The sequence below is a fragment of the Rhizobium sp. Root1212 genome (assembly GCF_001424985.1).
Classification (GTDB): Bacteria; Pseudomonadota; Alphaproteobacteria; order Rhizobiales; family Rhizobiaceae; genus Pararhizobium.
The window spans coordinates 1-55,130 of the sequence record NZ_LMDA01000004.1 but is presented as its reverse complement, the minus strand read 5'-3'; the positions used below and the strand labels follow the sequence as shown (position 1 = coordinate 55,130).

Annotated in this window: 60 protein-coding genes and 2 pseudogenes (1 of these 62 running past the window's edge); 16 read left to right on the top strand and 46 right to left on the bottom strand. The window is 62.6% G+C overall.

The genetic code is table 11. The features are described from left to right. The 4 genes from ASC86_RS08635 to ASC86_RS08620 all read right to left on the bottom strand — a co-directional run. Positions 1-218, bottom strand: partial view of a hypothetical protein gene (locus ASC86_RS08635; RefSeq protein ID WP_056319253.1) — the start only. 574 nt of this gene lie to the left of the window's left edge; the window shows 218 of its 792 coding nt (coding positions 1-218); its start codon is at positions 216-218; the stop codon falls past the left edge of the window. Positions 219-233: 15 nt separating this feature from the next. Continuing rightward, positions 234-1,499 carry an alpha/beta hydrolase gene (locus tag ASC86_RS08630; RefSeq protein WP_162244985.1) on the bottom strand — a complete coding sequence of 422 codons (1,266 nt, stop codon included), beginning with the start codon at positions 1,497-1,499 and terminating at the stop codon, positions 234-236. Between the two features lie 129 nt (positions 1,500-1,628). Further along, complete coding sequence (locus tag ASC86_RS08625) at positions 1,629-1,841, bottom strand: hypothetical protein (RefSeq protein ID WP_056319251.1); 213 nt, start codon at positions 1,839-1,841, stop codon at positions 1,629-1,631. After that, complete coding sequence (locus ASC86_RS08620) at positions 1,838-2,656, bottom strand: DUF2092 domain-containing protein (protein WP_056319249.1); 819 nt, start codon at positions 2,654-2,656, stop codon at positions 1,838-1,840. The genes ASC86_RS08625 and ASC86_RS08620 overlap by 4 nt, the downstream gene beginning before the upstream one ends. A gap of 828 nt (positions 2,657-3,484) precedes the next feature. Here ASC86_RS08620 and ASC86_RS08615 point away from each other — a divergent pair. Together ASC86_RS08615 and ASC86_RS08610 are read left to right on the top strand one after the other, a co-directional pair. Beyond that, the gene (locus ASC86_RS08615; protein WP_056319246.1) at positions 3,485-5,902 is read left to right on the top strand and encodes an arylsulfatase; all 2,418 of its coding nucleotides are present in this window, start codon (positions 3,485-3,487) and stop codon (positions 5,900-5,902) included. A gap of 10 nt (positions 5,903-5,912) precedes the next feature. Continuing rightward, positions 5,913-6,326, top strand: a complete 414-nt coding sequence (locus ASC86_RS08610; protein ID WP_056319243.1) for a hypothetical protein — start codon at positions 5,913-5,915, stop codon at positions 6,324-6,326. A 296-nt stretch (positions 6,327-6,622) separates the two neighbouring features. Here ASC86_RS08610 and ASC86_RS08605 read toward each other — a convergent pair whose 3' ends face one another. From ASC86_RS08605 to ASC86_RS26880, 7 genes are read right to left on the bottom strand one after another with little or no spacing between them, the layout of a single operon-like run. Beyond that, complete coding sequence (locus ASC86_RS08605; protein WP_056319240.1) at positions 6,623-7,357, bottom strand: ABC transporter ATP-binding protein; 735 nt, start codon at positions 7,355-7,357, stop codon at positions 6,623-6,625. Beyond that, positions 7,354-8,193: an ABC transporter ATP-binding protein gene (locus ASC86_RS08600; RefSeq protein WP_056319238.1), complete on the bottom strand. Its 840-nt coding sequence runs from the start codon at positions 8,191-8,193 to the stop codon at positions 7,354-7,356. The genes ASC86_RS08605 and ASC86_RS08600 overlap by 4 nt, the downstream gene beginning before the upstream one ends. Further along, entirely contained in the window at positions 8,193-9,089 is an 897-nt protein-coding gene (locus ASC86_RS08595; RefSeq protein ID WP_056319236.1) for an ABC transporter permease, read from the bottom strand. Before ASC86_RS08595 ends, ASC86_RS08600 begins: the two co-directional genes overlap by 1 nt. Continuing rightward, entirely contained in the window at positions 9,086-10,120 is a 1,035-nt protein-coding gene (locus ASC86_RS08590; protein WP_056319233.1) for an ABC transporter permease, read from the bottom strand. Before ASC86_RS08590 ends, ASC86_RS08595 begins: the two co-directional genes overlap by 4 nt. Before the next feature lie 4 nt (positions 10,121-10,124). Continuing rightward, positions 10,125-11,714, bottom strand: a complete 1,590-nt coding sequence (locus ASC86_RS08585; protein ID WP_056319231.1) for an ABC transporter substrate-binding protein — start codon at positions 11,712-11,714, stop codon at positions 10,125-10,127. Between the two features lie 54 nt (positions 11,715-11,768). Further along, positions 11,769-12,302: a 2-oxo-4-hydroxy-4-carboxy-5-ureidoimidazoline decarboxylase gene (uraD, locus tag ASC86_RS08580; protein WP_056319229.1), complete on the bottom strand. Its 534-nt coding sequence runs from the start codon at positions 12,300-12,302 to the stop codon at positions 11,769-11,771. Beyond that, positions 12,299-12,817 carry an ABC transporter substrate-binding protein gene (locus ASC86_RS26880; protein WP_280136974.1) on the bottom strand — a complete coding sequence of 173 codons (519 nt, stop codon included), beginning with the start codon at positions 12,815-12,817 and terminating at the stop codon, positions 12,299-12,301. Before ASC86_RS26880 ends, uraD begins: the two co-directional genes overlap by 4 nt. 113 nt (positions 12,818-12,930) lie before the next feature. On the opposite strand from ASC86_RS26880, the gene ASC86_RS26875 reads away from it, so the two are divergent. Then, entirely contained in the window at positions 12,931-13,404 is a 474-nt protein-coding gene (locus tag ASC86_RS26875) for a hypothetical protein (RefSeq protein ID WP_280136973.1), read from the top strand. After that, positions 13,389-14,318, top strand: a complete 930-nt coding sequence (locus ASC86_RS08565; protein WP_056319223.1) for a LysR family transcriptional regulator — start codon at positions 13,389-13,391, stop codon at positions 14,316-14,318. Before ASC86_RS26875 ends, ASC86_RS08565 begins: the two co-directional genes overlap by 16 nt. A 286-nt stretch (positions 14,319-14,604) precedes the next feature. Here the strand turns inward: ASC86_RS08565 and ASC86_RS26870 are convergent, their stop codons facing one another. Beyond that, positions 14,605-14,733, bottom strand: a complete 129-nt coding sequence (locus ASC86_RS26870; protein ID WP_280136972.1) for a hypothetical protein — start codon at positions 14,731-14,733, stop codon at positions 14,605-14,607. A 30-nt stretch (positions 14,734-14,763) separates the two neighbouring features. After that, positions 14,764-14,970 carry a VOC family protein gene (locus ASC86_RS08560; protein WP_056319221.1) on the bottom strand — a complete coding sequence of 69 codons (207 nt, stop codon included), beginning with the start codon at positions 14,968-14,970 and terminating at the stop codon, positions 14,764-14,766. Positions 14,971-15,453: 483 nt separating this feature from the next. On the opposite strand from ASC86_RS08560, the gene ASC86_RS26865 reads away from it, so the two are divergent. Beyond that, a complete protein-coding gene (locus ASC86_RS26865; protein WP_280136971.1) occupies positions 15,454-15,666 on the top strand; it encodes a LysR family transcriptional regulator in 213 nt (70 codons plus the stop codon). A 373-nt stretch (positions 15,667-16,039) separates the two neighbouring features. Here ASC86_RS26865 and ASC86_RS08550 read toward each other — a convergent pair whose 3' ends face one another. From ASC86_RS08550 to ASC86_RS08530, 5 genes are all read right to left on the bottom strand, one after another. Next, positions 16,040-16,969, bottom strand: coding sequence for an MYG1 family protein (locus ASC86_RS08550; RefSeq protein WP_056319216.1), 930 nt, complete (start codon positions 16,967-16,969; stop codon positions 16,040-16,042). 175 nt (positions 16,970-17,144) lie between these two features. Further along, the gene (locus tag ASC86_RS08545) at positions 17,145-17,765 is read right to left on the bottom strand and encodes a YceI family protein (protein ID WP_056319214.1); all 621 of its coding nucleotides are present in this window, start codon (positions 17,763-17,765) and stop codon (positions 17,145-17,147) included. A gap of 105 nt (positions 17,766-17,870) precedes the next feature. Next, on the bottom strand, positions 17,871-19,160 hold the full coding sequence (locus tag ASC86_RS08540; RefSeq protein WP_156386958.1) for a hypothetical protein: 1,290 nt from the start codon (positions 19,158-19,160) through the stop codon (positions 17,871-17,873). An 83-nt stretch (positions 19,161-19,243) separates the two neighbouring features. Continuing rightward, a complete protein-coding gene (locus tag ASC86_RS08535; RefSeq protein WP_156386957.1) occupies positions 19,244-19,507 on the bottom strand; it encodes a hypothetical protein in 264 nt (87 codons plus the stop codon). 41 nt (positions 19,508-19,548) lie between these two features. Then, positions 19,549-20,010 (bottom strand): cupin domain-containing protein, encoded by a 462-nt coding sequence (locus ASC86_RS08530; protein WP_056319207.1) that lies wholly within the window; start codon positions 20,008-20,010, stop codon positions 19,549-19,551. 174 nt (positions 20,011-20,184) lie between these two features. On the opposite strand from ASC86_RS08530, the gene ASC86_RS08525 reads away from it, so the two are divergent. Both ASC86_RS08525 and ASC86_RS08520 read left to right on the top strand, forming a co-directional pair. After that, positions 20,185-20,664, top strand: a complete 480-nt coding sequence (locus tag ASC86_RS08525; RefSeq protein WP_244477565.1) for a pyridoxamine 5'-phosphate oxidase family protein — start codon at positions 20,185-20,187, stop codon at positions 20,662-20,664. Continuing rightward, positions 20,661-22,004, top strand: a complete 1,344-nt coding sequence (locus ASC86_RS08520) for a GAF domain-containing protein (protein WP_056319199.1) — start codon at positions 20,661-20,663, stop codon at positions 22,002-22,004. The genes ASC86_RS08525 and ASC86_RS08520 overlap by 4 nt, the downstream gene beginning before the upstream one ends. A gap of 11 nt (positions 22,005-22,015) precedes the next feature. Here ASC86_RS08520 and ASC86_RS26520 read toward each other — a convergent pair. Beyond that, a pseudogene (locus ASC86_RS26520) lies at positions 22,016-22,111 on the bottom strand (ABC transporter ATP-binding protein); the annotation flags it as partial. 201 nt (positions 22,112-22,312) lie between these two features. Between ASC86_RS26520 and ASC86_RS08515 the strand changes: the two are divergent. Beyond that, entirely contained in the window at positions 22,313-24,268 is a 1,956-nt protein-coding gene (locus tag ASC86_RS08515; protein ID WP_056319196.1) for a methyl-accepting chemotaxis protein, read from the top strand. Between the two features lie 101 nt (positions 24,269-24,369). On the opposite strand, the gene ASC86_RS08510 is transcribed toward ASC86_RS08515, so the two are convergent. The 6 genes from ASC86_RS08510 to ASC86_RS08485 all read right to left on the bottom strand — a co-directional run bounded on the left by ASC86_RS08510 (position 24,370) and on the right by ASC86_RS08485 (position 29,353). Beyond that, positions 24,370-25,134: an ATP-binding cassette domain-containing protein gene (locus ASC86_RS08510; protein WP_056319374.1), complete on the bottom strand. Its 765-nt coding sequence runs from the start codon at positions 25,132-25,134 to the stop codon at positions 24,370-24,372. Between the two features lie 23 nt (positions 25,135-25,157). Continuing rightward, positions 25,158-25,859 carry an ABC transporter permease subunit gene (locus tag ASC86_RS08505; RefSeq protein ID WP_056319193.1) on the bottom strand — a complete coding sequence of 234 codons (702 nt, stop codon included), beginning with the start codon at positions 25,857-25,859 and terminating at the stop codon, positions 25,158-25,160. Beyond that, on the bottom strand, positions 25,859-26,560 hold the full coding sequence (locus ASC86_RS08500) for an ABC transporter permease subunit (RefSeq protein WP_244477564.1): 702 nt from the start codon (positions 26,558-26,560) through the stop codon (positions 25,859-25,861). The genes ASC86_RS08505 and ASC86_RS08500 overlap by 1 nt, the downstream gene beginning before the upstream one ends. A gap of 98 nt (positions 26,561-26,658) precedes the next feature. Beyond that, entirely contained in the window at positions 26,659-27,459 is an 801-nt protein-coding gene (locus ASC86_RS08495) for a transporter substrate-binding domain-containing protein (RefSeq protein WP_056319189.1), read from the bottom strand. Positions 27,460-27,544: 85 nt separating this feature from the next. Continuing rightward, the gene (locus ASC86_RS08490; RefSeq protein WP_056319186.1) at positions 27,545-28,348 is read right to left on the bottom strand and encodes an arginine deiminase family protein; all 804 of its coding nucleotides are present in this window, start codon (positions 28,346-28,348) and stop codon (positions 27,545-27,547) included. Positions 28,349-28,381: 33 nt separating this feature from the next. Further along, complete coding sequence (locus tag ASC86_RS08485; RefSeq protein WP_056319372.1) at positions 28,382-29,353, bottom strand: arginine deiminase-related protein; 972 nt, start codon at positions 29,351-29,353, stop codon at positions 28,382-28,384. 179 nt (positions 29,354-29,532) lie between these two features. Here ASC86_RS08485 and ASC86_RS08480 point away from each other — a divergent pair, with 179 nt between their 5' ends. Together ASC86_RS08480 and ASC86_RS08475 are read left to right on the top strand one after the other, a co-directional pair. Then, positions 29,533-29,958 (top strand): Lrp/AsnC family transcriptional regulator, encoded by a 426-nt coding sequence (locus tag ASC86_RS08480; RefSeq protein WP_056319369.1) that lies wholly within the window; start codon positions 29,533-29,535, stop codon positions 29,956-29,958. 43 nt (positions 29,959-30,001) lie between these two features. Next, on the top strand, positions 30,002-30,391 hold the full coding sequence (locus ASC86_RS08475) for a RidA family protein (RefSeq protein ID WP_056319183.1): 390 nt from the start codon (positions 30,002-30,004) through the stop codon (positions 30,389-30,391). 69 nt (positions 30,392-30,460) lie between these two features. On the opposite strand, the gene ASC86_RS08470 is transcribed toward ASC86_RS08475, so the two are convergent. The 15 genes from ASC86_RS08470 to ASC86_RS08405 all read right to left on the bottom strand — a co-directional run bounded on the left by ASC86_RS08470 (position 30,461) and on the right by ASC86_RS08405 (position 43,571). Then, positions 30,461-31,069: an alkylhydroperoxidase domain protein gene (locus tag ASC86_RS08470; protein WP_056319181.1), complete on the bottom strand. Its 609-nt coding sequence runs from the start codon at positions 31,067-31,069 to the stop codon at positions 30,461-30,463. A gap of 12 nt (positions 31,070-31,081) precedes the next feature. Continuing rightward, a complete protein-coding gene (locus tag ASC86_RS08465) occupies positions 31,082-31,678 on the bottom strand; it encodes a CMD domain protein (RefSeq protein ID WP_056319178.1) in 597 nt (198 codons plus the stop codon). Between the two features lie 15 nt (positions 31,679-31,693). After that, positions 31,694-32,719 (bottom strand): putative FMN-dependent luciferase-like monooxygenase, encoded by a 1,026-nt coding sequence (locus ASC86_RS08460; protein ID WP_056319175.1) that lies wholly within the window; start codon positions 32,717-32,719, stop codon positions 31,694-31,696. Then, positions 32,716-34,356, bottom strand: coding sequence for an ABC transporter ATP-binding protein (locus ASC86_RS08455; RefSeq protein ID WP_056319173.1), 1,641 nt, complete (start codon positions 34,354-34,356; stop codon positions 32,716-32,718). The genes ASC86_RS08460 and ASC86_RS08455 overlap by 4 nt, the downstream gene beginning before the upstream one ends. Then, the gene (locus ASC86_RS08450) at positions 34,353-35,237 is read right to left on the bottom strand and encodes an ABC transporter permease (protein ID WP_056319170.1); all 885 of its coding nucleotides are present in this window, start codon (positions 35,235-35,237) and stop codon (positions 34,353-34,355) included. The genes ASC86_RS08455 and ASC86_RS08450 overlap by 4 nt, the downstream gene beginning before the upstream one ends. A gap of 2 nt (positions 35,238-35,239) precedes the next feature. Next, the gene (locus ASC86_RS08445) at positions 35,240-36,178 is read right to left on the bottom strand and encodes an ABC transporter permease (protein ID WP_056319168.1); all 939 of its coding nucleotides are present in this window, start codon (positions 36,176-36,178) and stop codon (positions 35,240-35,242) included. 54 nt (positions 36,179-36,232) lie between these two features. Beyond that, complete coding sequence (locus tag ASC86_RS08440; RefSeq protein ID WP_082509962.1) at positions 36,233-37,855, bottom strand: TIGR04028 family ABC transporter substrate-binding protein; 1,623 nt, start codon at positions 37,853-37,855, stop codon at positions 36,233-36,235. 237 nt (positions 37,856-38,092) lie between these two features. Next, positions 38,093-38,743, bottom strand: a complete 651-nt coding sequence (locus tag ASC86_RS08435) for a GntR family transcriptional regulator (protein ID WP_056319165.1) — start codon at positions 38,741-38,743, stop codon at positions 38,093-38,095. A 131-nt stretch (positions 38,744-38,874) separates the two neighbouring features. Continuing rightward, positions 38,875-39,018 carry a hypothetical protein gene (locus ASC86_RS25620; protein ID WP_156386956.1) on the bottom strand — a complete coding sequence of 48 codons (144 nt, stop codon included), beginning with the start codon at positions 39,016-39,018 and terminating at the stop codon, positions 38,875-38,877. Between the two features lie 25 nt (positions 39,019-39,043). After that, complete coding sequence (locus ASC86_RS08430) at positions 39,044-39,946, bottom strand: DMT family transporter (RefSeq protein ID WP_056319162.1); 903 nt, start codon at positions 39,944-39,946, stop codon at positions 39,044-39,046. Between the two features lie 8 nt (positions 39,947-39,954). After that, complete coding sequence (locus tag ASC86_RS08425) at positions 39,955-40,392, bottom strand: VOC family protein (RefSeq protein ID WP_056319161.1); 438 nt, start codon at positions 40,390-40,392, stop codon at positions 39,955-39,957. Between the two features lie 78 nt (positions 40,393-40,470). Next, positions 40,471-41,259 (bottom strand): amino acid ABC transporter ATP-binding protein, encoded by a 789-nt coding sequence (locus ASC86_RS08420; RefSeq protein ID WP_082509960.1) that lies wholly within the window; start codon positions 41,257-41,259, stop codon positions 40,471-40,473. Further along, complete coding sequence (locus ASC86_RS08415; RefSeq protein WP_056319158.1) at positions 41,256-42,104, bottom strand: amino acid ABC transporter permease; 849 nt, start codon at positions 42,102-42,104, stop codon at positions 41,256-41,258. The genes ASC86_RS08420 and ASC86_RS08415 overlap by 4 nt, the downstream gene beginning before the upstream one ends. Before the next feature lie 17 nt (positions 42,105-42,121). Continuing rightward, positions 42,122-42,988, bottom strand: a complete 867-nt coding sequence (locus tag ASC86_RS08410; RefSeq protein ID WP_056393150.1) for an ABC transporter substrate-binding protein — start codon at positions 42,986-42,988, stop codon at positions 42,122-42,124. A gap of 82 nt (positions 42,989-43,070) precedes the next feature. After that, positions 43,071-43,571, bottom strand: a complete 501-nt coding sequence (locus ASC86_RS08405) for a gamma-glutamylcyclotransferase family protein (RefSeq protein WP_056319364.1) — start codon at positions 43,569-43,571, stop codon at positions 43,071-43,073. A gap of 153 nt (positions 43,572-43,724) precedes the next feature. Between ASC86_RS08405 and ASC86_RS08400 the strand changes: the two genes are divergently transcribed. After that, positions 43,725-43,988 (top strand): hypothetical protein, encoded by a 264-nt coding sequence (locus tag ASC86_RS08400; RefSeq protein WP_056319152.1) that lies wholly within the window; start codon positions 43,725-43,727, stop codon positions 43,986-43,988. Positions 43,989-44,250: 262 nt separating this feature from the next. Here the strand turns inward: ASC86_RS08400 and ASC86_RS08395 are convergent, their stop codons facing one another. The 6 genes and pseudogenes from ASC86_RS08395 to ASC86_RS08370 all read right to left on the bottom strand — a co-directional run bounded on the left by ASC86_RS08395 (position 44,251) and on the right by ASC86_RS08370 (position 51,374). Then, positions 44,251-45,753: a Na+/H+ antiporter NhaC family protein gene (locus ASC86_RS08395; protein ID WP_056319150.1), complete on the bottom strand. Its 1,503-nt coding sequence runs from the start codon at positions 45,751-45,753 to the stop codon at positions 44,251-44,253. 86 nt (positions 45,754-45,839) lie between these two features. Next, positions 45,840-46,775 (bottom strand): carbamate kinase, encoded by a 936-nt coding sequence (gene arcC / locus ASC86_RS08390; RefSeq protein WP_056319147.1) that lies wholly within the window; start codon positions 46,773-46,775, stop codon positions 45,840-45,842. A gap of 2 nt (positions 46,776-46,777) precedes the next feature. Then, positions 46,778-47,782 (bottom strand): ornithine carbamoyltransferase, encoded by a 1,005-nt coding sequence (locus ASC86_RS08385; protein ID WP_056319145.1) that lies wholly within the window; start codon positions 47,780-47,782, stop codon positions 46,778-46,780. 50 nt (positions 47,783-47,832) lie between these two features. Continuing rightward, the gene (gene arcA, locus ASC86_RS08380; protein ID WP_056319141.1) at positions 47,833-49,059 is read right to left on the bottom strand and encodes an arginine deiminase; all 1,227 of its coding nucleotides are present in this window, start codon (positions 49,057-49,059) and stop codon (positions 47,833-47,835) included. Between the two features lie 63 nt (positions 49,060-49,122). Then, positions 49,123-50,592, bottom strand: a complete 1,470-nt coding sequence (gene arcD / locus ASC86_RS08375) for an arginine-ornithine antiporter (protein ID WP_056319138.1) — start codon at positions 50,590-50,592, stop codon at positions 49,123-49,125. 235 nt (positions 50,593-50,827) lie between these two features. Next, positions 50,828-51,374 (bottom strand): annotated as a pseudogene (locus ASC86_RS08370) (pseudoazurin). Positions 51,375-51,600: 226 nt separating this feature from the next. Here ASC86_RS08370 and hemN point away from each other — a divergent pair. The 5 genes from hemN to ASC86_RS08345 all read left to right on the top strand — a co-directional run bounded on the left by hemN (position 51,601) and on the right by ASC86_RS08345 (position 54,602). Further along, positions 51,601-52,950: an oxygen-independent coproporphyrinogen III oxidase gene (hemN, locus tag ASC86_RS08365; protein ID WP_056319136.1), complete on the top strand. Its 1,350-nt coding sequence runs from the start codon at positions 51,601-51,603 to the stop codon at positions 52,948-52,950. A 508-nt stretch (positions 52,951-53,458) separates the two neighbouring features. Then, positions 53,459-53,668 (top strand): cold-shock protein, encoded by a 210-nt coding sequence (locus tag ASC86_RS08360; protein WP_056319134.1) that lies wholly within the window; start codon positions 53,459-53,461, stop codon positions 53,666-53,668. Positions 53,669-53,796: 128 nt separating this feature from the next. Then, a complete protein-coding gene (locus tag ASC86_RS08355; RefSeq protein ID WP_056319130.1) occupies positions 53,797-54,084 on the top strand; it encodes a hypothetical protein in 288 nt (95 codons plus the stop codon). Between the two features lie 40 nt (positions 54,085-54,124). Then, a complete protein-coding gene (gene rpsU, locus ASC86_RS08350) occupies positions 54,125-54,370 on the top strand; it encodes a 30S ribosomal protein S21 (protein WP_056319126.1) in 246 nt (81 codons plus the stop codon). Between the two features lie 28 nt (positions 54,371-54,398). After that, entirely contained in the window at positions 54,399-54,602 is a 204-nt protein-coding gene (locus ASC86_RS08345) for a hypothetical protein (protein ID WP_056319123.1), read from the top strand. Positions 54,603-55,130 lie beyond the last annotated feature (528 nt).

Here is a 55,130-nt window from a genome sequence, read left to right as displayed (position 1 = left end):
TCGGCATCCATGTCGACGGTCGGAAGTCCGAACTGCGATGTCTGCCCAGACAACCCCGCCATCCAGAAATAAGGGGCGACAGTGAACGTCCAGTCGTCCTGCGCGTCGACGGCCTGCGGGTCCTGCCTCAGCAGAGGCGAAACATCGGCCGCCACCGCACTGTTCGCCATCGCGGCGGCAAAAGCGCCTGCCAATGCCAATTTGACGTAACCGTTCATCGTCTCTCTCCTTTATTACCGATTTGCCTGGCATGCTCTGTCATCAACCGCCGCTGTGGAACGGCAATCCTTCACTGCAAACTTCCGTTTACCATCCGATTGTCCCGCAAGGCCGCCGACCTGGCTCGCGTAGTTGTCGCGGGTATTGGCATCGACGACGGCGACGGGCGCGGCCAGTATGAGACCAGCGGCACTTCCCGCAGCGGCCGCAACTCCGGTCGTTCCCGCAATGAGATGGTCCCCCAGCCCTATGCGGCTATCCGTCAGCGGCTGACCATCGGAGATGCGGGCGCCGATGAGCTGGACGACTTCCGGAGATTCCGCGAACTTGCCGTGGCGCATGCCGTCGCCGGCCTTCACCTTGGTCAGGTCGATCACGGTGATCGCGTTGTCGGCCAGCTCCTGTTTGTAGGGTTCCCTTTCTGGGTCGATCGAACCCAATCGGGGAATGTCGCCCCACACCCTTCGCGAGAAGGCGAGCGCCCGGTCGTCCTGCGATACGAACAGGGTGAACCGGGGATGCTGGCTGCCCATGTCCTCGATCTGGGACCTGAACACATCGACATCGACATCGACATCGGGAGCGGCCAACATCACGTTCTTGAATTTGGCCGGCAAGCCGTCGTTGCGGATTGCCATCTGGCGCAGGGCCTCGAGGGCCAACCAGTTCCCCATCGAATGCGCGAGGATCGATACTTCTTTGATCTCCTTGTCAGCGGCCAGATACTGAAACAGCGACTCCAGGGTATTGCGGGTATAGTTGGTGCTTTCCCGGTCATAGCCGTAGGCAAGCAAGCTGCCGCGCGATGGCCAGGTCACCAGCACAGGTGCACTCTTGACGCCGGAATCATGGGCGATCTGGGCAAAACGGTAGACCGAATCCTCGAAACGATTGTTGAAGCCGTGGATGAACACGAGCACGCTGCGGTCCGGTGACTTCTTTACCGAGGCGTTGAGCCAAGCCTTCGCCTCATCCCTGGACAGTTCCAGTGCCTTCAGGGTCGCGAAGTCGGTTGCCGGGTTGGAGGGCAGCTTCTTCGGCCAGGCGACTTCGCCGACCTTGCGAACCGGGGGGATCGAAACGGTGATGTCCGCGAATGACGGGTTTCGCGCCCGCTCGCCAGAGTACATCTCTCCCGGCATTTCCGAACGCCCGCGCGTAGTGGCGATCAGCATCTCGACGCGGCTCGTGTTCGGAGATGTGTCGGCGACGGGGGTCAGGACACCCTTCGGATGGCCGCCGCATCCAGCGACGAAAACGACGGCCAGACAAAGCGCCAGCCGTCGAAAGCGAACCCGTGGAGATTTCAATGCAATGCAATCATCGTGACGTTTCAAGCAGATCAAACCGTCGCCCCTCCTCCATCCGGCTCCACGCGCGCGCCCACACGCATCTGCCGGATTTGAGCCTCAGCAGTTATAGACGCCGACGGCGCAGCGTCGCACGGTGCGCCGCGCCACACCTGCCACGCTGACCGGGGTCAATGGACGACCCACCCTGGCTTCGGCGGTCTTCGACAGACCGTATATTCCCGAAACAGATGCCTGCTCGACACCATCGAGAGCCGGAAACGCCAGAGCGGCGATGAGGAGCACGACTTTGAGTTTTCTCTGCACGGTCATTTTCTATCTCCCATGGCGAGGTGGTCGGGCAGTTCGTCGATGTCCTTGAGATCCTTCAGATCGACCTTCTTGGCATTGGTTGTGTTGGCGAAGGTGTAGTCTTCCGCCCCGACGTCGACGCCTGTCTTCCAGTCCGAAATCTGGATGCTGTATTGGGGACCCTGATCCACCTTGCTGGCGGTGATGACGTAGCGGCAGGGCCGAGGCTGGTCGCCCTGGGCGATCCATATCTGCCAGTCGACCTCCTTGGCGCGGAAGGCAAGGTGGTCGCATTCGACGCCCCCGATCACGCCGCTGCCGAGATCTTTGACATCTGTTACGTCCTCCATCAGCTTATCGTAAGCGTCTGGCAGGAGCAGGTCGGCGCCGGGCACCGGCCTGCCGAGCTTGTCGCGCATCTCTTCGACCAGATGATCGACCGTGCCGGGAACATCGGATTGCGTGTAGAGATTGGCATCCTTGCCGAAGACCGTCAGTGTCTTGCCATCGAAGATCATCTCCACATTGGCGAAACCACCGAACCGCGTGGCGCGCAGCTTGTCGGGCCGCCCCAGCTCGATCGTGCCAGAGCTGGCCAGCAACAGCTTCTGATGATCCTTGGTGACGATTTCGAGATTGGTATCGAAGGCGAAGGAAATTGCCTTCTGCGCTCCAAGATAGTCCGACATTGCCTTCAGAAGGGCCTTTGCCTCCTCTTCCCCAGCTCTCGCGTCGGAAACCGTTGCCAGTCCCATAGCCAGGACAATCGCCACGGATGCCGTTTTCAAGACTGTTCCGATCATCACTCTTACCTCCTGTTGCGGGGCATGTGGCATCCAGGGCCGAGGCTCACCATCGTCAACGTCGAGGATGAGAGAGGTTGCACCGATCCGGCGCGTGCCATTCCAAATGATGCTCGATGGCTCTTCGCGGACCTCATCCAGGACGGGATCACGCAGACGATTATAGGCTGGGCTCTGATATCGAGTTGTCCATGGTCCGTTCCCCAACGCAACCGAAACGACAATCAGCGATTTAATTGACTCGACGTCAAGTAACCCTACGCCGCGCACCTGTGATAGTCCAGCACATTAGCGCGCCGTGATGTGGCGCGAATGAAGGCTTGCCTTTGTCGCGCTATTGCTGAGGCCACGCCCGATACCTCAGCGGCAGTGACCGGCCGCCGCGTGGCTGGCGTGGCCGCGTTGAGCCAGGGCATTGCATGCTGGCTGGCGCGGGATGACAAAGCAAGCCCGCAGCCAAGGGACCGATTGCCGCGATGCTGCTCTACAACGTTGGGGTGACCACAACCCTTGTTCTGGCTTGGGCGTCCTCGGCCTGACGGATGTCTGACTGTGGCCGGTGGCGGTGGTGCCTGCAGGTTTGGCCGTTTGGTGCGTGGTGTGCCTCGTGACGCGCGCCGGGTAAGGGCCAATCACGCATCCGGAAGCGGCGGGGGCATAGGGACTTTATCCGGTCATCGGCTCGGAGTTTCCCATCCGTTCTGCAACCTGTTTTCTATGAAAACCCGAAGCTTACCCCGCGCGGAACTGGTTTCCGGTCGTAGCGTGCGGCATTACATGCAGTTACGGTAATATACTTGCTATTTGCCGGCGTGATGCGAGCGTTCTCTGTTAACCAGGGGAGGCTCATCGATGTTGAGAATGGGTACGCTTTTCTTCGCCACGCTGAGCTTGACGTCCACCTGCTTTGACCGGGTAAACGCCCAGCAAGTCACCGGTGAACTTGGATCGCCAGGGGCGACGATAACCATCGACGGCAAGCATCTTCCGCAGCCCGCACCGGATTTCGGCGGCGTGATAAAGGAAAAGGCTTCGGAATCGCGCCCTTGGTGGACGCCGCGAATCGTGCCGCCGAAAGGCGCGCCGAATGTGCTGCTGATCATGACCGACGACCAGGGATTTGGAGCACCAAGCACCTTCGGCGGTGTGATTCCCACCCCGGCGATGGATCGGATTGCGGCTCAAGGTCTGCGCTTTACCAATTTTCACTCGACGTCGCTCTGTTCACCGACACGGGCCGCGTTGATCACGGGACGAAACCACCACTCGGTTGGCGCTGGCGTGGTCGGCGAAATAGCGACGGGCTATCCGGGTTACGATTCGATCATTCCCGTCGAGAAAGGCACCATCGGCACGATCCTCAGGGAAAATGGCTATGCCACGTCGTGGTTCGGCAAGAACCACAACACCCCTTCCTATCAATCGAGCCAGGCGGGACCGTTCAATCAATGGCCGACAGGAATGGGATTCGAGTATTTCTATGGGTTTGTCGGTGGGGACGCCAGCCAGTGGCAGCCCAATCTTTACCGCAACACGACGGCCATCTACCCCTTCGAGGGCAATCCAAGCTGGAACCTTGAAACGGCGATGGCCGATGAGGCCATCCAGTATATGAAGCAGTTGAAGGAGATTGCGCCCGAGAAGCCCTTCTTTGTCTACTACGTACCCGGCGCCACCCACGCGCCGCACCATCCCACGCCCGAATGGATCAAGAGGATAAGTGATATGCACCTCTTCGACGGGGGGTGGAACAAGCTGCGCGAGACGATTTTCGCTAACCAGAAACGGCTCGGCATCATGCCCGAAAACGCCCAACTGACGCCGTGGCCGAAAGAGTTGCCCGAATGGGATACTCTGGGTTTGGAAGAGAAAAAGCTCTTCATCAGGCAGGCGGATGTCTACGGCGCTTACCTGGCCTATGCCGACAACGAGATCGGCCGGGTTATCCAGGCCGTCGACGATCTCGGTGAACTCGACAATACCCTGATCATCTATATAGGTGGCGACAACGGGGCGAGTGCCGAAGGCATGCTCAACGGCACGCCGAACGAATTCACGACCTTCAACGGCATCCCGGTCCCGGTGAAGGACCAGTTTTTCTGGTATCCGTTCTGGGGATCGGAGCGGACATTTCCGCATTTTGCGGCAGCTTGGGCTTGGGCGATGGACACGCCTTTCAAGTGGGTGAAGCAGGTGCCGTCGCATTTCGGCGGAACCTCGCAAGGGGTGGCGATGTCCTGGCCCGGTCACATCACTGACGTAGGCGGCATCCGCCGACAATTCTCGCATGTGATCGACATTGTGCCGACCATCCTCGAAGCGACCGGCGTTCCGGCCCCCGAGACGATCAACGGCATCGCACAGCACCCCATTGAAGGGGTCAGCATGATGTATACATGGGACAAGGCAAACGCCGGTGCCCCCACGCGGCACACGACACAATACTTCGAGATGCTCGGCAATCGCGCCATCTACGACCACGGCTGGGTGGCGGCGACGACGCCGGCGACCCGCCCATGGGAACTGAGCACCGCAACACCGCCCGACGTCATCAACGGCTACAATTGGGAACTGTACAACGTCGATGATGACCCCACCCAGTTCAACGATCTGGCTGCCAAGATGCCCGGCAAGCTCAAGGAACTGCAGGCCCTGTTCTATTCCGAGGCAAAGAAGTACAACGTATTGCCGCTGGACAATTCGACGCTTGCCCGGTGGAACACGCCGCGTCCGAACCTTACGGCCGGACGGTCCGAGTTTAGTTATTCGGGTCAATTGAGCGGCGTACCGCCGAGCGCCGCACCGAGCATTCTGAACAAGTCCTATACGATCACGGCTGAGGTTGAGATACCTGACGGGGGCGCTGACGGCATGATCGTTACCGAGGGCGGACGGTTCGGCGGCTACGGCCTGTTTCTCAGCAAAGGCGACTTCGGGGTCGGTCGCGGCAAGGTCGTGTTCCTCTACAACCTGCTCGACCTCAAGCGCACGATGTGGGAAGGGCCGGAACTGGAACCCGGCAAGCATGAAATCATTTTCGAGTTCAAGTCCGATGGTCCAGGTCTCGGCAAGGGCGGTACAGGCGTCCTGTCGGTGGACGGCAAGGAGGTGGCGACAAATTCGCTGGACCACACGACCCCGGTCACCTTTCCGGAGGACGAAAGCTTCGACGTCGGCCAAGATACGCGCACAGGGGTCGCTATGGTCGAGTATCGCTACGACGCTCCGTTCAAATTCGCCGGTAAGATCGAGAAGCTGACCTTCAAGCTCGGGCAGTAATGGAGGCTGCATGTCTGGAACGATAGGTGCAAACGCACGGCTTCTGCTATCGGTGACGGGCGTATTTGAAGCGGCCGCGGGGGTGGCTTTGCTGCTGGCTCCCGCGCTGTTGATCGAGGCGCTCCTCGGGGCCGTGCCAGACACGCCTGCCGGGATGACGGCCGCCCGTGTCGCCGGAGCGGCCGTGCTGAGTTTGGCGGTCGCTTGCTGGCTTGCGCGGGATGACTTGGCATCCAAGGCTGCCAAGGGATTGGTGACAGCGATGCTGCTCTACAACTTCGCCGTGGTCGCAATACTCGTCCTCGGGTGGCTTCACGACGGCATTGCCGGCATGGCCTTTTGGCCTGTTGTCGCGGCCCACATCGCGCTGGACGTCTGGTGCGCGCTCAGTACTTTGGAGTCCACCCCACTTGAGGATCGTTAGCGATATCTGGCCTGCTAAGGGTCTAGCACTACTTTGGCAGAACTGATTTTGGGGTCATTTGGAACCTGATACGGCAGTGTGGACATCGTTGTGGTGGATGGTGATTTGATAGCGCGGCCATGACCGCGCGTCGGATGGCTGGCAGTGTCGGTTTAGGCGGGCCGTGCCTCTTGGTTTTTCCCGCTTGGCCTGGTGTAGGCGCTGATGTTACCGCGCCGTCTGCCGTCCTTTGCCAGAAGGCCGGAAGCTGAGCAGCCCATCTTGCCGAACTTGAACCCGGAACCCGCGAAGATTCCTTACAGAGATGAAGACAGCAGTTCCTTGGTGTATTCGTCCTTGACGTTGTTATCGATCAGGTCCTGGCTGGTGATGATCTCACGCACCACGCCCTTGTGCATGATCGCCAGCCGGTCGCACATATGGGCGACGAGCGGCAGGTCGTGGCTGATGATGAACAGCGTCAGGCCCTTTTCCCGCTGCAGCCGCATGACGAGGTTGACGATCTCGGCCTGGATGGAAACGTCCAGCGCCGAGGTCGGCTCGTCGAGCAGCATCACGTCGGGTTCGATCGCCAGGCAGCGGGCAATGGCCACGCGCTGGCGCTGGCCGCCGGACAGCTGGTGCGGAAAGCGGAAGCGGTGCTCCGGGCCGAGGCCGACATCCTTCAAGGCTTGCAGGATGCGCTTTTCCGGGTTGTCGAAGCGGTGGATGGCCAAAGGTTCGCCGATGATCTGGTCCACGGTGTGGACCGGGTTCAGCGAGGCGTAGCAATCCTGCATGACCATCTGGACGCGGCGGCGGAAGGCGAGCGGCGGGTTCTGTTTTACGACCTCCCCGGCGATCTTTACCGTGCCGGAACTGGCGGCCGTCAGGGCCATCATGGCGCGCAGCAACGTCGTCTTGCCCGAGCCGGATTCGCCGACGAGGCCGAAGACGCTACCCTGCGGCACGCTGAGCGAAACGTCGTTCAGCGCCCGCACGGTGCGGGTCTTGGTGTGGAAATCGACGCAGACGTTTTCGATCTCGATCATGATTTTGCCTCCATCCAGGCGGGATCGCGGGTGAAGGTGCGCAGCTCCGGCAGCCGTTCCGCAAGCGACGGACGGCAGGCGGCGAGCCCCTTGGTATAGGCATGGTGCGGATGGGCGAGATCGGCCGCCGTGCACTCCTCCATCACCTGCCCGCCATACATCACCAGAACCCGGTCGCAGAAATTGGCGACGAGATGCAGGTCATGGCTGATCAGGATCAGCGACATGCCGCGTTCCTTGATGATCTGGTCGAGCAGGCCGAGGAAGCTGGTGCGCACCGAGGCATCGAGCGCCGAGGTCGGTTCGTCGGCGATCAGCAGTTCCGGCTCGCCGGCAAGGGCGATGGCGATCATCACGCGCTGGCCCATGCCGCCGGACACCTGATGCGGATACTGGTCGTAGACGATCTCCGGATCGTTGATGCGCACGGCCGAAAGCAGGTCGAGGGACTTCGCCTTCGCCGCCTTGCCGACGATGCCGTGATGCAGCTTGAAGCATTCGGCGATCTGCGCGCCGACCGTCATCACAGGGTTCAGAGCATAACGCGGGTCCTGCATGATCATGCCGATGCGGCGGCCGCGCATCGACCGTTTCTGGGCAGTCGAGGCTTTCAGCATGTCCTGCCCGGCAAATTCGAAGCGCCGGGCCGAGACTGTCGCGGTCGGGGGCAGAAGGCCCATGATGGCGCGGCCCATGGTGGATTTGCCGGAACCGGATTCACCGACGATGCCGAGCCGGCCGCCATCGACCGAGAGGTTGATGCCGCGCAGCGCCGGCACCGGGCCGGTACGGCTGGCGAAGGAGACGCGGAGGTCTTCGATATCAAGCCGGGACATTATGAGGACCTCGCATCGAAGACGTCGCGCAAACCGTCGCCCAGAAGGTTGAAGCCGAGGCTGGCGATGAAGATGGCGATACCGGGAATGGTGGCGACCCACCACTGGTCGAGCACATATTGCCGGCCGGCGGCGACCATCAGGCCCCATTCCGGCTGCGGCGGCTGGGCGCCGAGGCCAAGGAAGCCGAGGCCGGCGGCGATCAGGATCGTGCCGGACATATCGAAGGTCAGGCGCACCACGACCGAGGCGAGGCAGAGCGGCGCGATATGATTGAACAGGACGCGCAGCGTCGAAGCGCCCTGCAGCTCGGCCATGCGGACGAAATCGCTGTTGCGGATGCTGAGCGTTTCGGCGCGGGCAAGACGGGCATAGGGCGGCCAGCTCGTTATCGCGATGGCGATGATGGCATTGTTGATGCCGGTGCCGAGCGCGGCGACGAAGGCGAGCGCCAGCACGAGGCGCGGCAGCGACAGGAAGATGTCGGTGATGCGCATCAAGACGGCATCGACCCAGCCGCCGAAATAGCCGGCGACGATGCCGATCGTCAGGCCGACGGGGCCGACGATCAGCGAGACCATCAGGACGATACGCACGGTGATCTGCGAGCCATGCACGACACGCGAGAGAATATCGCGGCCGAGTTCATCGGTGCCGAACCAATGGGCGGCACTTGGCGGCAGCAGGCGGTCCGCCAGAACCTGATCGGTCGGCGAGCCGACGAACAGCGGCCCGATCAGCGCCATGACGACAAGCGCCAGCACGACGAGGAGGCCGACGAGCGCCAGCCGATTGGCCACGAGCGCGCGGAACGAGAGGTTGAGGCGGACGAGCCGGGCCTGCGCGCGGCTTGCGGGCCGGTCGGTGGTCAGCCATTGAGCAAAGGTGGTGCTCATGCTGTCCTCGGATCTGCGAAGCGATAGATGATGTCCGCCAGCGCGTTGAGTATGATGAAGACGGCGCCGATCAGGATCGTGCCGCCGATGACGGCATTGAGATCGGCGTTGAAAAGCGCATTGGTCATGTAGAGGCCGAGACCCGGCCAGGAGAACACCGTCTCCGTCAGAACCGCACCTTCGAGCAGGAAGCCGTAGGAGAGGAAGCAGACGGTGATGATCTGCACGCGGGCGTTCTTCAGCGCATGGCGCCAGATCACCGTACGTTCCGGCGCGCCCTTGGCGCGGGCAAGGGTGACGTATTCCTGGCTCAGCTGCGTCAGCATGAAGCTGCGCGTCATGCGGGCGATATAGGCGAGCGAGGAGAGACCGAGCAGCATTGCCGGCAGGATCATGTGCGACAGCGCGTTGTAGAACACATCCATGTCGCCGGCGCGCAGCGCGTCGATGGTCAGGATACCCGACCATTCCTCGACGAGACCGTCATAGGCGATATCGATACGCCCCGGCCCCGCCACCCAGTCGAGCTGGCCGTAGAAGATCAGGAGCAGCACGATGCCGAGCCAGAAGACCGGCACGGAATAGCCGGTGAGACTGAGCACGCGCACCAGCTGGTCTTGCCAGCGCCCGCTGTTTGCCGCCGCGATCACGCCGAGCGGCACGCCGAGCAGCACACCGATCAGGATGCCGATGGTGGCAAGCTCCAGCGTCGCCGGAAAGACGCTCGCCAGATCCTGCACCACCGGATGGCCGGTGAAGGCGGACGTGCCGAAATCCCCATGGGCGACCTTGCCGACATAGGAGAAGAACTGTTCGTAAACCGGCCTGTCGAGGCCGAGTTCCTTGTAGACCTTGTCGTAGACGTCCTGCGGTGCCTTCTCGCCGATGACAGCCACGACCGGATCGATCGGGATCAGCCGGCCAACCGCGAAGGTCACGAAGATGAGCCCGACGAGGGTGAGCGCGACCGAAATCGCGCTCCCCATCGACAGGCGCAGGACGGTGTAGAACCGCTTGGCCGGGCTGTGCATGGGACTACTTCCTGACCAGACGGTAGTAGACCGTCGCCGGCCCGACCGTATAGTCCTTCACATTGGCGCGCATGGCCGTCTGGCGGATGCGCTGCACGAGGCCGACATAGGGGCCGTCCGCCATCACCTTGCGCTGCAGGTCCTTGTACATCTCGGTGCGCTTGGCTTCGTCAGGCTCCTTCACGGCGGCCTGCGTCAGCGCATTGATCGCATCGTCCTTCCAGCTGTTGCGCCAGGCCACCGTCTTGCTGCCCGCATCCGGGCCGTTGTCGGGGTTCAGAGCGAAGGTCGCGGCATTGGCGTGCGGATCGGCGAAATCCGGCTCCCAGGTGCCGAGCACCGCTTCGAACTGGCGGCCGCGATAGGCGGTGATGAACTGCTTCTGGTCCGTCTGGACGATGTCCATCTTGATGCCAGCAGCCGACATCGACTGCTGTACCGCCTGGGCGATGTCGATGGCCGGGCTGACGTTGCGCACCGAAAGCTTGAAGGAGAAACCGTCCTTGAGGCCGGCTTCCGCCAACAGCGCCTTCGCCTTCTCGACGTCGTAGGTGTAGGGGTTCTCATCCAGCGAGGCATTGAAGCCGGCGGGCCAGAAGGATTGCAGCACGGTGAACTCGCCCTTCAGCAGCGATTCCGTCATGCCCTTGTAGTCGACGAGGTATTTCAGGGCCTCGCGCACCTTCGGCTTGGTGAAGGGCTCGACCGTCTGGCTGAGGCCGAGATAGAGATTGCGGGCCGTGTTGTTGCGCTGGACGGCGATGTCGGGATTGGCTTCCAGCGCCTTGATCTGGTCGCCCGGCAGGTTGACGGCGATATCGACGTCGCCCTTTTCGAGTAGCAGGCGCTGCGAGGCCGATTCAGGAACGTGGCGCAGGATCACCCGCTTCATCGCCGGTTCGCCCTGGCGATAGGCGGCATTGGACTGCAGGACGATCGTCTGGTTCGGCTTCCAGGTCTTCATCACGAACGGGCCGGAGCCTTCCGACTTGTCCTTGAGGTAGGCGAGACCGAAATCGCCATCCTTCTCGTTTGCCATGACGGTCTTGGAATCGACCACCGAGGCATTGACGGAGGACAGGATGTTCAGGACCAGCGACGGTGCGTAGTCGACACCGATCTTCATTTCGAAGGTCTGGTCGTCGACGGCCTTGACCATGGTGTCGACATTCTCCGCCGTCCAGCCGAACTGCTTCAGCAGGAAAGCCGGCGACTTGCCCGCCTTGACGACGCGGGTGAAGGAATAGACCACGTCGTTGGCCGTCAGCGGATTGCCGGAGGCAAAGGTCTGGCCGGAGCGCAGCTTGAAGGTGGCGGTCTTGTTGCCGTCGCTGAAGGTCCAGCTTTCGGCGATGAGGCCAGTCATCTTGGACATATCGCTCGCATCGTTGCCGACGAGGGTCTCGTAGACATTGTGCAGCACTTCCGTCCCGGTATCCTCGTAGGATTCAGCCGGATCGAACGAAATGGCGTCGTCGATCACCCGTGCGATGACCAGCGTATCGGCCGGGGTTTCGGCGAAAGCCGCATTCCCTGCCATACCCGTGAACAAGGCCGCAGCAGCCACGCTTGCGAGAAACTGTCTTCTTTTCATGTTACCCTCCTCCCGTAGGACCCGGCGCACCGGGTTTTGATGTCTTTAAGTCCGTTAGAGTCCCGTAATCCCGTTGTCGGACACCCGGTCGGCAAGCCGGTAGCGGGTGATCCATGCGATTTCCAGCAAGGCGGCTTCAAGCTCGCCGTCGCGTGTTCCGTTCAGCCGGTCGCGGATCGCCGCGAGCGCCGAAGCCTGGTCATGCCGACGCACGCACAGGATGAAGGGGAAGCCGAAACGGCCTTTGTAGGCGGCGTTCAGCCCATCCCATTCGGCGATCTGCTCCGGCGTCAGCGCGTTGAGGCGGATGGCGCTTTGTTCGGCATCCGATTCCGCCGTCACCCGGCCGGCGCGCACATCCGCGCCCCCGAGATCGGGATGGCGGTTCAGGAAGGCGAGCAGATCCTGCTCCGGCTGCGCCCGGACGAGCGCCAGCATCGCATCGTGCAACGCCGAGGCCGAGGCGAAGGGCCTGCCTTCGGAAACTTTTTCGGCCACCCAGTCGGCATTCTCCCAGACCGGGGCCAGCACGGCGGCGAATTCCGCCGCCGGCAAGGTGTTGAAGTCGGCGATAGACCGCGCCGTCATGTGTTTTTCGCCAAGCTGGTCACGCGCTCGCTGAGCGGCGGCAGGAAGCTGCGGTCGAACACTTCGGAGGCCGCCGGCACGCGGGTCAGGCCCTTGGCCTTGGTGATCAGCTCGGCAACGGCCACGATACGCTCGTCATCCGCATCGCCGATGCCGATGCGTCCGCCTTCCTCGCCGGCCATTTCCAGGCCGAGTGTGCCGACGAGGCGGGCACGATTGGCCTTGATATCGACGTTCGGATTGCGACGGGCGACGGCGGCAATGGCAGCGTCGGGATCGGCGATGGCATCCTTGAGGCCGAGATTGATGGCCGCCAGCAGGCCGCGTACCGCTTCCGGGTGCTGTGCCGCGAAATCGCGCGTCACCATGACGGCGCCGCCATAGAGTTCCGGCAGATAGTGGCGGAATTCGAGATGGCGCAGCACCTTGTCCGGGTCGAGGCCGGCTTCGATGGTGTGGGCGCGCACGGTATTGACGAAGCCGAAAATACCTTCCCAGCGGCCGGTGTCGCGCATGATCGGCACCATTTCCTCATGGCCGAGATCGGACGCCTCGACATCGACGGTCGAGATATCGAGACCGGTGGCGATGCCGAATCGCGGAACAGCTTCCAGGCGGCGTCTTCCGGGTGGGACACCAGCTTGCGGCCGGCGAGATCGGCCGGCGAATGAACCGGCCCATCGGCATCGACGGCGATGGTATAGGGCGAGCGATTGTGCATGGCCCAGACGGCGAGCGGCGAGGACGCCGGGTCGACCGATTTCATCTCGATCAGCGTGTTCATGTCGCCATAGGCGACATCATAACCGCCGCCGGCCAGAACCGGCACCGACCAGGCGAGCGAAGCGCCTTCGGTGAAGTGGACTTCGAGACCGTTGCGCTCGAAATGGCCGTTGTCGGCCGCCAGGAAAAAGGGCGCCTGCGGCCCCGAGAAAAAGCTGTTCAGAAAGAATTTCACCTGCTGGAGCACGCCACCGTTCCCTGTTGGTTGGTCTTGATTGACAGGAAGTGTGCTCTGCATCCGCATTGCCGTCTATATCAAACTATGGAACAATTCATTGCCGAAATTAGAATGGAGTTTGCCGCATGTCCCGCTCGCTGATTCCCGCCGCATTGCTTTATTTCGACCGTGTCGCCTCGACCGGCTCCATCCAGGCGGCCGCCCGCGCCCAGAATATCGCGGCCTCGGCCATCGACCGCCAGATTATCGGGCTTGAGGAGCGGTTGGGGGTAAAGCTCTTCGACCGGATGCCGAAGGGCATGCGGCTGACGGCGGCCGGTGAGGCACTGGTGCGGCTTGTGCACCGCTGGCGGGCCGAAGAGCGTAACGCCGTGGCGGAAATCTTCGAGCTTCAAGGCATGCAGCAGGGTCAGGTGAATATCTTTGCGATGGACAGCCACGCCACGACCATCCTGCCGCAGTTGGTGCAGACCATCGCGGCCGCCCATCCGCTGATCGGCCTTTCGATCCAGATCGGCTCGACGGACGAGGCTGTCGCGGCGTTGCTCTCCGGCCAGGCCGACCTGATCATCGTCTTCAACCTGCCTCAGCATTCAGACATTCGCCCGCTCTGGAGCATGCCGCTGCCCTTCGGCTGCGTCGTCGCCCCGCACCATCCCCTGCTCTTACGGCAGGACGTCAAATTTCAGGATGTGGTAACCTATCCGATCGCACTGCAAAGCCGCTCACTGCTGATCCGCCGTTTTCTGGAGGTGCAATACAGCTGGCTGTTCGCCGAGCCGCACGGCCGCGTCGAGACTAACTCGCTACACCTCGTCAAAAACCTTGCCCGGAGCGGCACCTATGTCGCCTTCACCTCGGAACTCGATGCCGCCACCGAGCTTGCCGAGGGCACGTTGCGCTTCCTGCCGCTGACAGAAATCGACGCCCTGCCGCAATCGGCCGATATTGCCATCGATGCTTCCAAGTCACTCAACACACTGGTGAAGATCGTCGCTGATCAAGCTGCGGCTGTGATCGAGGGAGCCGTTGCAGCGGCAAGGGCTTCCTCGTGAGTCTATTATGCTTATTCCAACGAGGACGGCGTGCCGTATGACCTCTTCGCCGAGCGGGAATATATCGAGATCGGCCGCCTCCTTTCGCCAGCCGCGAGGGTGCGCCCAGCGGCAGTGATCAGCAACTCCGTTGAAATCCCGTCATATTTGTAACTCTCGAAGGGCTCACCGGTCGGGATAACGTGTTCGCGCCGCAAATGCTGGAAACGGTCAATTCAGTCGGAGGATCGGAGATGACGATATGTGCGTCTGCAGGGAAGGCCAGTTCGTTGCGAGGACCCGCTATTCACGTGGCCGGCTGGCTCGGGCTCGCTGCTGCCCCGACTTTCGCATCGATGGCTGCGATTTCTGCCGCTGGCTCGCCGGCCACGATGATGTGCTCCGCCGTCCCGGCCTTCGTGCCGATCAACGACATGGCGCTAATGTACCTGCTAATGAGCCTCTTTCACCTATCGCCATGGCTAAAACTCCTTTCCGGCCGTTTGCAGCGCCGCACGCCCGGCAACCCGGCCAGCGCGAACCTTATGACAGACAGTTCCGGATCGGGCAATACGATGCGTTCGGGGACCGTGGAATCCTTGAAGATGGATTGGTGGAACGCCATGGCCTCCTCGGCTTGCCCCTGAAACCAGAGGTGAGGATAGATCTTCATTCCTCTTTCCTTGGCTGGCGGCCACAAAACGGGGGCGGGTCGTCCCGTCCCAGTCGCGTTCGAAGCCGATGTCATCCATACGGCGGGCCGAAAAGCGCTCGATACGCTGCATGGTAAGGTGATGACGAACCGTGTCCAATGGCCGGGTTGCCAAGCGTACGACGAACACGAACAATGATGCCATCGCCTTCCAGACGCTGGGCACGGAAATCGGCATAGAGTCACGGCACGGAGCGTCATAAGCGAGAATGATATTCACAGCATTCTTCCTTTCTCAATCGCTATCCCTCAGGCAGCGGCCTTTGAATTCAAGTCGATGCGGAAAAACTGCGGCAAAAACGGCTGGACGACAAACGAGTGATCGTCGAGCACCTGTGATCAATGATCACAGGTGCTCGATGGCCCGCAAACGTCCCCCCTTGACGACATTGCCAGCCTTCGATGCTGCTGCCCGGCATTTGAGCTTCCAAGGCGGCCGCGGAATTGAACTTGACGCACGGGGCGATCAGCCAAGCCGTGCGCAATCTTGACGAAATGCTGGGCGTCCGGCTCTTCGAGCGCGGCACGCTGTCCATCAGGCTCACGCCGGAGGAAGCGGCCTACGCTGCCGAAATCGGCGCGGCAGTTGACCTCGTGGGTGTCGCGACCATCGCAGCGACAGCTTCAAGATCGGCGGGGGTGATGGCGGGAGGCTAGTAACAGCAAGACATGCAAATGCTCTTGAAAAGATACGAACTGCCGACGCACGACTCTTTTTGTAAGACACAGTATTTATTTGCGATTTTTTAACATAAAGTTGAATTATGGAACAATTTTCACACCCCAATGGGGCGATGGAAAAGGCGCCGAACGTAAAGCGGGAATTTTCCAATCGGTATTGATGGTCCGGGAAGTTTACCCGGTCCGAATTTCAGCCGGCCCAACCTGACTCCCTGTGCTACCTTTATCCGACGTGGCAACGTCGTGCCTGATTTTATCGTTCGCTTCGTCGCGGGTCCCGAGTTTGACGAAGCGACCATCGTCTTCAGACAGTGCAGAGCACCGCCGAAATCGAGCCATTCAGCCCCTATCAGGCACCTGCAGCTGATGCGACCGCAACGGCGATCCTCGCCATTTCCATTATGGCCTCACGTGTTTTTGCCGCCGCGATGAAGCGGCCGTTGTGACAGAAGGTTGCATCGGCCACGCCGCAAACCGCCGCGAGATCCGCGCCGGACAGGCCGGCCCAGGCCTTTGGAAGATCGGCCCGCAGTTCGAAGCCGTCGCTCGCCCGGCGGATGCCGGTCACGCACCAGTCAGTCTCCCGCGGATGAACGACAAACAGGAGCTGATCGGCTCCGGCCTTCACGATCGCGGGCCGGAAGGGCATGCCCATGGGAAGCTCCAGCACCCGCTCGCTGCCCGCCGCCGCGATCGCGTGCAGCACGATCGACTCGGCACGCAGTTTCGCCGCGCCCTGCCTGATGCTCGCCTCCACGAAGCTGCGCGCGATCGCAAGTGCATCTTGGAATGCCCGGTCGTCGGCATCCGGCTCCCTCTCGTCGAAAACGGGCTTCAGCGTTTCCAGAAGGACGGGCAGCGTCAGCTTGCCAAGCACGCCGGCAACGGAAGGGCTCACGGCTCCATTGTCCATCAGATCGACCGGCAGTACGAAACCCAGATCGAAGCTCGCATGCAGGGCGTCGATATCGGACGCCGGAACGCCAAGCGCTTCCAGATAATTCCGGCCGAACTGGCGCCAGATCAGCCCGAAGGAGCTGAACGGCTGGCCATCATCCCGCAATGGTGCCCCACGCTGATGATGGTCGAAAATCCCGGCCGCCGGATCATAGGCACCGCCGACGTCATAAATGATCCTGTCGTCTGCGGGCGTCATCCACTGCGGCGCGCGGCTGCGCACGAGACGGGCAGCCGGAAACAGATGGGTCAGGATCACACTCGACAGCAGCTCGTCCGCATGGAAGCCGCCGGAATGGGTTACAAGAAAGTCGGGGGCCATGCTGGTCAACCTATCGATAGCTGTGTTTGCGATTGCGAGGACCGATATCGGTTGGATAGCCCGGTTTCAAGGATTTCCGGCGACCAAAGCCCGTGCCAGCGCGGAAAGACGAGGCGCCCACGACGCTGGAGCGCACCCTCGCCCGCCCGCGCGGCAAAATGGCTTCCGGCCAGCCTCAGGGAAATTTATGATCGGCCGGCACCATCTGCGTTTCGATGACCAAAGTCACGTCGTCGCCGAGTTCGGGAATGCCGAAGCCCAGGTCCCATTCGCTGCGCCGGATGCTGCCGGTTGCCGAAAAGCCGATTTTCGGAACGCCCATGATCGGATGCTTGGCCATGGAACCGTTGAAGGTGACGTCGAGCGTTGCCGGATGCGTCTCGCCCCGGAAAGTGAGAAGCCCCTTGATGACCCCTGTTTTCTCGCCGGTCACGCGGATTTCCTTCGAGACGAAGGTGATCGGCTTACCTGCCAGAAAGGCCTCGTCACCGCCGATCTTGCTGTCGAAATCGACCACGTCCGGCCACGGATAATCGGTCCGCACCGACATCGGGTCGACCTCGACGCTCAGGCTGGAAGCGTCCGGCTCGCCCGGTTTCCAGTCGAGCCGTGCATCGACCTTGGTGAAGCGGGCGGTGTAATGCGACAGGCCGGAATGATTGAACGACCAGGCGAGGCTCGAATGCGACGGATCGGTCTTGTACAGGCCGGCCGGAGCGGCCTGCTGCTGCTCGGCGGCGTGAACGGGCGCGAAACCGGCGATAACGGCGAGGGAGAGGAGGATTGCGCGAAACATGGTTTATGGTTCCTTTCTGAATGTTTGGCATGGGTCATCGATCTGCCGGCAGGCAGTTTTGGAAGACCGTGTTGGGTTGGATGGGCGGCTCGGCCGCTTCGAAAACTAGCGGGGCAGTTCTTTCAGCTGCCAGGTCACTTTCGCCAGGAACTCCGTTTCATGGAAGTTGGGCGCCTGCCGCTTCCATGCGGTAGGATCGGTCTCGTCCGTGACGATCTCCGGCGTGCCGGAGGCGCTGGTGGGCAGGCTGATGCCGTTCATATTGCCCCTGATCTTGAAGGCCCTTTCCGCATGGCCACTGAGGGGCGCGTTCTTCAGCTCTTCGGTAATCCACTGGATCACCGTACCCTTGCTCACCATATCCGGACCGCCCGGTAGCCCGCCCTCGACGGTGCTTTCCAGACGGCCGCCGCGCAGCTTCGATTTGATGGTCTGGTGCACGGGGATTGCCGGCATGTAAAAATTCTGGATATACATTCGCTTCGTCCTGATATCCGTGACGATCTGGTTGCTCGAACAGACCATCGGGTTCTCCGAAGGGACGACCGCCCCCTCGGAAGCGCCGATGGCCGTCTCGCTGCCCGCGACCGCGCCGGTGACGTCGTTCAGCCTGTCGGCGGCCTCGTACCGGTAGTCGGCGACGACGGTCGCGCCGCACCCGCCGTCCGCTTCCCAATTCATCTCCCAGCGTTGGAAGCGCTCGGGAGCTGGCTCGGCAAAGCCGGGGCCGGCATCGGGCATATCGACGCCATCGGCGGTCATCGCGTATTTGCTGCCTTTTTCCTGCATGCAGGCGTCGAACCTTCGGCCGTCGCTCAGGCCAACAGTGCGGCCGCATTCGTCGCTGATCTCCTGCATCGTCTGCAGCATGGCGGCATCCGTCGTATTCTGAGACATCATTTCCAGACCCAGTTTCATCAGGCAAACCCGGTCTCCGTTGCAGGCTTGCGCCCGTGCCGCGAGATCGGCCAGACGCTCGGGATCGACCCCCATCATCTTGCCGGGGTCGAGCACCGTGTTGAACGGGTTCGCCGTCTCGCTTTTTCCCCGCCGGGCAATCGCGGCGGCCTGGGCCTCCGTCGCCTTTCGCAGCGATGTCGCCCCGTAATCGGGCTCATAAGGATTGATGTCGTCCAGCTGAGGTGCTGCTACGGAGGGGATGTTCAACGTGAAGGACTGGCTGAACGCGCCGTCCTTCCATTCCGACCCGTTCTTCCATCTTTCGTGGCCCGATTCGATCGTTACCTCGATCTCGAAAACCGCCGCCGGCGATGTTTCGCTGGCGACAGCCGCGGTTCCCGCCAAAAGCCACAGGGTCGTCCCCGCAAGCAGCCCCGTCGCGGCCCGCCTCCCAAGGCGGAAGCACCGCGCCTTCAATATCCGAGCGGGATTCATATCTTAAAGCCTTCCTGAAAAATCATGGCTGCCGCAGCTTTCGCACCGGCGGGTTTGCCGTCCCGGCCGCGATAGGCCCACGGCTAAGGGCTGCAGATCACGCTGCCGAGGTGAACCATGGTTCCGTTTCCGCAATGATCGTGCGGCTTCTTCGCCCCGTAATCCGGCGCGCTCGCGGGCTCAGCTGTGACCGCACTCTCTGCCTGCCCCACCGGCGCGGCGGCGATGCCGGCACCGGCGAGGCTGCCGATGACCGTGCTGCCGGTTGCCTGTTCGGCCGACGTGCTGCAACCCGCGAGCAAGGCCGCAAGAGCGCCGGCGGCGAGTGCCGCAATGATCCTGTTCATCAAAATTCCCCTGTTCCTGATGCTGTCGAAACCGGCCGACATCAGGCCGCCTCGGACACACCTTCGGGAAGGAAGGTCAGGCCGAAATCCCGCGCAATAGTAGCGACCTGTTCCGGCGTTTCGGGCTTGCCGAGTTCGATGACCGGAAAGAAGCTTTCAAAGCCGTCCGGCGTCACCACGACCATGATCCGCCCTTCCGTCTCTCCGATATTCTGGAAGCGATGCGGCACGCCGCGCGGCAGCGCGATGCAGCCGCCCTCCGCAAGCTCCACATACTCCCCGGCGCACCAGAAGCCGAAACGGCCGGAAAGGATGCGGAAGAACTCGTCCTCACGCTCATGCACATGCAGCGGCGGCCCGCCTGCGGGCGGCACGATGGCTTCGAACATGCCGAAGGCGCCGCCCGTATTGCCCGCCATCATGCGGACGATATGTTCGCCAAACGCCATCGCGGGCGTTCCATGGTCGGGCGGGGAGACCGCCGCGTGGGTAAAGGGCTTCATTATTTTCTCCTGGTCGGATGTTTTCGTGTCTCCACAGGAATGCCGGGCACCGCCGCAATCCGTGGGACGCTCTATAGCGGAGCGAAAAAACCGCCGTTCCTAAATGAATGCGCAAGCCCGTGCCGAATATCCTAAAAGTTTGCTAAGAGGATGCGGAATAGACGAGGTGCGGGGGTGAAGGTGCGACTGGACGACAGGCTTCTCGATTTCTTCAAACGGCCGCTGATGTGCATCATCGCCGTCGCGGATGAAGAACGCCGACCCTCTGCCGGGCGCGGCGTCGGTTTTCATGTCGGCGAAGACCGGGAGACGATCGACGTCATCTTTTCCGCGTGGCAATGGCCCCGACTGGAGCCCGCCATCCGCCAGACGGGGCGTGCTGCCGTCACCTTCGTCAGCCCGTCGGATTATGTCAGCTACCAGCTCAAGGGCTCGGCCACCATGCGCGATACCGAAGCGCGCGACCGCGATTGCGCGGATCATTTCATGGCGAAGGCGACGGGCGAGCTGGAGGCGCTGGGCGTGCCGCGCGGTCTCATCGCACCGTGGCTGACCGCCCGCGAGGCGCGGGTCGCCCGGCTTGCCGTTGGCGAGATTTATGTTCAGACGCCCGGCCCGCTTGCCGGCATGATGGCCGGCGCGAGGCCGGCATGACGGTGCGTCTCAGCGATCTCTCGGCCTGCTTCGAAGGCGTCATCCCCTCCATCATCGCCACCGCCTCGGCGGACGGCATGCCGAATATCTCCTATCTTTCCCATGTGGTGCGGGTGGATGAGGATCACGTCGCCCTCTCCAACCAGTTCTTCGCCAAGACCGCCGCGAACGTGCGCGCCAATCCGCATGTAACGCTGATCCTCGTCGACGGCTTCACCGGCGACCAGTTCCTGCTCGATATCGGCTTCGTGCGGTCCATCGATGCCGGGCCGCTGTTCGACCGTATCGCGCTGCAGCTGAAGGCAAGCAGCGCCCAGGTCGGCATGTCCGACGTCATGCGTCTGCGCAGCGCTGATATCTTTCGGGTGCACGCCATCGAGAAGGTCCCTTCTCCGGTGGAGCCCGAAGAGACCCCGGCGAGGCGAGCCCCCGTCAGCCTTCCTGCCCTTTCGCAGGCCGCCCGCGCCATCGAGCAGCAGGCGGAGGCCGACGAAATCATCGACAGCCTGCTTTGCGGCGTGCGTGAAGTCCTCCATTACCCGAACGCGCTGGTGCTCATCCGCGACAGCGATCGCGGCTGCCTGATCACGACGGGCAGCATCGGCTATGAGCGCTCGGGGCTCGGATCGGAGATCGCAAGCGGCGAGGGCATGATCGGGGCTGCTGCCGCAAGCGGGCAGACGATCAAGGTCAGCGACATGAGCCGCGTGCGCCGGTTCGGCGAGGCGATCAGCCTCGAGGAAGACGCGGCGGAAAACGACACGCGCAGCGTGGCCTTTCCGCAATTGCCCGGTGCGATGAGCCAGATCGCCGTGCCCATGGCCGCGCGCGGCGTCGTGACCGGCGTGCTCTTCATCGAAAGCCCGCAGCGCCTTGCCTTCCGCGAGGAAGACGAGGCGGCCCTCGAAATTCTGGCCGGGCAGGCCGCGAGCACCCTCCGGGCGAGTGAAAGAGAAGCGGCCGCCAGTGATCCGGCGCAGACCGTCGCCGCGCCGCCGACGCAACCCGCTGGCCGCAATATCCGCGTCACGCATCACCGCATGGACGACAGCGTGTTCATCGACGACGCCTATATCGTGAAGGGTGTTGCCGGCGCGCTGCTGCGCCTGATGCTCGAATGGCATCTTGGCGAGGCGCGCAGCGAATTCACCAACCGCGAAATGCGGCTGGCCGTCGGCGGCCGGATGCCCGAGATCAAGGACAACCTCGAAACCCGTCTCCTGCTTCTGCGCCGCCGGCTGGAGGAAAAGCAGGCGCCGATCCGGGTCGTCAGGGTCGGACGCGGCCGCGTCCGCCTGGAGGCGGAAGGTCCGCTCGTTCTCGACCTCGCCGGACAATAAAGCTGGCGGGACGCGCCATCTACGATCACCATCGGACAATCGCCAAAGCAGGATTCGATCCAGGCATCGACCGTATGGATGTCTCGCAACATGACCGACGTGATCAGATCGACTTCTCGCGTATGACGCGCAACACTGGTGTGCGGCGGATATAAAAGGCCCCGGCTTCCCGTTTGAGCTTCTTTAACGCCGTCATTCTCACCGACACGGCGCAATTGTTACAAATGTTACAATCTTCGATTTAATGATTTTTTTATCATGTTCTTATTAAGTGAAACGATATTGTCTCATATTGACCGAGTAAGCTCATGAAAAATATCCCGATTATCGGCAAGTTCATCGCCATTATGGCCATCTTCGGCCTCTTCTCCCTGGCGGTGGCCATTTATGGCAGCACCCAAATCCAGCACATCAACAACGAAAACAACGCCCTGCTTCACAATGAATCGAAGGCCGCGCTCATGATGGCGCGCGGCAACCGTTCATTGCAGGCGGCGCGCGGCGCGATCGGCGACCTGATGATCGCCCGCACCATGGAACGCAACGAGGCCGCGATCGACGACCTGCAGAAGAGCAAGGGAAAATTCGAGAATTTCCTGTCGCTGGCCATGGCCGCCCTACCCGCGAACCAGGCGCTTGCCGACCTCAAGACCGAAGGACTGAAGCTGCTCGACGAGACCTGCGGCCCGTCCATCGCGATGGCCAAGTCTGCGGTTTCGGCTGAGGATATCGCCAAGTCGCAGGACATCTTCATGCAGGATTGCCAGCCGCAGTTCAGCATCGTCGCGGCGCATTTTACGAAGGAAACCGATGTCGTCGTCGCCGAAGCCGACAGCAAGAGCAGCGCCCTCGAAATCCTGACCGCATCGACCGTCAAGATCATGCTTGCCGCGGTCGTCGCCGGCCTCGTCGCGGTCACCACCCTCGGCTATTTCGCGATCCGTTCCTGGCTGGTCCTGCCGATCCGCAAGCTGGAAGGCACGATGACCGTGCTGGCCGGCGGCGATCTCGCTGTCGACGTCGACGGCGGCGAGCGCAAGGACGAAGTCGGCGCCATGGCGCGCGCCGTGCAGGTGTTCAAGGACGAGGGCCTGCGCGCCCGCACGCTGTCGCACGACGCCGATACTGCACGCGAGGCCCGCGAAGCCGACCGCCTGCGCACCGCCGAGGCCGACCGCATCCGCGCCGAGGCGATGGCGGCTGCCACCGGCGGCCTTGCCAGCGGCCTGACGCGCCTCTCCTCCGGGGACCTGACCGTAGAACTACGCGAACCGTTCGCGGAAGAATTCGAAGGCCTGCGCCGCGATTTCAATGCGGCCGTCACGCAGCTGCGCGAAACCCTCGGCGCCGTCGCGACAGCGACCGCCGCCATCGATGCCGGCTCGCGGGAGCTTTCCCGCAGCGCCGACGATCTGTCGAAGCGAACCGAACAGCAAGCGGCCTCGCTGGAGGAAACCGCCGCCGCCCTCGACGAAATCACTGTCAATGTCACCAGCTCCTCCAACCGCACGGAAGAAGCCCGCTCCATGGCAATGGCGGCCAACGACAGCGCACGCCAGTCCGCGGCCGTGGTGACCAAGGCGGTCGATGCCATGCAGCGCATCGAGGGCTCCTCCTCGCAAATCTCCAACATTATCGCCGTCATCGACGAAATCGCCTTCCAGACCAACCTGCTGGCGCTGAATGCCGGGGTCGAGGCGGCACGCGCGGGCGAAGCCGGCAAGGGCTTTGCCGTCGTCGCCCAAGAGGTGCGCGAACTAGCCCAGCGCTCGGCGAAGGCCGCCAAGGAGATCAAGGACCTCATCCGCCATTCGGAGGAAGAGGTTCAGGACGGCGTCAAGCTCGTCAGCGCCACCGGCGAGGCGCTACGCGTCATCGAGGAGCGGGTCGCGACCATCAACGGCCAGCTCGACGCCATCGCCACCTCCGCCAAGGAGCAATCCGTCGGCCTGTCGCAGGTCAATGTCGCCGTCAACCAGATGGACCAGGTGACCCAACAGAACGCGGCCATGGTGGAAGAGGCCAATGCCGCCAGCAGCTCGCTGGCGACGGAATCCGATCGCCTGCGCCACCTGATCTCCCGCTTCCAGCTTGGGAATGCCAGCGGCGCGGCCCCCGTCGCCCGTCGCCCCGCCGCGGTCTCCGCCGCCACTTCCCGCACGGCCCCGTCGCCCTCGCCGGCCCGACGCATGGTGAACAAGCTGACCGCCTCGTTCGGCAGCGGTGCTACCGCCGTCAAGGAAAACGACTGGGAAGAATTCTAAGCCCCAGCCACTGACCAAAAAAGCCTATCCTCTAACGCCACGTCACATCGGAGCGGCTGAGAGAAGGTTGAACTTTCTGAATAGAGAAGAGGGGTGTCGCCTCACGCAAGCTGCAGGAACTGGCGCAGCCGGGCCGATTGCGGGTCGCGCATCACCTGCGCCGGGGCGCCGCGCTCTTCCACAAGCCCCTTGTGCAGGAAGATCACTTCGCTGGAGATATCGCGGGCCAACGCCATCTCGTGCGTCACCATGACCATGGTGCGGCCCTCTTCGGCGAGCTTCTTGATAACCAGCAACACCTCGTTGACCAGTTCCGGGTCGAGCGCCGAGGTCGGCTCGTCGAACAGCATCACCTCCGGCTTCATCGCCAGCGACCGGGCGATGGCCGCACGCTGCTGCTGGCCGCCGGAAAGCTGGTTGGGATAATGGTCGCGCTTCGGGGTGATGCCGACCTTTTCCATCAGCAGCTCGGCCTCGCCGATCGCATCCTTGCGGGAGGTGCCGAGAACATGAATCGGACCTTCGATGATGTTTTCGAGGATCGTCTTGTGCGCCCAGAGATTGAAGCTCTGGAACACCATGCCGAGGCGGGTGCGGATATGTTCGAGCTGGCGCTTATCGGCGGCGTGGTACTTGCCGTCCTTGCCCTTGACGGTGCGGATCGTTTCGCCTGAGACGGAGATTTCGCCCGCGTCCGGTGTTTCCAGATAGTTGATGCAGCGCAGGAGCGTGCTCTTGCCGGAACCGCTGCTGCCGATGAGTGAGATGACGTCGCCCTGCTTCGCCTCGAAGGAGATGCCCTTCAGCACCTCGACGGAGCCGAAGCTCTTGTGGATGTTGTTCACCGAAAGCGCTGTTGCGGCCATGTTCGTTCCCTTCATGGAATTGCTCATGCCTTCGCCGTGCGGTAGCGGGTGAGCCGGGTTTCGACCACGCCCATGACCCGCGACAGGATGAAGACGACCGTGAAATAGATGATGCCGGCGGCGATCAGCGGCTCGAAGATCAAGAGCGACTGGCGCTGCAGCATGCGCGCCGTGCCCATCACTTCGAGGATGGTGATCGTCGAGGCGAGCGACGTCGATTTCAGCAGAATGATCAGGTCGCCCGTCAGCACCGGCAGGCAGGCGCGGAAGGCCTGCGGCAGGGTAATGCGGCGCAGGATCATCAGCCCCGGCATGCCGATCGATTTCGCTGCCTCGATCTGGCCGCGCGGCACAGCCTTGATCGCCCCGCGGATGACCTCGGCATTGTAGGAGGCCTGGTTGAGGCTGAGCGCAAAGATCGCATACCACAGGCCGTCGCGCATATAGGGCCAGAGGAAGCTGTGGCGCACCCAGGTTCCGGGCAGCACCTGCCCCAGGCCGTAATAGATGAGATAGATCTGCACCAGAAGCGGCGTGCCGCGAAAGACGAAGGTGAAGAGATAGGCCGGCACCGAAAGCAGCCGGCGGCTGGAGAGCCGGGCAAGCGCGGCCAGCGTGCCGATGGCAAGGCCGAAAGCGCCGGCCACCACGGTCAAGAGCAGCGTCAGGGGTGTCGCCTTGATGAGGGCCGGCAGGAAGCCGATGACGTTGGAGATCGTCTCCATCAATGATGCCCCCGGTTGAGACGGCGCTCGATCCTGTCGATCACCAGCGCGGAGATGAGCGTGATCGCCAGGAACAGGACGGCCGTCAGCCCATAGAAGAAGATGTATTGCTTGGTGCCCGCCGCTGCCCGGTAGCCGGTGTAGAGCAGTTCGGTGAACGAGCCGAGCACGCTGATGATGGCGCTTTCCTTGGTGATCGACAGCCAGAGATTGCCCATGCCGGGCACGGCGTGGCGCATCATCTGCGGCAGCACGATGCGCAGGAAGATCTTGTGCTGCGGCATGCCGATCGAAACCGCCGCCTCCACCTGGCCGGGCGGCACCGCGAGAAAGGCCGAACGCAGCACTTCGGTCATGAAGGCGCCGCAGACGAAGGCGAGCGCGATGATCGCCGCCCAGAACGAGCTGAACTGGAAGGTCTCGGCAACGAGGCCGAAATGCTTGAGAACGCGCTCGGCGCTGCTGGCGACCGAGAAATAGAGAAGCAGGATGACCAGCAGTTCGGGCAGCGAGCGCACGACCGTCGTATAGATGTCCGCCAGCAGGCGCGGCAGCCGATTTTTCGACAGCTTGCCGGCCGCCCCGAGGAAGCCGAAGAGCACCGCAACCACATAGGCGACCGCGGAGACCTGCAGGGTCATCAGCAGGCCCCAGGCGAAATCGTCGCCCCAGCCCTCGCCGCCCCATGCAAGCAAGTGCATGTAATTGTCCATCGGCCCCTCCCCGGTTCGCGCGCCGGCCTCACTTCAAACGAAACGGGCGGCGGGGGCGAAACACCCGCGCCGCCCGCAAGAAGCCGTTACTTCTTGCCGAAGATCCACTGATCGACGAGCTTCTGGACCGTGCCGTCCTTTTCCAGCGCGGCAAGGCCGGCATTGACCTTGTCAAGTGTCGCCGCATCGCCCTTGCGCACGGCATAGGCCACGCCCTCGCCGAGAACGGCGTTCTTCGGCACTTCGACCTTGACCTCGTAGTCAGCACCATCCGGCGATTTCAGGAAGGTCTGGATGTAGAGATCGGGGACCAGCACGTAATCGACGCGGCCGGCGACGAGATCGGCGACGGAGTTGTCGGCGGTGTCGTAGCTCTTGGCCTCGGCGCCGGTCAGGTACTTGGCGACATAGGCCGCCTGCACGCTCGACGTCTGCACGCCGATGATCTTGCCTTCGACGCTGGCGGGATCGACGATCTTGCCGGAACCGTCCGGCGCATCGATGACCTTGATCTCGCTCGTGTCACCCTTGGAGCCGACGAAGGAGGTGCCTTCGGTATAATAAGGCGTCGAGAAATCGACGACCTGACGGCGCTCGTCGGTGATCGAGAAGGCGCCGATGATGAAATCGACCTTGTTTTCCTTCAGCGACGGGATCAGGCCGTCCCAGGCCATCTGGGCGATGTCGCACTTCACAGCCATCTTCTCGCACAAAGCGCGCGAAAGGTCGGCTTCGAGACCTTCCCACTCGCCGGCGGAATTGACCTGGGTGAAGGGCATGTAGGGCTCCGGCGTCATGCCGAGGCGCAGCGTGTCCTCGGCCAGCACGCTGCCGGTGGCAAGGACAAAGGCAATCCCTGCAAACAGGGCAGTCTTCAACGTCTTCATGATGTCTCCTCCTCAGGATTGCGCGCAGGCATTTCCGGCCGAAGCGACATCGCTTCGGCCTTTGGTCATCAGATAAAACAAAGTCTCAGAGCGTGTTGCTGAACCAGCGCAGCGACATGCAGGACAGGCCGGCATCGATCTTGCCGATCTCGGTGGTTTTCATCGGCACGACCTTGTAGCCGAGCTTGTCGAGCATCTCGATCGTGCGCGGGAAATCGGAGCCGACCATAACGACGTCGTTGACGCGCAGCGCATTGGCCGCCGGCTCTTCGCCTTCCGGAATGATCACCTGCTTGAAGCGATCGAAGGCGCCGGATTTCGCCAGCCGCGCGGTCGACAGCACGGTCTCGTCGTCAAGCAGCGAGCAATCGGTCTTGAAATGCAGCACGCCTTCCGGCGTGGCAACGATCTCGCTCTTGCGGCCGAGCTTTTCGAGGCAGGCCCGCAGCGCCTCGGCGCCGACCTTGTCGGTACGGGCGGAAAGGCCGATCATGACGCTTTCGCGGGTGGTGAGCACGTCGCCGCCATCGGCAAAGCCGCCGGCCGGCAGTTCGAGCACGGTTTCGAACATCGCGCGCAGGGTCGGCTCGATCTCGGCCGTTTCCTTGACGCGGGTCTCCGTGCCGGGACGCAGCAGGATCGCGCCTTCGGTGAAGGTCAGCGCCGGGTCCTCGACGAAGATCGAATCCGGGAAGGCTTCGAGCGCCGGCAGCACCGTGACCTTCACGCCGGCATCCTTCATCGCGGCAATATAGGCGCCGTGTTCGGCCTTCACGCCCTCATAGGTGGGGTTGCCGCGATCGTCGGCGCGCAGGCCGTTGACGACCGACAGAGACGGGGTGCGGACGATGATGTTGTTGAACTGGTATACGGGGCGTGACTGCGACATATCTCTTTGCCTTTGGCTGGAATTGAGGTGCTTCTATCGACCGGATGCGACGGCGTAAAGTTTTTGCGTACCGGCCGGTTCTCTTCTCGACAGATGAATGCCTGCAAGCATGCAGCGCACCGAACCGCCGGCAAGCTCGATGGTCGGAACGTCGAAGGCCAGGATGCGGGCCGAGGCTTCGAGCGCCGCGATCTGGTCGGGCCGAAGCGAGGCAAGCGCACGGGCCGACATGACGACCACGCGACCGTCCGAACCCTCAAGTTCGATGGCATTGCCCGCGAAATTCTCGATCTGCTCCATCGTAAGCTCGATGGCCTGACGCCCGGTTTCTTCCAGCCGCGCGCAGATTTCCTGCCGGCGGGCGGCATCCGGGATCATGCCCGAGCCGATCAGGGCGAAGTCCGTGCCGATGCACATCAGCACATTGGTATGGTAGATCGAATTGCCGTTGCGGTCGACGGCGTCGAAGACCATCGGCTCGAAATTGAAGTGGGTGCAGAACCGCTCGAGCGCCACTTCGTTGGTGCGGTTGGAGCGGGCGGCATAGGCGACGCGGCCGATATGGTCGAGCACCATCGCGCCGGTGCCTTCCAGGTAGACGCCGTCCTTTTCGAGACCCGAATAATCGATGACGTCCTGAACCCGGTATTCGGTCTTCAGCATCTCGATGATATCGGGGCGGCGCTCGCTCTGGCGGCTTTCCGAATACATCGGATAGATCGCCACATGGCCGCCCGAATGGGTCGAGAACCAGTTGTTCGGGAAGACGGAATCCGGACGGGCCGCGGTCTCGTCCTCGAACAGATGGACGGCAACGCCCGCCTCGCGCAGGCCGTCGGCCATGCGGGTGACTTCCTCATGGGCGGCCATGGCGATCGCCGAGGGCTTACGGGCCGCGTCGGTCGCCTGGAAGGCGTTGTCCTTGGCCGTCATCGGGTTCGGGCCGAAATGGTGCGGGCGGATCATCACGACGCCCTTCGGCGCCTGTACGGACAGTCTCTTCATCTCAGGCAGCGCTCCGCTCGACCGCAGTGCCGATACCGACATACCGAACCATGTTTCCACCTCCATCGGAACTTTCGATGAAGTGAGCCTAAGCTGGCAAGAAATGAGTTGAAATTTCAAACGTGCTGAATCATGTCGGCGTGATTGCGCAATTTGCGCAGAGGGACTATACAATTTTCATGCACATTTTCGACGAACTCGACCACCAGCTCATCTCCCTTCTGCGGGAAGACGGGCGGGCGCCCGTCTCCAAGATCGCATCGGTGCTCGGGGTATCGAGGGCGACGGTGCAGACGCGGATCGACCGGCTTCTCGACAGCGGGGCGGTACTCGGCTTTACGCTCCGGGTACGACAGGACTACGACAACCGCGGCATCCGGGCGATCATGATGATCGAGGTGGGCGGACGCACGACGACGAAGGTGATCAAGTTCCTGCGCGGCCTGCCGCAGCTCCATGCCTTGCACACCACGAACGGCGCCTGGGACCTCGTCGCCGAAATCCGTGCCGACAGCCTCAGCGATTTCGACCGGATTCTGCGCGAGGTGCGCGACGTGGACGGCATCATCAACAGCGAAACCAGCATCCTGCTGAGTTCGGTATAGCGGCGGCGGCGAACGCCGGTCCGCCCATAGAGAGAGGGACAGCATGTTTGACGTCATCGATACCGGTTCGGACCCGGCGGATATTCCGGTCAGCGAGGTCGTGCGCGCCGGCAATCACGTCTGGTCGGTCCATATCTCCGAACACCCGGTGAACGGCGATCTGGTGCTCGGCGATATCGAAGCCCAGACGCGCCGCACGCTCGGAAACCTCGACATCGCCATCCGCGCCGCCGGCGGCACGCTGGCCGATGTCGTGCAGGTACAGGTCTTCCTCGTCGACAAGACGGATTTCGACGGCATGAACAAAGTCTATGCGGAATTCTTCAAGGCGCCCTATCCGGTGCGTGCGACCGTCGTGGTGAAGGAGCTTCTGGCCGAGGGCCTGCGCATCGAAATCCTCGCGCAAGCCGTGCTCGGCAACGCCGCATCCTGAGGGGGAAGGCGGATTTCATGAGCGAGCGCCCGTCGCCGAAGCGGAACGGGCGCATCGCAGATGCACGTTTCAGGCCGCAGCAGCCGGTGTCGGTTCGCCGAGCGACAGCATCAGGCGATTGGCCCAGTTGAAGAACGAGGCGCTGTGGATCAGGTCCGAGATTTCCTCATCCGTGAGACCGGCCTTGCGCAGGCGCTCGACATGCACCGTGCCGAAGACGGGCGGCGTGGCGCTGAGCGCGACGGAGGCGGCCACGATGGCATTCCATCGCTCTCCGAGATCGGCCGAAACACCCTCGTCCAGAAGCTTCTGCACATCCTCGGGGCGCTTGGAATGCTGCGAGGCGAAACGTGAATGCACCGACGCGCAGAGGATGCAGCCGTTGAGGCGGGAGGCCGCGGTGGCCGACAGTTCCCGCTCGGCGCGCGGCAGGCCGTCCTTGGTGTTGTAGAAGATGTCGTTGTCCGTCTTGGTGCGCGCCTGCAGGATGTCGGGATCGCGCGCCAGCAGCGCGAAATAGGACGATTTGGCACGCGCCTTATCGACGAGGGCTTCGTAATGCCGGTCGCTCAGGTCTTCTTCGGCGAGCGGCTGGAGCCATGCGGTCCAGCCGATATGATCCTGCGTGAAGACGACGGGCGGATTTTCGATTGCGGGTTCGAGAATGGTGTCGGTCATGGAATATCTCCGTCAGGCTGCCGCAAGGGTCTTCAGTCCGGCAACGACCCGGATCTGGAAGGCGAGGAACGAAACGAGCTGGGACAGCGTGACGATACCCGTCGTGCTCCAGCCGGCGGAAAGCAGTTTCTGCAGGGCGGTGGGGCTTGCATCGCGGGGACGGAAGACCAAGAGATGCACGTGTTCGAGCCCGGCCGCCAGCTTCGTGCCGAGCACGGCCCGGTCGGCCTCGCCGATGGCAAGCACCGGCCCGGCGGCATTTTCGGGGCTGAGAGGGCCGGCCGGGTAGTTTCCATAGGGGCCTTCGGCGCGGCTCAGTTCGGCCAGCGTCGCGATGGTGGAGAGAAGGACCGCACCATTGTCGGAACCAGCGAGTTTTTCGGCATAGAAGGCGGTGGTCTGGGGCTCCGCATGCAGCGATGCCGCGAAGGTCGCGATAGCGAAGCGTTCGGCCAGCGAAACCTCGCTTGTCTCGGCAGGGGCAAAGAGGGCGAGCCAGCTCTTCTGAGCATGTTCGCGGGTCACCGGCCGGCGGTCGCGCAGCGTGGCGGTCTTCGTCTCGGGCTGGATACCGGCGAGATGGTCGATGATGTCGATCGTATCGGTCATGAATGTCTCTCTTGATTACTGGGCAGCGACGAGCTGCGGTTCGGAAGGGCCGCGCCAGCCGAGGGCGGGCGCGACCTCGGCGGCGATCAACTCGATCGAGCGGAGGATATCGGCGTGCGGCGGATCGATGGAGTGGACCTGGAAGACAAGGTCGGTGACCCGCGCCAGCGCCGTGTCCTGCTTCAGGGAAGCGATAACGTCGTCCGGCGTGCCGACATGGCTGTCCAGCCCCCTGATCAGGTCCTCGACCGTATCGCCGGGAATGCGGTGGCCGAGTTCGGCGAAGCGGTCGGCGCCGCGCCGCAGGCCCGTCTCCGCCAGCGCCAGCGCGCGTTTGCGATCGTCGGCGACGAACAGGCTGCGCGAGCCGAGGATGCGCGGCGCGCGGCCCTTGGGCAAGCCGGCGAGATAGGCGTCGATGATCGGGTTCTGGATGTCGCCGAGGGTGGCGTCCGGCTTGCCCGCCGGGCGCGGCTGCGTCCGCGACAGCATCAGGCCGTCGCCGCTCAGCCCCGCAAGACGCGCGCCTTCGACGGAGAAGGTCGCAAGCCAGACGTGGTCGGCGAGATCGGGCGCATGCGGGTAGAGAACATTGCCGCCCTTCAGCGGCTTGCCCGACCAGGCCGCGCGGACGATATCGAGATTTTCCGCATAGACCGCGCCGCGTTTGTCGGAATCGATGCCGAAGGCCTCAAAGGATTCGCGCGTGCCGCCGGTACCGAAGCCGATCTCCAGCCGCCCCCCGGAGAGAAGATCGAGGACGGCGGTGTCTTCGGCAACGCGGATGGCGTTTTCCATGGGAAGCGTGATGACCCCGGTCCCGAGCCGGATTTTCGACGTCTGCGCCGCGACATGGGCGAGAAACACGGTGGGCGACGGAAGCCCGCCTTCATCCGCATGGAAATGGTGCTGGGCGATCCAGGCGCTGTCGAAGCCGTTGCGCTCCGCATGGACGATCTGTTCGGCGGCGAGGCGATAGCGCTCGCCGGCGGGCACATCGTCGAGCAGGCGGGTGAAGAAGCCGAGGCGTTTGGGGGTCATGATATCGATCCGGTTGAAAGGGCAGTGGCGCGCGGAAGTTTGCGGCCGGGAATGGCGGCGATGAGTTCGCGCGTATAGGCGCTGGAGGGGGCGTTGAAGACCTGCTCGACCGGGCCATGATCGACCTGCCGGCCGTTCTGCAGCACGGAGACGGTGTCGGCGATCTGGCGGACGACCGCGAGGTCATGCGAGACGAACACGTAGGTCAGGCCGAGATCCCGCTGCAGCTGCGCCAGCAGGGCAAGGATCTGCGCCTGCACGGTGACATCGAGCGCCGAGACGGCTTCGTCGAGGACGACGATCTCAGGTTCGAGCACCAGCGCGCGGGCGATGGCGACACGCTGCCTCTGCCCCCCGGACAGCGCATGCGGCAGGCGGGAGAGGATGCCGGCAGGCAGGCCGACCCGTTCGATGATCGCCGTCACCTGCGCTTCGCGCGCCGCCCGGCCAATGGGCTCGAAGTTGAGCAGCGGCTCCTCGACGATGGCGCGGACGGTCTGGCGCGGATCGAGCGAGCCCCACGGGTTCTGGTAGACGAGCTGCACCTTGCGCCGGAACTGGCGGAGACTGCCGGATTTGAGACTGCCGACATCGAAATCGTCGATCAGGGTCTGGCCGCTTGTCGGCTTCTGGAAGCCGGCGATGGCGCGGATCGTCGTCGTCTTGCCCGAGCCGGATTCCCCGACGATGGCGTGCGTCGTGCCCCGCGCCACGGTGAAGGAGACATCATCGACCGCCCGGTATGTCCGGCCGCCCGGCAGGTCGAAATCCTGCACGAGATTGCGGACGACGACGGCCGGCGCACGGCTCGCTTCGACTGCAGGCCGGGGCTGCGCGATGATCAGCGAGGGGACATCGGAGAGCAGTTTTCGCGTATAGGCGCTTTCGGGCGCGGCGAGCACGGCTGCCGTTTCGCCTTGCTCCTGAATGCGCCCGCCCTGCAGCACGATGATCCTGTCCGAACGGTCGGCGGCGACGCCGAGATCGTGGGTCACGAACAGGACCGCGGTTCCGTATTCGCGGCGCAGATCGTCGATCAGGTCGAGGATGCGGCGCTGCACCGTCACGTCGAGGGCCGAGGTCGGCTCGTCGGCGATGATCAGGGCGGGCCTCAGCGCAATCGCGATGGCGATCAGCACGCGCTGCTTCATGCCGCCGGAAAGCTCATGCGGATATTGCCGCACGCGCAGTTCCGGGTCGGTGAGCCCGACATGGGCGAGCAGTTCGATGACGCGGCGGTCGGCGTCGCGCCGGTCGATGCGGCCGTGCAGTTCGAGGATTTCGCGCACCTGCGCGCCGACGGTCAGGACCGGGTTGAGGGAATTGCCGGGGTCCTGCGGGATCAGGCTGACGACCGCGCCGCGGATATTGCGCAGGCGTTTGGCGCTCCAGCGGGAGATATCCTCGCCATTGAGGCGGATGGAGCCGGATTCGAGGCGTCCATTAGCCGGCAGGAGGCCGATGACGGCCTGCGCCGTCGAGGTCTTGCCCGAGCCGCTTTCGCCGACAAGCGCAACGACTTCGCCCGGCTGGACGGAAAAGGAAACGCCATGCACGACCGTCGTGCGGCTGTCGCCCTGACTGTAGGAAACGTGGAGGTCCCGGACATCGAGAACCGGCTTGCCGAAGGTGCTCATCGTGCGGCCCTCCCGATCGACTGGCTGATGCGGTTTGCCGAAAGCACCACGGCGACGACGATCAGGCCGGGGGCTGCAGTGAGCCACCAGGCGGTGGCGAGGTAGTTGCGGCCTTCCGCGATCAAGAGGCCCCATTCCGGCGTCGGGGGCGGGGCGCCGTAGCCGAGAAAGCCGAGCGTCGAGATCTGCAGGATCGCCCAGCCGAACTGGACCGCCGTATAGGCCACGACCGAGGTCAGCGAATTCGGCAGGATATGCCGCCAGAGCACCTTGCCGAAGGTGCCGCCGCTGCCGAAGGCAGCCTCGACGAATTCGGCATTCCTCACCCGCACCACCTCGGAGCGCATCAGCCGCGCGAAGCCGGCAATGGCGGTGGCGCCGACGGCGATGGCGGCGTTGAGCGTGCCGAAGCCGAGAATGATGATGATGCTGAGCGACAAAAGCAGCGTCGGGATCGATAGCAGCACATCGACGAACCGCATCAGCACCGCATCGACCCGGCCGCGCACCGAGCCTGCGAGAAGGCCGAGCGCCGTGCCGACGACCAACCCCACCCCAACGGCGGCGACCGCGCCCGAGAGCGAATGAACCGCGCCATGGACGATGCGGGCGAAGAGATCGCGGCCGAGCGAATCCGTCCCGAGGATATGGGCGGCGGACGGCGCCTTCAGCTGGCCGCCCGGCATGCCTTCGAGAGGATCGTAGGCGGTGAAGAGCTGCGGCGCGACCGCCCATAAAAGCACGGTGGCGAGAACGAGCCAGGCCAGCGCCAGGCCGAAGGGAAACGTCAGGATGCGGCCCGACAGATTGCGGCGGTCGCCTTTCGGGGCTGACCGGCCGGCGGCATGGTCGACCGCGATGAGAATATCCACGCTGGTCATGATTAAGCCCCGTTTCTGGTTCTGAGCCGCGGATCGAGGAAGGGATAGGCAAGGTCCACGGCAAGGTTGATGGTGACGAAGGCGGCGGCGGAAATCACCACCACGGCCTGCAGCACGGAAAGATCCTGATTGCTGACGGCCTTTTCCGTGAGGCCGCCGATGCCGTTGAGGCCGAAGACGGTCTCGGTGACGACGGCGCCGGCCAGAAGCTCGCCGAACAGCACGCCGGCAATGGTCAGGGTCGGCAGGAGCGCATTGCGCGCGACATGCCGCCAGAGCAAATGAAGCTCGCCGGCACCCTTGGCGCGCGCGACGCCGACGAAGGGACGCGTGCGGATTTCGTCGATGTTGCGGATGAGGATCTGGGCGAGCGGCGCGGCAATCGGCACGGAGAGCGTGGCGACGGGGAGAATGAGGCTTTCCCACGGACCGGGATTGATGACCGACACCAGCTTCAGCCGGAAGGAGAAAATCTGGATGAGCATGATCGCTAGCCAGAAGACCGGCACCGAAATGAAGAGAGACGGCAGCGACTGGACCAGATTCCTCAGCCAGGCGAACGGCGCAATCGACGACAGGAAGGCAATGAAGACCGCGAGCACCACCGCCGCGCCAAAACCGAGGGCGGCGAGCCTGAGCGTCGGCGGCAGGTTGGTCGCAAGCTGCACTGAGACCGGCACGCCGGCCTGCATCGAATAGCCGAAATCCCCCTGCAGGAAGTTCGCGAAGGTATGGGCATATTGAACCAGCACGCCGGAATCGATCGCATAGGCCTGCCGGATCTCGCGGATCTGGTCGGCGCTGAGGCCGAATTCAGGGTTCAGGAACTTGATCAGCACCGCATCGCCGGGCATGGCCTGCAGGATGATGAAGGACAGGGTGAAGGCCGCCCACAACACAAGCACCGCCTGCCCGATCCGTCCAGCAACATAGCGTGTCATCGCATCTCTCCGAAAATCGGGCATGGCCGGCAGAGCCGGCCATGCCGGGCTGGATTACTTGTCCAGCCAGGTGCTGTAGAAAGAGGGGCGGCCGACCGCCTCGAAGGCGATGCCCTTGACGTAAGCTGCACCGGCAAAGGCCTGCGGCTCCTCGAAGATCGGCACGGCATAGGCCTGATCAAGCACATAGGCCTGCGCTTCGCCGACGGCCTTCAGGCGCTTTTCGCGGTCGGGCTGCGAGGCGATCTCGTCGAGGATGGCGTTCAGCTTCTCGTCGGCGAACGTCTGGACCTTGTCGCTCGTGCCGCCCTTCTGCAGCAGCACGTTGCGCAGCGTCGGATAATACTGGCTCTTGACGACATCCGGGTCGGCGCGGCCGACCATGGCGACGGCAACCGGCGTCTTCTGCGGATCGAGTTCATCGACGATCTTGGTGCCGGCATCGCCGGCGAGCACGTTGAAGGTCACGCCGATCTTGCCCCATTGCTGGGCGATGAGCTGCAGCACGGCCTGGCTCTGCGGCTGCGGCAGGGAGGCATAGGAGGTCAGCACCAGCTTCTGGCCGTCCTTTTCGCGCACGCCATCGGCGCCGACCTTGTAGCCAGCTTCATCCAGCAGCGCCTTTGCCTTTTCCGGGTCGTAACCCAGCTTGTCGGTCTGCGGCACATAGCCGAGCGCTGCGGACGACAGGATGGAGGTCGCCTTCGGATAATTCTTCGAAAACAGCGTCGAGATGATCTCGTCGCGATTGACGGCGAGCGAAAGCGCCTTGCGGACCTTGACGTCGGAGACGAGCGGATTGTCGGCGCGGAAGACGATGGAATTGTTGACGCCACGCGTACCCGGCGCATAGAGCGTGAAGCCCTGGCCTTCGACCTGCTGCTCGTCATAGGCCTGGATCTGGCGGATGAAATCCGCCTGTCCCGCCAAAAGCGCGCCGATGCGAACACCGTCCTCGCCGGTGATGACGTACTTGATCTCATCGAGATAGGCGCGGCCCTGATGATCCAGCTTGGCCGGCCCCCAGTTGTAGTCTTCACGCGCCTTGAGATCGAGCGACTTGCCGATGGTCTCCTGCGAGACGACGAAGGGGCCGGAGCCGACGATCTTGGTCGCATCGCCCAGCTGCTCGAAGGGCAGCGCCAGCGTCGAGAGCGAAACGATGCCGGAGCCGATGACCGAGGTGCCCTGCAGGAAGCCGGGCGACGGCTTCTTGAAGTGGAATTTCACGGTGAGCGGATCGATGACCTCGCTGCGCTCGTAATTGTTCACCACTTCCGAGATCGGCTGCTTGAGGCCCTTGTTGCCGAGGCCGAAAGTGTCGAAATTCTTGGCGACGGCGGCGGCGTCGACCGGCGTGCCATCGGAGAAGGTCACGCCCGACCGCAGCTTGAACGTATATTCCGTCGCATCGTCGTTGACCTGCCAGGATTCGGCGAGCCACGGCTCGATCTCCAGCGTCTTCGGGTTCTGATAGGTCAGCTTGTCGGTGATCTGGTTGAGAATACCGCCGTTCGGATAGAACCCGCCGGCCGGCGGATAGAGGTTGGTGTGGGACTGCTGCTCCAGATAGACCAGCGTGCCGCCCTTGACCGGGCTGTCGGCTGCGGAGGCGGTGAAAACAGTGGCGGCCAGAATGCCGATGCTGAGGGCGATGAGTTTGCGATAGGGCTTCATGGTCAGGTCCGGTTTCAGGGAGACCTAACCTTATCCATAAAATCCAATAATCTATGGATTTAGTATTCTATTTTTAAGATACCGCGCGGAACGTTCTTTTGCCGGTGCCCCATCCGACACAAAGTCGTTTCACGCCAATCCGCGGGCAAAGCGTCGGCCTGCCCGGATCAGGTCGGGGTGGCGGCGGCGGAACGCCTCACCCAGCAGCGTACCGCAATCCCTCCCGGCGCTCGCTCGTCAAAGATCGATGGCAGGCTCGACGATCGCCATTGTCGATTCGACGTGATAGCGCGCGGCGCGATCGGCTTCGTCTTCATCACGAGCGACCAGCGCATCGAAAATGCGGCGGTGCTGAAGATTGGTTTCCCTGACCTCGACTTCGGAAAACAGGATCGGCACCCGCAGCATCCAGTAGTGGAACTGCGTTCGCTCATGGAACTGCCCGAGCAAAGCATTCTTGGATGCAACAACGATCTGCTTGTGAAACTGCGTGTTGAGGCTGTTCAGTTCGCTGCGGGTCAGCGTTTCACCGGGCTCCATCGCATCGATCAATCGGGAAAGCGTATCCAGTTCGCCTTGCTCGGCGTGGCGGGCAGCAAGCCTTGCGGTGGACGCCTCGATCGCCGCGCGACTTTCGAAGATGACGCGCACCTGGCTGCGATCGATCGTTTCCACGACCCAGCCCCGCTCACGGCTAAGAAACCCTTCCCCCTGGAGCAGCAGCAGCGCCTCGCGCACCGGCGTTCGCCCGACGCCGAGCCGCTCGCACAGATCGTCTTCGACGAGCCGCTGTCCGGGTTTCAACTCCGCGCCGAGAATCATACTGCGCAGGCGGTTGCGCACGTCCGATGCGATGAATTCTCCGGCGGCGGCTTTTCTTGATGCCATGGATACTGCCCCTTTTCCCGGTGGCCTATGTTCGCTCCGGTGAAGATGAATATATTTCTTCGTGTATGGAGCAATGATCTACCGCATTCAAGGGCTGCCGCCCACGGAAAGGAAGGCACAAGTCCTTCCGCCTACGCCCCCCGGTTCCTGCAAGCACCGCCGCGCCGCTTCGACAGCCTGTCGCAGAAGTGGCGCCAGGCCGCGGTCGGCGTCACCCAGCTTGGCAGCATGGCGAACCCCATATTGCCCGCCCTGATCAAAAGCACGTTCGTCATGGCGAAACTCCTTTTCCGCTTGGTTTCACGCCGGCTGCCCCTCTCCCTTTCGGGCGACCAGCCCGCTTGCGATGATCAAAGCCGCTCCCGCGACCGTCATCGCGTCGGGGATCGTGCCGAATACGAGATAGCCGAAGCCCGTGGCCCACAGGAGATGGGTATAGGAAACCGGCGCAAGTCGGGACACCTGCGCCTCCGGCCGGCGATAGGCGAAGGCAATGGCGACATGCGCCGCCAGCCACAAGACAGCTGTGGCGCAAGACAGGACCAGCTGGGCGACAGTCAATCCCCGGAAGACGAAGGGCAGCGCCGCGCTTAGCAACACGAAGCCCGTGAGGGAGGAATAGGCAAGCGTCGTTGCCAGACTGTCGGCCACCACCGCCCGCCGCGTCATCACCAGCGCCGTCGCCCAGCAGGCGGCGGACGCGATCGAGAAAAGTGCAGCGGGATTGTAACCGGCAAAGCCCGGACGCAGGATGACCAGCACGCCGAGCAGGCCGCCGAAAACGCCCACCCACCGCCACACAGGCACGCGTTCCTTGAGGATGAGCACGCACAGCAGCGTGACGAGGCAGGGCGAGATGAAGACGAGCGCGGTCGCCTCCGCCACCGGCTGGAGGCTGAGTGCGGCCACCAGCAGGATCGTCGCCCCGGCCATGCCGACGCCACGGATGATCTGCGCGGCCGAGACCGCGCTGCGGGCGGGCCTGCCGAAGCGCAGACAGACGGCGCAAAGCAGGGCCGAGGCCGCGAGGTAGCGAAACCAGGCGATCTGCAACGGATGGAACGTTACCGACAGATGCTTGGCGATGATGTCCGACGCGGCGAACAGCAACATGGCCGCGAGGCACAGCAGGACGCTTTCGCGCCCCCGCACGGCCGCGCCGAAATCAAATCCGGCTGCCCCGTTGTAAAAGATGCGCGTCATCCCGAAGCTCAGGATTTGCGGATTTCGAGCACGATGCCAGCCTGTTCGCGCGTGTCGAAATAGCAGAAGCCGGAACCGTCCGTGCGCTTGCCGCGAGCCACGACACCGAGACCGAGCGCACGGCCCTGGGCTTCCGCCGCATCGCGATCCGCAACCTCGAAGCCGAGGTGATAGACGCCCTCGCCGCGTTCGTCGAGAAATCGCTTTTGCGGCGAATCCAGTTCGCCCGGATCGCAGAGCTGGATCTGCACGTTGTCGAGATCGCAGCACTTGTAGCGCATGGCATCCGAGGCCGCCTTGTTGGGCACGTCGAATTCGAGATAGGCGCCCTTCTTGGGATAGTCGAACCAGGGGCCGACCCCGAGGCTCTCATAATAGGCGACGGTCTTTTCGAGATCGTGGACGACGATGCAGACGTGATGCAGGGTGTTGAAGATATGGGTCATGTCGATGCTTCCTTCGGAAGGGGTAAGGCTTCGCCGGCTGGCCGAGCCGGCGGCCTTGTCATGGAAGGTTCGGTGGGGCTATTGGGCCGGCAGCAGCTTGGACAGGAACTGCCGCGCGCGGTCGCTCTTCGGCGCGGTGAAGAAGTCCTTCGAGCGCGCATCCTCGGCGATCCTGCCGCCCTCCATGAAGATCACCCGGTCGGCCACGTCGCGGGCGATGCCCATGTCGTGGGTGGCGATCAGCATGGTCTGGCCTTCCTCGGCCAGCTTGCGGATCGTCTCGACCACTTCCTGCGCCAGTTCGGGGTCAAGCGCGGATGTCGGCTCATCGAGCAGGAGGACGCGCGGCTGCATGGCGAGTGCCCTGGCGATCGCGACGCGCTGCTGCTGGCCGCCGGAAAGCTCTGAGGGGTATGCGGTTGCCTTCGCCTTCAGCCCCACCTTGTCGAGCAGATCCAGCGCCAGGGCCAATGCTTCCGCCTTCGGGCTCTGCAGGACATGCACCGGACCGCTCATCACGTTCTGCAGCGCGGTCATGTGCTTGAACAGATTGAAGTGCTGGAAGACCATGCCGATCTTCTGCCGTTGCCGGCTGATGTCGGCGTCGGACAGCTCATAGAGCGCTCCTCCGCCCAACCGGTAGCCGATCAGGTCGCCGTGCACGTAGATCCGGCCGGCGGAGATGGTTTCAAGGTGATTGACGCAGCGCAGCAGCGTGGACTTGCCGGCCCCGGAAGGCCCGAGCAATGCCACGACCTCGCCCTGCGGCACATCGAAGCTGACATCGGTGAAGGCCGAGACAGGCCCCCATTTCTTGGAGACGCCGACCACGGAGACGGCGTGGGACTGTTCGGGTGCGGTGCTCATCTTTGCGGGAAAACCTTTTCGAGGACGGTCTGGATCGCTGTCGCGAAGGCGGTCATGACGAGATACCAGAAGGCGGCGACGGCCAGCAGTTCGACGACCTGGAAGTTGGAGGAATAGATATCCGTCGCGACGCGCAGCAGTTCGAGATAGCCGATGGCCGAGGCGAGCGAGGACGACTTCAACAGCATGATATACTGGTTGCCGGCCGCCGGAATGATGATGCGGCCCGCCTGCGGTATGACGACCTGGGTGAGCACCTGGCGCTGGGTCATGCCGAGCGCGGTGGCCGCGGCCCGCTGCCCCTTGTCGACGGCGAGGATACCGGCGCGGATGATCTCGCTCATATAGGCGCCTTCCGCCAGGCTGAGCCCGGCGAGCGCGGCGAGGAACGGCGTGACCAGCGCGGTCGTCGGCGCCGAAAACAGCGGCTCGGCCATGAACGGCAGGCCGATCGTGATCGAGGGGAACATGATCGGCACTGCGTTGAACCAGAAGATGAGCTGGATCAGCATCGGGGTGCCGCGGAAGAGATAGACATAGGTCGAGGAGATCGCGACCAGAATGGGATTGCCGCTGACCCGCATCAGGGCGGCGACGAAGCCGATGGCGGTGGCGATGAACAGCGCCAGCGTGCCGAGCATGAGGGCGTTGACCGCCCCCATGACGATGAGCGGATCGAAGATGTAATCGGCAAAGATACCGAGATTGACGATCCGCGCGCGGATGGCCGCATGGACGATCGTGATCACAACCAGCAGGGCGACGGCGCCGAGGACCCAGGCTCCCCAGCGGCGTCGATGAACGATCGGAAGTTCGGAGGCGGAGAGACGATCCGTCACGGCCATGATCTTTCCTCCCCGTGTCAGCGCTTGCTGGCCGGCAGGTTGACGCTGATCTCCGGCAGCACGGCGCCGCCGACGCCCCACTTGTCCATGATCGCCTTGTAGGCGCCGTCAGCCAGCATTTCCTGCAGCGTCGTCTTCACCGCGTCGCGCAGGCCCGCATTGTCCTTGGAGAAGCCCCAGGAGGTGATGTAGGGCGTCAGCATGTAATTGCCGCCGACGATGGAATATTTGCCGGGAAACTGGGTGCCCATGTAGGCGAGCGCCGGGAAGTCGCCGAGATAGGCGTCGACGCGCTTGAGGTCGAGCTGCATGCGCGCGTCCGGCGCGGACGGAAGCTGTTCGGCGCGGATCGCCGCCTCGCCCTTGGCGGTGCAGGCGGTGGATGCTTCCTCGACCTTCGCCATGATGACGCGGCTGCCCAGAAGCGTCGCGACCGACTTGCCGCAGAAATCCGCGATGGTCTTGTACGTCTGCGCATCCTCGCTGCGCACCATGGCCGAGCCGCCGGAGGCCATGTAGTTGACGAAATCGAGCTTCTGCTCGCGCTCTTCGGTGTCGCTGATGCCGCCGGAGGCGACGTCGAAACGCTTGGCCTCGATGCCCGGAATGAGGGCCGCATATTCGGCCTGGACATATTCGAGCTTCAGGTCGAGACGCTTGGCGATTTCGGCCAGCAGATCGGCACTGGCGCCCGTCACCACGGTCGCGCCCGGCTCACGAAATTCGATCGGCGGGAAGGTCTGCTGCGAGCCTACCGTGATCTTGCCCGCGCTGCGGACTGTCTCAGGCACGAGCTTCGCCCCCTCCCCGGCAAAACCGGCGCCGGCGAAAGCGGCCGTTGCGGCAGCAGCCAACACGAATGTCTTGATAATCCCATGTTTCATTGCATTACCCCTGTCATTGTTGATCTTGTCTGCAGTCGGCATGGATGGSGGCAGCGCCGGAAAGCCGGCGCCGCCGATGGCATCAGCGCGTGTCAGCACCCTTGCCCGGAATGTTCGACGGGTTCGGGCGGTCGGCGCGCGGGCATTCTGCGGCCTTGTCGAAAACAGCCTGCACCTTTGCGATATAGTCCGGCGAAAAATCCCACTGCTTCAGGCCGGCCGGGATATGTTCCCAGTAGAAGTTCGGCGGACGCATGGCGATGCCCGGCCGGATCAGGCGGTAGGTCCAGCAATCGTACTGCTTGCCGTCCTCACCGTGGACCGTGACGCAGCAGCGCTCGAAATCGTCGTAGTCTTCGGCAAAATGCGACTCGTCATGCTCGAACACGACACCTTCGGCACGCTCGCCCCACGCATCCGCCGTGCCCAGGAAATGGCACCAACCGCGATCCGTGCGGTCGCCGGCGGCATGAAACCGGAGTGCATGGTTGGCCGCGTGAGCTTTGGTCACCGGCTTTGCCGCCGGCATGAAACGGGCGATCTCGATGTCGTGCAGCCATGTGCAATAGGCGAAGTAATACATGAAAACCTCTTCCATGGGACGGCAGAAACCGCTCCCATCGTTGTTGCGTTTCGATGGAGCTTGCGGCGGGCCGCCTCTCCATATATTATTTCGTATATGAAGAAATATCCGCAGTCAAGCGACCAACGGCGCCCTTCGAAAAGGAGAAATGAAATGATCAGGATTTTGGACAGCCATGCCTATCCGGGGTGCATGGCGATTGCCGACGCGCACCCTGAGGAGGGGCCGGCACATATCGAGTTCAGCGATGGCACGGTGGCCGGCGCCAGCATCGAACATCTGGACGAAGGGCGGATCGCGCTGACGATCGACGCCTATGAAACCGGCAAGGGAACGGCGATCGCGCAAAAATCCTGGTTGCTGGAAAACCGGGGCAACGATCGCTGGCGCATCAGCCGCCGGCTCAACGGCGGCTGAACGCGGGCCGCAAGGCAGCCTGGCTCGAACCCGTCGAGCAGTCTTTCCATGTGTGCCTGCCTGCCATCCGATCCAATTGCATGCGACCATCTGCTCAGCGCATCACGCGTGTTGCGAAGGCTACAGGGGACATGAGCCGCCCCCACAGCCATCGGCGCACCAGTCAGCGACAATGCCTCGCGCTCTGCCGAGGCGGGTTGGCGAGGTAAGCGCAAGGCAGGGCTCGCGCGGCAGCGGCCGCCTGAGTTTAAGGCCTTCCGGCCTAACCCCGATTGTCACCGGCCGATGCCGCCCGGCTCTCCGCGACAGGTTGGGATTGCTTGAGCGTGATGACGCGCCAGCCAACCAGGGTGAAAGCGATCGTCATCAGCGGGTTGAGAAAATTGAAGAAGCAGAAGCCGGCATAGCTCGCCGTGCTGACGCCAAGGGCCGAGGCCATATAGGCGCCGCAGCTGTTCCAGGGTACCAGCGGCGAGGTGACGGTGGCGCTGTCGCCGATGACGCGCGACAGCATGACCGGCGCAAGCCCGCGATCGCGGAATGCCTGCTGGAAGATGCGGCCCGGCAGCGCGATGGAAATATACTGGTCGGATGTGATGACATTCGAGAACACGGCTGTTCCTGCGACCGTCGAGACCAGGCCGGTGCGGGATCTGGTGTGGGCGACCACCGGATCGATCAGCCTGTTGAGAAGACCGGCATGCTCGACGACCGCACCAAAGGCGAGCGCCGTCATGATCAGCCAGACCGTGTTCATCATGCTCGACATGCCCCCACGGCTAAGGATCACGTCGATCGCCTTGTCTCCGGTTTCCACCGAATAGCCATTGGCAAGCGCTGCCCATGTGCCCTTGATAAGCGCAAGCGGAGCCGACAGATCGGGATCGGCGGCGAAGGCGATGACGCGCGCCGGGTCTTGGATCACTGCCAGAAGAGCGCCGGCAAGCGCGCCCGAAAAGATCGCCACGAAGGGCGAAACCCGGCCGATCGACAGGGCGAAGACGAGGACCAGCGGCAGAAAGGCCCAGAGCGACACATTCAACTTGCCTTCGATCGCCATCAACAGGCCGGAGGCATCGAAATCGGCGCGTTCTCCAAGCAGGCCGAAGATCAGCACAGCGATGGCCAGCGCTGGGACGGAGGTCCACAGCGATTCCCGGATGTGGGAATAGATGTCGGACCCGGCCGTCGCTGCCGCAAGATTGACCGTATCGGAGAGCGGCGACGCCTTGTCGCCGAAATAGCCGCCCGAGATGATCGCCCCGGCAGTGATCGCGGGTGAAAGCCCCATATGGCCCGCCACCCCCATCAGACCGATGCCGATGGTGCCGGCCACCGTCCAGGAACTGCCGATACCGAAGGCCACGACCGCGCAGACGAGCGCGGTCGTGGCATAGAAATAGTGCGGGCTGAGCAGTTTCAGTCCGTAATAGACCATCGATATGATCGTGCCGCTCATAGCCCAGGCCCCGATGAGAGAGCCGACCGCGAGCAAAATGAGCATGGCAGGCAGCCCGGCGGAGATGCCTTCGACAACGGCTTGCCGGATGCCGGCCCAGGAAAGCCCGTTCTTGTAGGCAATGCCGGCGGCGATCAACCCGCAGAACAGCAGCGCTACCTGATTGGGGCCAGCCGAGGCGCCGTCGCCGAAGAGCAGATAGGACAGGGCCAGAAGCATGACCAACGCGATGCAGGGGATAAGCGCGTCGATCAGCGATGGCTGACGCCGCCCAAAGGAAGCCTGCGGATTATCGCTTCCGTCCACCAACGTTGCCCCCTTGGATAGAGGAGCGCTCCTTCGGAATGCTCCGATGATGCTTTGCCAGGGTCAGTTCGCGGCGCCTGCCGGCATCAATGCCATGTCAGGCCGGAATAATCCGAACTGACGATGGTACCCCGATCGCCGCGCACGATCGCCTCGATATCGGCCAGCGCCCCGATCGCCGCCTTCCTTCCCGGCCCGCGGGCAAACTGGCAGGCGGCATCGACCTTCGGCCCCATGGAGCCGGCGGGGAACTTGTATTGTCCGATCGCCTCTGGCGTCGTCTTGTGGATCGCCTTCTGCTCCGGCGTGCCCCAGCCGGTAAACACCGCGTCGGCATCCGTCGCCATGATGAACAGGTCGGCCTCCAGTTCCCGTGCCAGAAGTTCAGAGCAGAAATCCTTGTCGATCACGGCTTCCACACCTATCAGCGATCGATCCTTGCCCTGTTCGTACATGGTCGGTATGCCGCCACCGCCGGCGCAGATGACGATGGTGCCTTTCTCCAGCAGCCATTTCACCGGCCTGATTTCGAAGATGCGCTTCGGCAGGGGCGACGGCACGACGCGACGCCAGCGTTCTCCATCCTGCTTGAAGACCCACCCCTTCTCGCCCGCCAGCCGGTCGGCCTCGACCTTGTCATAGACCGGGCCGACGAATTTGGTCGGGTTCTTGAAGCCGGGATCGTTGCCATCGACCTCGACCATGGTCAGCATGGTGGCGAAAGGCACCTCCACCGGCAGGATGTTGCCCAGCTCCTGCTCCAGCATATAGCCGATCATGCCTTCGGTTTCCGCGCCGAGCACATCCAACGGATAGGCTTCGTCCGGCTTGTAGGCCGCGCCCTGCAGGGCAAGTAGGCCGACCTGCGGCCCGTTGCCATGGGTGATGACCACCTGATGTTCGCGGGTGACCGGCGCGATGGCTTCCGCCGCGATGCGGATATTGCGCCGCTGCGCCTCGGCGGTCATCGGCTCTCCGCGCTTCAAAAGCGCATTGCCGCCGAGTGCGATGACGATGCGCATGGTCAATCCCCCAGCGTGGCGACGAGAAGGGCCTTGATCGTGTGCATGCGGTTTTCGGCCTGTTCGAAGGCGACATTGGCTTCGGATTCGAAGACCTCGTTGGTGACTTCGAGCCCGTCGCTGATGCCGTAATCCTCAGCGATCTGCTTGCCGAGTGTGGTTTCGGTATCGTGAAAGGCCGGCAGGCAGTGCATGAACTTCACCTGCGAATTGCCGCTCGCCTTCATCAGCGCCGCGTTGACCTGATAGGGCATCAAAAGCTTGATACGCTCCTTCCAGACGTCCTTCGGTTCGCCCATCGATACCCAGACATCGGTATGGATGAAATCCACGCCTTTGACGGCAGCCTTGACATCGTCGGTGATGGTCAGCCGCGCTCCGGATTTTTCGGCGAGGTCCTTGGCGATCTTCTGGTATTCCTCCGCCGGCCAGAGCGACTTCGGGCCGCAGATGCGCACGTCCATGCCCATCAGGCAGCCGACGATCAAAAGCGAATGACCCATGTTCGAGCGGGTATCGCCGACATAGGCGTATTTGATGTCGGCGATCGGCTTGTCGCTATGCTCGCGCATGGTCATGACATCGGCCAGCATCTGGGTCGGGTGGTACTCGTCCGTCAGGCCATTATAGACGGGAACGCCGGCATATTGGGCCAGGGTCTCGACACCCTTCTGGGCCGAACCGCGATATTCGATCGCATCATACATGCGGCCGAGGACGCGGGCTGTGTCCTTGAAGGATTCCTTGTGGCCGATCTGCGAACCGGCCGGATCGAGATAGGTGACATTGGCCCCCTGGTCCGAGCAGGCCACCTCGAAGGAGCAGCGTGTGCGGGTCGAGGTCTTTTCGAAGATCAGGCAGATTTCCTTGCCCTTCAGGTGCTGCTGTTCCGTGCGGGCATATTTGGCGCGCTTCAGATCGCGGGCGAGATCGAGAAGGTAGCGGAATTCACGCGGCGTATAATCCTGGACCGTCAGCAGCGAACGGTTGCGAAGATTGAGGCTCATGATGATGCTCCAGATCTGTTGACATGTTCGGGGTCGGTAAAAAGCTCGCCTCAGGCCGGCTCGCGCCAGATCGGGCAGGTCATGCAATGGCCGCCGCCGCGGCCGCGACCGAGTTCGGAGCCTCTGATGGTGATCACCTCGACCCCGGCCTTGCGCAAAAGCGTATTGGTATGGGTGTTGCGGTCGTAGGCGACGACGACGCCGGGCTCCAGCGCCACGACATTGTTGCCGTCATCCCATTGCTCGCGCTCCGCCTCGTAGGCGTTGCCGCCGGTGGCGACCGTGCGCAGTTTCTTGTGGCCGAGCGCCTCGGCCACCACTTCCAACATGTGCCGGGTTTCGGCGCGCACCTCGAAACTGCCGTCGTCGCCGGCGGGATGCACGCTGTAGCAGCGGATCTGGTCGACCACGTCGGCAAACAGCGTGACGAGATCGCGGTCGAGGAAGCTGAAGACGGTATCGAGATGCATGGCCGCGCGGCTCTTCGGCATCAGGCAGCCGATGACGCGGGTGGCGGCCTTGGCCTTGAACAGCGCCTGTGCCACCTGGCCGACGGCCTGATAGGTGGTGCGCTCGCCCATGCCGATCAGGACCGTACCGTTGCCGATGGGCATGACGTCGCCGCCTTCCATCGTCGCATTCATGAATCGCTCGTCGCTGTCGCCCCACCAGATCTTGAAATCGCCGCCCTTGAAGGAAGGGTGGAACTTGTAAACGGCGCGCTGAAGCAATGTTTCCGGCTGCCGTGCCGGCCAGAACATCGGATTGACGGTCACCCCGCCATAGATCCAGCAGGAGGGGTCGCGCTGGAACAGCGTGTTGGGAATGGGCGGAATGACGAATTCCGGTGCGCCCAGCGCTTCCAGCATCAGTTCCTTGCCGCGCATGTCGGGCAGATCTGAAACGGAGATGCCGCCGATCAGAAACGCAGTCAGCTGTTTCGACGGCATCTCGTCGAGCCAGGGGCGCATTGCCTCGGAAACCTGCGATCCCAGCACATTCGGCACGATGCGGCGATCGAGCACGAAATTGCGGGCTTCCTTGTCGGCAAGCGTCTGTTCGAGCAGGTCGTGCAGTTCCAGCACCTCGACACCGCGCTCCTGCATCTTGAGCACGAAGTCGTAGTGATCCTTCTGGGCCTCGTGCACCCAGATCACGTCGTCGAACAACAGGTCGTGGCAGTTGCCCGGCGTCAGCCGCTGATGGGCGAGCGAGGGCCGGCAGACCATCACCGTCCTGAGCTTGCCGACTTCCGAATGAACACCGAAATTGCGCATCGTGTTTCCTCCACCGCAGAAGACGTTGAAACGTGTCAGGCAATGCCAATCAGATGGGGCCGATCAGATCGGGCTGATGACCCCGGTCCACATCAGGTAGACGGCGATCAGCGCCATGAGCGCGATGCCGATCGCAATGAAGCGCTCCATACCGATAAAGATCGGCTCCCCGTGCTCCTGGCGGGCGCGGGCATAGACGAGAATGCCGGGCGCGAAGAGCACCGCGCACATCAGGAGATAGCTGAGACCGGCGGCATAGACGAGCCAGATGCCATAGAGCGTGGCGACGAGGCCGACGATCATGTCACGCCGCCGCCCCTTGTCGCTCTCCCTGTAGGTCTCGCCGGTCACCGCCAGTTTCAAAGCGTAGGCGCCGGAGAAGACGTAAGGCGGCAGGATCGCAACCGAGGCGATGAAATAGAAGAACTGGTAGGCGCTCTTCGAAAAGAAGCTGAGGACCAGGAAAACCTGAATCAGCAGATTGGTCGCCCAGAGCGCATTGACCGGCGAACCATTGGCATTCTCCGCGGCAAACCACTTCGGAAACGTGCCGTCGCGGCCGCAGGTAAAGGGGATTTCAGCGCACAGCAGCGTCCAGGAAAGGAAGGCCCCACCGACCGAGATCATCAGACCGAGATTGACGAGCGTGGCACCCCAGCGCCCGACCAGTGGTTCCAGCACACCTGCCATGGACGGCACTTTGAGGCCGGCAAGCTCCGGCTGGCTCAAGACGCCCGTCGACAGCAGCGACACCAGCACATAGATTCCGAGCGCGCCGGCAAAGCCTATGACCGTTGCACGGCCGACATCGGAGCGGCGCGCGGCACGAGCGGAATAGACGCTTGCCCCTTCGATGCCGATGAACACCCAGAGCGTCACCAGCATCGTGCTTTTCACCTGCGCCATGACGCTGCCGAGACCGGCGCCGCCTTCCGTACCGCTTCCCCAGAAATCGAAGGTGAACTTGTCCCAATGGAAGGCGATGATGGCGATCAGCACGAACAGCATCAGCGGCACCAGCTTGGCGATGGTCGTGACGATGTTGACGAAGGCCGCCTGCTTGATGCCGTTCAGCACCAGCGCATGGATCAGCCACAGGCAGATCGAAGCGCCGAGAATGGAGATGAGGTTGTTCCCGTCGCCGAAGGCGGGAATGAAGAAGGACAGTGCCGAAAAGATCGCCACCGCATAGGCGACGTTGCCGAGAAACGCGCTCAGCCAATAGCCCCAGGCGCTGTTGAAGCCGATGAAGGGGCCAAACCCTGCCCGCGCATAGGCATAAGGCCCGGCGTTGAGATCGGGCTTGCGATTTGCGAGCGACTGGTAGACCAGCGCCAGCATCAGCATGCCGATGCCGGTAATGAGCCAGCCGATGAGGATGGCCGCCGGCGATGCGGCGCGCGACATGTCAGACGGCAGATTGAAGACCCCGCCGCCGATCATGGAACCGACGACCAGCGCGGTCAGCGGCAAAAGGGTGAGTTTGTCGGACGGCTTTTCCGTCACGATGACTTGGTCATGCGTGATTGCCATGATGTCCTCCGAGGCGCAGCCGGCTTTTTCGGCCTTATGCTGCTGCGACCAAAAAGGGAGTATACCGGCTCAATTTAACGTCCGGACGTATGTTACCGGAGGATACTGCCCAGCAACGCGTAATGCCGTGAAGGCCAAGAGACGCACGGTTGAAGCTATCAGATGCCGGAAGGACGCCGTCGTGGGCATCCAGAACAATCCGCTACGTGCCGCGCCAACGGCTTCCCATGGCGCTTCACAATCCCAGCGACTGCAGCTCGGCATCGACCCTTTCGCGCGCCTTCTTTGGCATCTTTGCCGCCTTGATGGTTGCCAGGTTTGCGGGGCTGTCATCGACGACGATCACGGCGGCCATGCCCATGCCAAAATGCGGCGCGCACTTGATGACGTAGGCACCCGACGCGCCGAAGGTCACCTTGACGGTTTCGTTCATCTTGCCCTTGAACGCTTCGGCTCCGACCGGCAGCAGACCGGAAACAGTCTCCGACGTAGGCACCCGACGCGCCGAAGGTCACCTTGACGGTTTCGTTCATCTTGCCCTTGAACGCTTCGGCTCCGACCGGCAGCAGACCGGAAACAGTCTCGGCATTGTGGCTCTTGTCGGTAGGGATGAAGGTTACGTTATCACCCTTCGCCACCTTGAGGGCGCCGGGTTCGAAGACCATCGCGCCGTCCTTGCCCTTGTTCAGCATATGAATTTCGAAATCGGCGGCACGGGCCGCAACGCCGAAGGCCGCGGTCAAGATGGCGGCGGTTGCGACGGCGAGAATCCTGTTTTTCATGTTTTTGGCTCCTGGTGCAAAGCCCGATCGGCTTCGCTTGCAAGGACCATAGGCAAGGCGGCTTTTGCACTCTTTGCTCTCGATCAAACAGACGCGGAAAATCTCCGCCAATGCCTACGCGCCGGCCGACATTGACGGGAACAAACGTCCCGCGTTCTTGATCGAAGACAAAGAGGCGCGTGCGGCGATGTCCTAGAAACTCGGCTATAGACCGAAGAGGACACCCATGACCGACGACATCATTGCAAAATATGGCGATGCCCGGCTGCCGCGATATACCAGCTATCCGACCGCGCCGAAATTTTCGAACGACATAGGAGCGCTGGACTATTCAGGCTGGATCAAGGGCATCGGCGCGGGGACGGCCTCGCTTTACCTGCACATCCCCTTCTGCCGGTCCATGTGCTGGTATTGCGGCTGCCACACCACCATCACCGAAAAGGATCAGCCGATCCTCGACTATCTCGATATCCTGAAACGCGAAATCGAGATGGTTGCCGACCATTCCGACAATGCCCTCGATGCCAGGGAAATCCATTTCGGCGGTGGCACGCCGACGATCATCGAGCCGCGCGATTTCGTCGGGCTCATGTCGCTGCTGCGGCAGAATTACCGGGTTCATGCCAAGGCGAATGTTTCCGTGGAGATCGACCCCCGCACCCTGACGATGGAAATGGCGGCGGCGCTCGGCGACGGCGGCGTCACCAGGGCAAGCCTCGGCGTGCAGAGCTTCGATCCCGTCGTGCAAAAGGCGATCAACCGCATCCAATCCGAGGAAACCACGGCGGCAACCGTCGAGGCGCTACGCCGCAACGGTATCGGCGGCATCAATTTCGACCTCATCTACGGTCTGCCGCACCAGACCGTCGCCTCCTGCCGCGAAACCGTTCGGGCTGCGATCGCCATGCGGCCGGATCGTTTTGCCGTGTTCGGATACGCCCACATTCCAAGCTTCAAGAAGCATCAGCGCCTCGTCGACGAAAACGCTTTGCCCGATGCGCAGGCCCGCCATGAGCAGGCCGAAGCCATTGCGGAAGCTCTCGTTGCCGCCGGGTATGGCCGCATCGGTCTCGATCACTTCGCCTTGCCGGAAGACGAGCTTGCCATCGCCGCCGGAAACGGCCAGCTGCGGCGGAATTTCCAAGGCTACACCACCGACAATTGCGATGCGCTGCTCGGTTTCGGCGCATCCTCCATCGGCCGCGTGGCGGAGGGTTACGTGCAGAACGAAGTGCCGCCCGGCTCCTATGCCCGCAAGGTTTCCTCGGGAGAACTGCCGCCGGCAAAGGGTTACAAGCTCACACGCGAAGACCGGCTGCGCGCCCATGTAATCGAGCGGCTGATGTGCGACTTCGCCGCCGATGTCCCGGCAATCGCAGCCGCACATGGCTTTTCGCCGGATGTGCTTCTTGGCCCAAACCATCGCCTGCGGGACATGGCCGAGGATGGCCTGATCTCGCTCGAAAACGGCATGATCCGTCTCGACGGTGCCTATCGCTTCCTTGTTCGCACTGTTGCCGCCACCTTCGACAGCTATCTCGCAGACAGCCAGCGCACCTTCAGCAAGGCCGCCTGAAGCGCATCGCACAATAGATGAGGGCACGAAGGTCCGCTCGCCTTCGAGCCCTCTTCCCGCACGTTGCCGGGCAATCCGACGCTGCATGCGTCAAACGCCTGCCGGTATCGCCCGGCTAAGAGATCGTCAATATGGGCAATGGTGACGGGATACGCCACGAGGCTTCCGGCGCCGCCAGAAGATTCTGCAAGCGTAAAGTCCCGACATTGCGCACCAAGCGCCACTCGGCAGAGACGCCGCCGTCAAGCTCGAAATTCCTCATATAATGAAAATATTTCCCCGGAAAAATCGTTGTTTTCGTGCGATTTTTCCAGACTTTTTACGTCATTTCCGCGATCTTTCGATCCAAACTCCCTTGTATATTTTTCAAAAATCTATAGCTTTAGCGTATCGAACCTTGCTTGTGACCTTTGTCTTCGCCTCTTTGGCCCGGTCAGATTTCCTATCATCGTCGATTTACACGCGCTTGTTTTGAGCGGTTTTCCCACGCGATTGAAAGGATATCGTCATGAATTCGGGTACTGTAAAATTCTTCAACACCACCAAGGGTTTTGGCTTCATCTCTCCGGATGACGGCGCAACCGACGTGTTCGTTCACATTTCCGCCGTTGAACGTGCGGGCTTGCGCTCGCTCGTCGAAGGCCAGAAGGTAAGCTTCGACGTGGTTCAGGACCGCAAGTCGGGCAGAAGCTCCGCAGACAATCTGCGCGCCGCTTAAGGCATTATCGCTTGCTCCCGCTGACCACGGATGTACCGGCAGCGGTGAAGGCGAGCGATCGGAAGAGGTCGGGGTAACACCCGGCCTTTTTATTTCCGCACATAATGCGTTGCGCGAAGGAGCTCGCTATGAGCCGAGCAATTTACGCTGTTGGCGACACGGTCAAGCTCAAGCCAAATATCTTGCGCCGAGCAGAAACCGATTCCGTCTGTCAGATCATCGGCATCCTGCCGTCCGATCACGGGGAAGCGCAATATCGCGTTCGGCTCGGTAACGAGACGTTCGAGCGCCGCATCCTCGCCAGCGACATCGACACGCCGGAGATGAAAGCGTCTCAGGCTGTCGGCGAAGCGCCGTCGCACGCCAGCCGCAATGAACCGTGGCTGAAGCCAGCCAGCATTCGCACCAAGAAATAAATATGGCGCGGCTTCCACGCCGCCATGAAGGGACAGATTTTTGCAAGTTCTCGTTCGGGACAACAATGTCGATCAGGCTCTCCGGGTCCTCAAGAAGAAGATGCAGCGCGAGGGTCTGTTTCGCGAGATGAAGGCACGCAGTGCGTATGAGAAGCCCTCGGAAAAGAGGGTTCGGGAGAAGGCTGACGCCATCAGACGCGCTCGCAAGCTCGCCCGCAAGAAAGCACAGCGCGAAGGGCTGATCGCCGCTCCCAAAAAGAAGATCGCTGCCGCCGGCGGGCGATAAGGCATAACGTCAATTGGAGTACGGTCTGATGGCGGACACAAAGCAGCAATTCTTCAAGCCGACAAAGGTCAGCACGGAAAAGAAGGCGGCGGATACGAACTCTGCCGCACGCGGCATTGTCCAGCAGGAAGCGGTCGCCCGCGACAAGAAGACCGAGAGGCTTCGCGCCTTGCGCCTGGCCAAGGAGGCCGCCACCCCGACTCCTCCCCCACAGAAGCGGACGAAAAAATAAGGCAAGCGGCGACGCATCGTTTCGTCAAGAGGAAACGATGCCCCGAAGCGCGTTGTCTTCCACATCGGAGCAAACTCCGGGCAGATCTGCGATGTTTTCACGGAAACGTCGGCAAGGCGGTTACTTGCGGTTGGCCGCCACCCGGAATCGAACTCTTCCTGGCCACCGACGCAAGCCGCCCGTCGGAAGCACCTGACGCTCATCAGGATCGACAAGAGCTTCAGGCGCAGAATTACCGCTGCAACTGCCAATAGCGCGTGCCCTGACTGGCACCGGCACCATGCATCCTGGGGAAACGCGACGACGATTGCGAGAAAGCTCCTGGCGACTGTTGATAGCAGAGCCGGACAATCGTATTTTCTTTGTCGACAAAAAGGATGCTCATGACCAAAGTCGATTCGACGACCCTTCCCGAACGCAAGCGTGGCTCTGGCGCCAAGATGGTCTACGACCTTGTGCGCGACGAGATTCTCGATCTGGTTCTGCCGCCTGGCAGCCCCTCGATCTGGTTCTGCCGCCTGGCAGCCC

Coding starts and splice junctions, on each gene's coding strand:
- ASC86_RS08585 (WP_056319231.1), bottom strand. CDS start 11,714: ATGAAAAGAAGACAGTTTCTCGCAAGCGTGGCTGCTGCGGCCTTGTTC.
- arcD (WP_056319138.1), bottom strand. CDS start 50,592: ATGGCAATCACGCATGACCAAGTCATCGTGACGGAAAAGCCGTCCGAC.
- hemN (WP_056319136.1), top strand. CDS start 51,601: ATGACCGACGACATCATTGCAAAATATGGCGATGCCCGGCTGCCGCGA.
- ASC86_RS08475 (WP_056319183.1), top strand. CDS start 30,002: ATGTTTGACGTCATCGATACCGGTTCGGACCCGGCGGATATTCCGGTC.
- ASC86_RS08400 (WP_056319152.1), top strand. CDS start 43,725: ATGATCAGGATTTTGGACAGCCATGCCTATCCGGGGTGCATGGCGATT.
- ASC86_RS08620 (WP_056319249.1), bottom strand. CDS start 2,656: ATGCCACATGCCCCGCAACAGGAGGTAAGAGTGATGATCGGAACAGTC.
- ASC86_RS08465 (WP_056319178.1), bottom strand. CDS start 31,678: ATGACCGATACGATCGACATCATCGACCATCTCGCCGGTATCCAGCCC.
- ASC86_RS08495 (WP_056319189.1), bottom strand. CDS start 27,459: ATGAAGACGTTGAAGACTGCCCTGTTTGCAGGGATTGCCTTTGTCCTT.
- ASC86_RS08385 (WP_056319145.1), bottom strand. CDS start 47,782: ATGAGCCTCAATCTTCGCAACCGTTCGCTGCTGACGGTCCAGGATTAT.
- ASC86_RS08360 (WP_056319134.1), top strand. CDS start 53,459: ATGAATTCGGGTACTGTAAAATTCTTCAACACCACCAAGGGTTTTGGC.
- ASC86_RS08505 (WP_056319193.1), bottom strand. CDS start 25,859: ATGGAGACGATCTCCAACGTCATCGGCTTCCTGCCGGCCCTCATCAAG.
- ASC86_RS08460 (WP_056319175.1), bottom strand. CDS start 32,719: ATGACCCCCAAACGCCTCGGCTTCTTCACCCGCCTGCTCGACGATGTG.
- ASC86_RS08545 (WP_056319214.1), bottom strand. CDS start 17,765: ATGTTTCGCGCAATCCTCCTCTCCCTCGCCGTTATCGCCGGTTTCGCG.
- ASC86_RS08420 (WP_082509960.1), bottom strand. CDS start 41,259: ATGAGCACCGCACCCGAACAGTCCCACGCCGTCTCCGTGGTCGGCGTC.
- ASC86_RS08455 (WP_056319173.1), bottom strand. CDS start 34,356: ATGAGCACCTTCGGCAAGCCGGTTCTCGATGTCCGGGACCTCCACGTT.
- ASC86_RS08550 (WP_056319216.1), bottom strand. CDS start 16,969: ATGGCCCCCGACTTTCTTGTAACCCATTCCGGCGGCTTCCATGCGGAC.
- ASC86_RS25620 (WP_156386956.1), bottom strand. CDS start 39,018: ATGACGAACGTGCTTTTGATCAGGGCGGGCAATATGGGGTTCGCCATG.
- ASC86_RS08530 (WP_056319207.1), bottom strand. CDS start 20,010: ATGAAGCCCTTTACCCACGCGGCGGTCTCCCCGCCCGACCATGGAACG.
- ASC86_RS08610 (WP_056319243.1), top strand. CDS start 5,913: ATGTCTGGAACGATAGGTGCAAACGCACGGCTTCTGCTATCGGTGACG.
- ASC86_RS26870 (WP_280136972.1), bottom strand. CDS start 14,733: ATGTCGTTGATCGGCACGAAGGCCGGGACGGCGGAGCACATCATCGTG.
- arcC (WP_056319147.1), bottom strand. CDS start 46,775: ATGCGCATCGTCATCGCACTCGGCGGCAATGCGCTTTTGAAGCGCGGA.
- ASC86_RS08540 (WP_156386958.1), bottom strand. CDS start 19,160: ATGAATCCCGCTCGGATATTGAAGGCGCGGTGCTTCCGCCTTGGGAGG.
- ASC86_RS08535 (WP_156386957.1), bottom strand. CDS start 19,507: ATGAACAGGATCATTGCGGCACTCGCCGCCGGCGCTCTTGCGGCCTTG.
- ASC86_RS08565 (WP_056319223.1), top strand. CDS start 13,389: ATGTCCCGCTCGCTGATTCCCGCCGCATTGCTTTATTTCGACCGTGTC.
- ASC86_RS08500 (WP_244477564.1), bottom strand. CDS start 26,560: ATGCACTTGCTTGCATGGGGCGGCGAGGGCTGGGGCGACGATTTCGCC.
- uraD (WP_056319229.1), bottom strand. CDS start 12,302: ATGACGGCGCGGTCTATCGCCGACTTCAACACCTTGCCGGCGGCGGAA.
- ASC86_RS08425 (WP_056319161.1), bottom strand. CDS start 40,392: ATGACCCATATCTTCAACACCCTGCATCACGTCTGCATCGTCGTCCAC.
- ASC86_RS08435 (WP_056319165.1), bottom strand. CDS start 38,743: ATGGCATCAAGAAAAGCCGCCGCCGGAGAATTCATCGCATCGGACGTG.
- ASC86_RS08405 (WP_056319364.1), bottom strand. CDS start 43,571: ATGTATTACTTCGCCTATTGCACATGGCTGCACGACATCGAGATCGCC.
- ASC86_RS08480 (WP_056319369.1), top strand. CDS start 29,533: ATGCACATTTTCGACGAACTCGACCACCAGCTCATCTCCCTTCTGCGG.
- ASC86_RS08515 (WP_056319196.1), top strand. CDS start 22,313: ATGAAAAATATCCCGATTATCGGCAAGTTCATCGCCATTATGGCCATC.
- ASC86_RS08605 (WP_056319240.1), bottom strand. CDS start 7,357: ATGATCGAGATCGAAAACGTCTGCGTCGATTTCCACACCAAGACCCGC.
- arcA (WP_056319141.1), bottom strand. CDS start 49,059: ATGCGCAATTTCGGTGTTCATTCGGAAGTCGGCAAGCTCAGGACGGTG.
- ASC86_RS08450 (WP_056319170.1), bottom strand. CDS start 35,237: ATGACCAGCGTGGATATTCTCATCGCGGTCGACCATGCCGCCGGCCGG.
- ASC86_RS08445 (WP_056319168.1), bottom strand. CDS start 36,178: ATGACACGCTATGTTGCTGGACGGATCGGGCAGGCGGTGCTTGTGTTG.
- ASC86_RS08560 (WP_056319221.1), bottom strand. CDS start 14,970: ATGAAGATCTATCCTCACCTCTGGTTTCAGGGGCAAGCCGAGGAGGCC.
- ASC86_RS08590 (WP_056319233.1), bottom strand. CDS start 10,120: ATGCACAGCCCGGCCAAGCGGTTCTACACCGTCCTGCGCCTGTCGATG.
- ASC86_RS08440 (WP_082509962.1), bottom strand. CDS start 37,855: ATGAAGCCCTATCGCAAACTCATCGCCCTCAGCATCGGCATTCTGGCC.
- ASC86_RS08430 (WP_056319162.1), bottom strand. CDS start 39,946: ATGACGCGCATCTTTTACAACGGGGCAGCCGGATTTGATTTCGGCGCG.
- ASC86_RS08520 (WP_056319199.1), top strand. CDS start 20,661: ATGACGGTGCGTCTCAGCGATCTCTCGGCCTGCTTCGAAGGCGTCATC.
- ASC86_RS26880 (WP_280136974.1), bottom strand. CDS start 12,817: ATGCGCGACACCGGCCGCTGGGAAGGTATTTTCGGCTTCGTCAATACC.
- ASC86_RS08470 (WP_056319181.1), bottom strand. CDS start 31,069: ATGACCGACACCATTCTCGAACCCGCAATCGAAAATCCGCCCGTCGTC.
- ASC86_RS08510 (WP_056319374.1), bottom strand. CDS start 25,134: ATGGCCGCAACAGCGCTTTCGGTGAACAACATCCACAAGAGCTTCGGC.
- ASC86_RS08595 (WP_056319236.1), bottom strand. CDS start 9,089: ATGAGCACCACCTTTGCTCAATGGCTGACCACCGACCGGCCCGCAAGC.
- ASC86_RS08490 (WP_056319186.1), bottom strand. CDS start 28,348: ATGTCGCAGTCACGCCCCGTATACCAGTTCAACAACATCATCGTCCGC.
- ASC86_RS08415 (WP_056319158.1), bottom strand. CDS start 42,104: ATGGCCGTGACGGATCGTCTCTCCGCCTCCGAACTTCCGATCGTTCAT.
- ASC86_RS08345 (WP_056319123.1), top strand. CDS start 54,399: ATGGCGGACACAAAGCAGCAATTCTTCAAGCCGACAAAGGTCAGCACG.
- ASC86_RS08355 (WP_056319130.1), top strand. CDS start 53,797: ATGAGCCGAGCAATTTACGCTGTTGGCGACACGGTCAAGCTCAAGCCA.
- ASC86_RS08625 (WP_056319251.1), bottom strand. CDS start 1,841: ATGACCGTGCAGAGAAAACTCAAAGTCGTGCTCCTCATCGCCGCTCTG.
- ASC86_RS08600 (WP_056319238.1), bottom strand. CDS start 8,193: ATGTCCCGGCTTGATATCGAAGACCTCCGCGTCTCCTTCGCCAGCCGT.
- ASC86_RS08615 (WP_056319246.1), top strand. CDS start 3,485: ATGGGTACGCTTTTCTTCGCCACGCTGAGCTTGACGTCCACCTGCTTT.
- ASC86_RS08485 (WP_056319372.1), bottom strand. CDS start 29,353: ATGAAGAGACTGTCCGTACAGGCGCCGAAGGGCGTCGTGATGATCCGC.
- ASC86_RS08410 (WP_056393150.1), bottom strand. CDS start 42,988: ATGAAACATGGGATTATCAAGACATTCGTGTTGGCTGCTGCCGCAACG.